The following is a 56,628-nucleotide window of genomic DNA, read 5'->3' as shown; positions in this document are numbered from 1 at the left end:
CCCCCCGGCGCCGGCCCGGCCGCGCGGCCCCCGGCCGACGGCCCCGCCGCGCGGGGCGCGACGGGGCCGTCGATGGGGCGTCGGGTCGGGCCGACGGGCGGTGAGGCTCAGGCGTCCTCGGTGATCAGCTCCGCGGCGCGCTCGCCGATCATGAAGCAGGTGATGTTCGGGTTCACCGCAGTGATCTCCGGCATCACGGAGGCGTCCGCGACCCGCAGGCCGGACACTCCCTTGACCCGCAGCCGGGCATCCAGCGGGGAGTCGACGTCGTCATCCGCGCCCATGCGCACCGTGCCCACCGGGTGGTACACGGTGTTGTGGGTCTTCGCGACGTACTCGGCGATCTCCTCATCCGTCTGCACGTCCTCGCCCGGGAACAGTTCGCGGCCCTTCCACTCGGCCAGGGCCGGCTGGGAGGCGATCTCGCGGGCCTTGCGGATGCCCGCGACCATGATCGCCATGTCGTAGCCCTCATCGTCGGTGAAGTACTTCGGATCGAACTTCGGCTTGTCCCGGAAGTCCAGGGAGCGCAGGCGCACCGTGCCGCGGGAGCGGGCGTGCGGGACGTTCGGGGTCAGGCAGAACACGTTGTCCCCCGTCGGGTACCCCTGGCGCAGGGTGTGCATGTCGAAGTTCACCGAGCCGTAGTGCATCATGAAGTTCGGCCGCCCCGGGAACTCATCCTCGAAGGGCACGTCCAGCTCCGTGAAGATCCCGAGCTCCCACCACTGGGTGGAATCCTGGACCATCGGCTTCTTCGCCTCCCACTGGATTACCGCCTCCGGGTGATCCTGCAGGTGGGAGCCGACGCCGGGGGAGTCCACCAGCACGTCCACGCCCACCTCGCGCAGGTGCTCGGCCGGGCCGATCCCGGAGAGCATCAGCAGCTTCGGGGAGTCGATCGCCCCCGCCGAGAGCACGACCTCCTTGCGGGCCCAGATGGTCTTGGCCACCGCGAAGGCGTTGTCCACCACCTCCACGCCCACGGCGCGCTTGTCCCCATCGAACAGGACCCGCTTGACCTGGGTGTCGGTGATCAGGTGGAAGTTCTCCCGGTCCCGGATCGGGTGGATGTAGGACACCGACGACGACGCGCGGGTGCCGTCGGCCTGCCGGTTGATCTGGAAGAAGCTCGCCCCGTTGGTCACGGTCTTCCCGGAGTTGAACCGCACCCGGGGGATGCCGGCCTGCTCGCAGGCGTCCAGCACCGCGACCCCGCACGGATCCGAAGCCGGGACGTTCATCAGGTGCACCGGACCGGAATCGCCGTGGTGCTCCCCACCCTCGGCGCCGGCGTCCTCATTGGTCTCCAGCTGGCGGAACAGGCGGAAACCCGTCTCCGCGTTCCAGCCGGTCGCGCCGAAGCGGCGCTCCCAGTCATCCAGATCCTCGGCCGGGGCCCAGAAGGCGATGCAGGAGTTGTGCGAGGAGCACCCGCCCATGACCTTCGCCCGGGCCATGCGCATGAAGGAGTTGCCGTGCTCCTGCTCCTCCACCGGGTAGTCCCAGTCGTAGCCGGACTCCAGCAGCTCCATCCAGCGGTTCAGCTGCAGCACCTCGTCGATCCCGGCGTCATCCGGGCCCGCCTCGATCAGCGCGACCTGCGCCCGCGGGTTCTTCTCCGACAGCCGGGCCGCCGCGGCCGCGCCGGACGAACCGCCGCCGACGACGATGTAGTCGAAAACCTGTTCTTCAGCCATGGATCCTCCTGTGGTGGGGGGTCGGTGGGTGGGGGGGGGGAACCGCTCGGTGCGCTCGCCGCCTCTTCTGATCTCGATGCCCAGGATGCGGGTGCGCCCCTCGGGGGGCGCACCCGCGCCGCGCGGTTACCTCCGGTCCTGGAACCAGCCGGTCACGGCCGGGGCGGTGTTCTGGTAGATGTGCTTGGTCTCCACGTACTCGCCCAGACCCGCCAGGCCCAGCTCCCGGCCGATGCCGGACTGCTTCATCCCGCCCCACTCGGCCTGCGGCAGGTACGGGTGGAAGTCGTTGATCCAGATGGTGCCGTGATGCAGCTTCGCCGCGACCCGCTCCGCCTTCCCGGCGTCGGAGGTCCACACGGCCCCGGCCAGGCCGTAGATCGTGTCATTGGCGATCGCCACCGCCTCGGCCTCATCCCGGAAGGTCTCCACGGTGACCACCGGCCCGAAGGCCTCCTCGGTCACCGCGTTGGACCCGCGGGCCACGTCCGCGATCACGGTGGGCTCGTAGAACCAGCCCTTCGACAGCTCGCCCTCGGTGGCGCGCTTTCCGCCGCACAGGATGCTCGCGCCCTCCTCGCGGGCCTTGTCCACGTAGGCGGTGACCTTCTGCAGGTGCGCCTCGGAGATCAGGGCCCCGGTCTCGGCGTCGTCGTCGAAGGGCCCGCCCAGGCGGATGTCCTTCGCCCGGCGCACCAGCTCGTCCGTGAACCGCTGGGCGATGGACTCCTCGACGACGATGCGCGCGCCGGCCGAGCAGACCTGCCCGGAGTGCACGAACGCGCCGTTCAGGGCGTTGTCCACCGCGGCGTCGAAGTCCGCGTCGGCGAAGATCACGTTGGGGTTCTTCCCGCCCAGCTCCAGGGCCACCTTCTTCACGGTGGCCGCCGCGGACTCGGCGATCTTCCGGCCGGTGACCAGGCCGCCGGTGAAGGAGACCAGGTCCACGTCCGGGTGGGTGGACAGCGGCGCCCCGGCCTCGGCCCCGGCGCCCAGCACCAGGTTGGCCACCCCGGCCGGCAGCCCCAGCTTGTCCAGCACATCCATCAGCAGGATCGCGGTGTGCGGGGTCAGCTCCGCGGGCTTGAGCACGAAGGTGTTGCCCGCGGCCAGCGCCGGGGCCACCTTCCAGGCCACCTGCAGCAGCGGGTAGTTCCACGGGGTGATCATCCCGCACACGCCCACCGGCTCGTGCACCACCTTGGAGGCCACGGACGGGTCCCCGGCGTCGACCACGCGCCCGGCGTCCTGCCCGGCGATCTTCCCGAAGTACTGGAAGCAGGCGGCGATGTCGTCCATGTCGTAGCCGGACTCCACCAGGCGCTTGCCGGTGTCCAGGGACTCGGCGCGGGCGAACTCGTCCTTGCGCTCGCGCAGCTGCGCGGCCACGGCCAGCAGGAAGTCCCCGCGCTCCGGGGCGCTCACATCCCAGGCGTTCTCGTCGAAGGCCCGCCGCGCCGCGGCGATCGCCTTCTCGGTGTCCTTTGCGGTGGCCTCCGCGACGACGCCGACCTCGGTGCCGTCCGCGGGGCAGGTGATGGTTCGGGTCCCGCCGTCCTCAGTCGGGACCCAGGCTCCGTCGATGTACAGCGTGCTGCTCACACTCAGTCCTTCCTCGACGCCGGTGCGACGCGGCGCCTGCTCGAATCCGGTCACAGTCATGCTCCGGTGGTGTCAACGCGCGGTGCGGTCGGATTCTTCCGGGGTGTGGTTGGGGTCACCGGCAGAGGAGTCCTCCTCCGGGTCCTGGAAGTCCACGGTCCAGTCCATGGCGCCGGTGGGGGCGCCGGTGATCACGGTGGCCCCGGCGTCGTCCTGGGTGGGGGTGGACAGGCGGATGAACTCCAGGTGCCGCTCATGGTTGTCCAGCACGTCGTGGATCAGCTGCTCCTTCGTGAAGCCGTACACGTCGTATCCGCGCGAACCGGTCTGGGAGAACGGCTCCAGCCGGTAGTAGGAGTCCTCCGACTGCGGCGAGACCAGCAGGTACGACGGCGTCGGGCAGGCCACCGGGTAGATCTGGTACAGGAAGTCCCGCTCCCCGTCCAGGTGCTCCACCAGGCTCACATACGGCAGATCCGTGACGGGATCGTGCCCGTGCTCCACCGCGGCCTGCACGTGCTCCTCGCGCAGCGCCTGGCAGACCTCCTCCAGCGCGGGCTCCGCCGTCTGGGAGAGGTAGCGGCGGGTCGCGGCCTGGCCCGGGTAGGACACCGAGCGGACCAGGCGCTGGCGCCAGTTCCGGGTGTGCTCGGTCGGCTGGATCGCGGCGGCACGGTTGGCGGCGCGCACCCCCGCCCGGGCGGCCTCCTGGGAGTCCATCGCGGCCCGCTCCACCCGCAGCGCCTTCCACAGCCCGTACATCACCAGGTACATCACGATCGCGAAGGGCAGGCCGAACACGATCGTCGCCGACTGCAGGGTCGGGATCCCGCCGACCACCATCATCGCCAGGGTCAGCAGACCGGTGGCGATCGCCCAGAAGATGCGCATCCACTTGGGCCCGTCCTTCGTCGGGTCCTCGATGGTCGAGGCGAAGTTGGACATCACCAGGGCCCCGGAGTCCGCGCTGGTCACGTAGAACAGCAGCCCGGTGAAGGTCGCCACGGCCGCCGCTGCGGTGGCCCCCGGGTACTGGGCCAGCAGATCGTAGAAGGCCCGCTCCGGGGTGCCCATCAGGGTCTGGCCGAAGTCGGTGTCCCCGTCCTGGTCGATGATCCCCAGGGCCGAGTTCCCGAAGATGGAGATCCAGGTCAGGATGAACACGAACGGGATGGTCATGGTGCCCACCACGAACTGGCGGATGGTGCGCCCGCGGGAGATCCGCGCCAGGAACAGCCCCACGAACGGGGACCACGCGACCCACCAGGCCCAGAAGAACAGGGTCCAGGAGTTCATCCACTCCTCGGGGTGGTCATAGGCCATCGTGTCCATGGTCATCCCTGGGAACTGGGAGAGGTAGTCGCCCACGTTCATGACCAGCGCGTTGAGCAGGAAGTCCGTGTCCCCGAGGAACAGCACGTACAGCATCAGCGCGACGGCGAGGAAGATGTTCAGCTCGGACAGCCGCCGGATGCCCTTGTCCACCCCGGACACCGCCGAGGCGATCGCCAGGACCACGGAGACCGCGATCAGCCCGGCCTGGACCCCCACGGAGTTGGGCACCCCGAACAGGAACTGCAGCCCGTAGTTGATCTGCACGACGCCGATGCCCAGCGAGGTGGCCACCCCGAAGATCGTGCCCAGCAGCGCCGAGATGTCCACGGCGTCGCCGGCCGCGCCCTTGATCCGCTTGCCGATGATCGGGTACAGGGCCGAGCGGATGGACAGCGGCAGGTTGAACCGGTACGCGAAGTAGCCGAAGGCCATGCCCATCAGGGAGTACATGCCCCAGCCGGTCAGTCCGTAGTGGAACAGGGTCCACACGACCGCCTGCCGGGCGGCCTCTGCGGACTCGGTGCCGCCGGAGGGTTGCGTGTAGTACTGGGTGACCGGCTCCAGCACGGAGTAGAACATCAGGTCCGCCCCGATGCCGGCGGCGAAGAGCATGGCCGCCCACGAGAACAGGGAGAACTGCGGGCGGGAATGGTCCGGGCCCAGGCGCACCGAGCCCTGCTTGGAGAACGCGACGATCGCGATGAACGCCAGGACCACGGTGCCGGTGAGGATGTAGAACCAGCCGAAGTGCCGGGAGACCCACCCGACGACGGCGCCGATCACCTCACCCATCGACTCCGGATCGGCCAGACCCCAGATGGAGATGATCAGCACGCCGATGGCGGCCCCGCCGAAGACTCGCCAGTTCACCCGGGCGGGCGCGTGCTGGTGCGGCACGCTGTCGGTGATGGTGGGTGGTTCGGCGGGGGTGGTTCTGGTGGCGCCGGTGTTGGGTGCGGCGGCGTCGTCGCGGGATGTGTGCTCGGAGGTTCCGTCGGAGGAGGCCATGGGTTCCTGGGGTCGGGAGCGAGGGGTGCGCACCGGCCGGTGGCGGTGCGGGCAGGACCGGGACGGGTCGAGCGGCGCGGGATCCGCCCCGGACAGCGCAGATGACCAGCGCCTCAGTCCATCAGCACGCTGATCATCGATCGATGATCCAGGCTAACCTATCCGCCCCGATCCGCCCACCCCACCCGACGATGGGCGGGGGTGCTGTGCCGCTGAGGTGCAACCGTTGGGTGCTGAGGTGCGGCTTTCGTGTTGAGGTGTGGGGTTGGTGCTGAGGTGCGGCACGTCGTGCAGCATCTCAGCACGAACCTGGTATCTCAGCACAAACCCGGTATCTCAGCGGGTGCGGGTCCGGTGTGGGCGGTGATCGGCGAGGGGCCTCGGGTGCAGGGGAGGGCGCGCGGGCGGCGTCGGGTGCGAGGAGGTTTCCGGATCTGTGGATGAGGCGAGTGGATGTGGGGGGACTGTTCTCGAAAAGGGGCCGGGAAGCGCGGACGGGCGGCGTCGTCGGCGAGCTGGAACGGCAAGCTGAACCCGTGAACACCGTCCCAGACCTCCACCACCGCGAGCTGCTGACCCCCGAGCAGGTGCGTCGGCTCGGCCATCCCGACCCGCGTCCCAGCCGGGGTGGCGGCAGCGAATGGACGCGCGTTCTGCGCGGCTGCTACATCCAGCGCCGCCGGTGGGAGGAACTCACCGAACGGCAGAAGTGCCTCGGCGTGCACCTGGCGTACCTGGCGCGGGCGAGGACGCCGTTCGTCTTCTCGCACACCTCGGCCGCCCTGTTCCGCGACCTCTCCCTGCTCCACCTGCCGGACGCCGTCCACATCAGCGCCGAGCAGCGGATCGCCTGCGCGGACCCCCGGGTGCGGGTCCACCGGGCGCCGGGGATCCTCGAACATCGCCGCCTCCTCGAGCTGCGCCTCCCGGTCACCGACGCCGAGCGCACCCTCCTGGACTGCGCGACCGGCCTGCCCTTCGACGACGCCGTCGTCATCGCCGACCAGATCCTGAAGGGCGACGTCTCCCGCCGGGATGTGCTCAGCCTGCTCGACGAGGGCCCCCGCCGACGCGGCTCGGTCACGGCCCGACGCGTCTTCGCCTTCGCCGACGCGCGCTCCGAGTCCGTCTTGGAGAGCCTCGGACGGATCCGCCTGCAGCGCATGGCCGTGCCGATGCCGCAGCCGCAGGTCCTCGTGCGGACGCATCGGGGCCGGAAGTACTTGGACTTCGGCTGGCCGCACCTGCGCTTCGGGTTGGAGCTGGATGGCAAGGCCAAGTACTTCCGTGATGGCGACGCCGGAGAGGCGATCTATCAGGAGCGGCAGCGTCAGCTGGCCATCGAGGAAGCCGGCTGGGTGATCCTGCGCGCGAACTGGGCGGACGTGGTCGGGCACCCGGAGCAACTGGAGATGCGCCTGGTGCAGGCCCTCGAGCAGCGCGCCCGCCAGCTCGGGGTCCCCGTGTTCCCGCCGCCGATGCTGGCCGGTCTGTGAGGTGCGGGTTTCGTGTTGAGATGCGCTGTTCGTGCTGAGATGCGCCCCGCCGTGCAGCATCTCAGCACGAATGGCGCATCTCGGAACGAAACTCGCACCGGAAGCCGGCCCCACGGTGCGGGGCGGGGGCGAACGGAAGCCGCCCGCGCCGGCTCAGCCGCCGAGCAGCTCGCGGATCTCCTCGGCGCGCAGGGAGCGGGAGAACAGCTCGCCGTCGTCCATCACGGCGTCGAACAGGGCGGCCTTGGAGTCCTTCAGGTCCATGACCTTCTCCTCGATCGTCCCCTCGGAGACCAGCCGGTACACCATGACCCGACGCCGCTGCCCGATCCGGTGCGCCCGGTCCACCGCCTGAGCCTCCGCCGCCGGATTCCACCAGGGGTCCATCAGGAAGCAGTAGTCCGCCTCCGTGAGGTTCAGCCCGAAGCCACCGGCCTTCAGGCTGATGAGGAACACCGGGGCCTCGCCCTCCTCGAAGGCCCGCAGCACCGCCGCCCGATCCCGGGTGGACCCGTCCAGGTACACGTGCCAGATCCCCGCCGCCTCCAGGGCCTCGGCGATCTGGTGCAGGAAGGTCGTGAACTGGCTGAACACCAGGGCCCGGTGCCCATCGGCGATGATCTCCGGCAGCTGCTCCGTCAGCCACGTCAGCTTGGCGGACTCGACCCCCGCGTGCGCCTCATCCACCAGGGAGGCGGACAGGGCCAGGCGGCGCAGCATGGTCAGGGACTGGAAGATCGTGAACCGGTTCCGGTCCATGTCCTGCAGCAGCCCCAGGATCTTCTGCCGCTCCCGCTGCAGCCGGGTCTCGTAGATCCGACGGTGCTCCGGGGTCAGGGCGATGTCCACCCGGTGCTCCTGCTTCTCCGGCAGATCCGCGGCCACCAGCTCCTTGGAGCGGCGCAGCATCAGCGGGCGGATCCGGCGCCGCAGCCGCGGCAGCGCCTGCGGGTCCTCCCCGGAGGAGATCGGCTTGGCGTACATGTCCCGGAAGTCCCGGGCGGAGGGGAACAGCCCCGGGGCGACGATCGAGAACATCGCCCACAGCTCCATGAGGTCGTTCTCCATCGGCGTGCCCGTGACCACCAGCTTGAACGGCACCGGCAGATCCCTGGCGATCCGGTGGGCCTTGGTCCGCGGGTTCTTCAGGAACTGGGCCTCGTCCAGCACCAGTCCGCTCAGCCCCAGGTCCGTGTACTCCTCCGGGTCCAGGCGCAGCAGCGCATAGGAGGTCACGACGACGTCGGCCCCGGCGGCCCGCTCCGGCACCGAGCTCTTGGCCTTGGCGCTGGAGGAGGTGAGCACCGCGCAGCTCAGGTGCGGGGCGAAGCGCTCGATCTCCCGGGCCCAGTTGGGCGCCACAGAGGTCGGGGCGACGACGAGGAAGCGCGGTCGCGCCCCGCCTTCCGCCGCCGCGGCGTCGTGCAGCTCGAAGGCGCGGCAGATCATCGCGAGGGTCTGGACCGTCTTGCCCAGGCCCATGTCATCGGCGAGGATCCCGCCGAGGCCGTGCTCGCGCAGGAAGCTCAGCCACCGGTAGCCCTCCTCCTGGTACGGGCGCAGCCGGGCGCGCAGGCCCCGCGGCAGCGGCGGCGCAGGGATCTCCTCCAGACGCAGCAGGGCCTCCACGGATTCCCGCCAGGTCCGGGTCACCTCGGTGTCCGCGGCGAGCTCCTCCAGGTCCTCCCACAGCCCCGCCTGGTGCCGGGAGATGCGCAGCGGCGTCTCCGGGTCCGCCATCTGCCGGGCCTCCCCGATCAGCTCCCGCAGCCGCAGGAATTCGGGCCGGTCCAGCCGGAAGTAGCTGCCGTCCCCGAGCATCAGGTGCTTCTGCCCGGCGTCCAGGGCGCGGAAGACGTCGGCGAAGGGCACGTACCACTGCCCGGCCCGGATGGTCACGCCCAGGCCGAACCAGTCGCGATCCCCGGTGGACTCCACGGAGACCGTGATCGTCGGGTCCTCGTCCAGAGCCCGGAACTGCGGCACCTCCCCGGTGAGCTCCACGTCCACCCCGTCCAGGTCGCGGGCGGCCGGGATGATCCGCTGGACCAGATCCCGGGTCTGCCAGCCGCTGGTGCGCCCGGCCTCCAGCGGGGTCTCGGGCAGCGCCCGACGCAGCCGGGTGAGCACGTCCTGCTCCGTCTCCGCATCCCGCAGCTCCCGATGCGGGTCCGGGCTGGCCACCGCGACCGGCACCCGGGTGCGGGCCACCTTCTGCCCCTCCCACTGGACGGGCGCCTGCGGGTAGGACCAGTGCCAGTCGTATCGGGCCGGGGCGATCCTCTCCGAGGCGCGCGGATCCGCGGTGCGCGCCGCGCCCTGCTCCGGGGTGGGCTGGGCGTGCGGATCCTCCTCGAAGCGCACGCTCAGCACCAGGCGCGGCTCGAGCACCTGCGGCAGGGACTCGGCGACCTCCGGGTCCGCGGCCACCGGCAGGCGCCGGGCCAGCTGCGGGTAGAAGCCCTCCGCGAAGTCCAGGACCTCCTCGCGCGGCACCGTCATGGGACCGGAGGCGCTCAGGGAGGTGGCCAGCGGGGTCGGGGGTGCTGCCAGCGGGAGGAACAGCAGCTCCGTCTCCTCCACGACCCACTGCTCTTGCGGGACCTGCGCGGCCAGCTGCGGCAGCGGGGACGGGCGGATCGCGGACCACGCCCCGGAGCGGCGGGCCTCCTGCTCGTAGGCGCGGTGCAGCGCCCCGCCCAGGGCCACGTAGGCCTGGGGCCGGTGGGCCGGGCCCAGGGGGAACAGTCCGTCGGTCGGCACCCGCCAGGCCTCCGGGGCGGCGTCGTCCTCCGCCTCCTCCGGGGAGCGGGGCACCAGCAGGGCGGGGATCAGCCGCAGGGCGCCGTCCTCGGCGTCGGCCACGTGCAGTCCGAGCCGGGCCTCCGGGGCCAGGCCTACCGAGACGGCACGCCCGTCCACCACGATGGCGATGCCGAGGTCCGCGGCCCGGTCCAGCAGGTCCCACAGCAGCGGGGAGGCCACCGGGTCCAGCTGCATGGTGTCGTGGGTGGAGGCGTAGGGGTTCTGATCCGGGGAGAGCACGGCGCCCAGCTCCCGAAACCAGGCCTCGTGCTCGCTGAGCAGCTGCGTGCCGCCCGGGGGGCCGGTGAACTGGGACCAGGTCAGCCCGCCCTTGATCCACCGGCCGCGGGTGCCCAGCATCAGCGGCCGGGCGCTGAGCCGGATCGGCGCGGGGGTCGCGGCATCGCCTCGACCCAGGCCGTAGCGGGTCGGGACCTCCAGGTGCAGGTCCAGGGCGCCGGGGGAGCGGGTCACGCGCGACCGCAGGTCCATGCTCTGGGACTGCAGCGCGCGGGCGACGTGGCGGCGCCAGGAATCGCGCACCTGCGGGGCGTCCGCGCGCGCCGCGAAGGGGCCCGCGCCCGGGTCCTGCGTCTCGACGACGTCGTCGCCGCCCCGGGCGGCGCCGGGTGCGCCGCCATTCGATGATGATGCCGATGCCGGGGCAGGCGATACGGCGGGCGACGCGGCCGGGGCCCCGGTGCCGCCGTCGATGCCGCCGATGGCCGCGCGCAGCCGCTGGATGGTCGCGGCCCGATCCTCGGCCCCGGACCCCGCCTGCGAGTCCCGCCGCGCGGAGGCCGAGCCGGAGGCGTCGGGGCCGGGGAGGCCGGGCGCCGAGCCGGCGTCGGTCGCCGATGAACGGGCCGCCGCGGAACCGGTTGCCGCGAAATGCTCCGTCTCGGTGCCGGCCGTCGAGCGCACGGGGAGGTTCTCCGCGGGCTCGGCCCAGCCGCCCTCGTGGAACCAGCCCAGCAGGGCCGCGACCACGTGCTTGCAGCCGGTGCGCACCGGGCAGGAGCAGAAGGACTGGAACGGCGCGGCATGCGGGACGCGGGTGCGGGGGAAGACCACCGACTGGGAATAGGGCCGGGTGGAGCCCCCGGCGACCCGGCTGGTGAAGGTCAGCTCCGCGGCGTCGTAGTGGGCCTGGAGCACCTGGCCCGCCCGGTAGTAGCGCTCGCCCCGCGCGAAGGCGTTGTGGCCGACGGCGTGCAGGATCTGCGCCACGGTCACCGGGATCTGCTCGGCGGGGTAGGAGGGCATGGGATCCAATCTAGTCGGCGCTCGGCGCGGCCGACGGGACCGGGAAGAGGCGTGAAGAAGGGTCTTGGCAGGCCCGCCCGGGCGGGTTATGCTGGTGCCAGCTTCAAGAGACTCAACTGCCAAGCTCCGACTCGGTTGAGCGCCAACCCCATGTTCAAGGGTGGCTCGGATGACGAAGCGGCCCGTATTCGCCGCCACGGCGGCATGTTGACCGGTACGGGCAAGAGCACCGAAAGGATGCGCTCTCCGCGCGATGGCCATGACCGTCACCTCTCCCACCCGCCTCGACTTCTCCGCCGCCGTTCCCGCCCGCGGGGGATACCGGGCCATGAGCATCACCGACTACGCCCGGGTGGACTCCGCCCGCAGCGAGTTCCTGAACTTCCTCCTGGCCACCAGCAGCGGCAGCGCCTCCGCGGCCGCCGACCGGGCGGCATGAGCCGGCCCGGTACGGGCCTGCTGCTGGATTCCGGGATCCTCGCGCAGCTGCGCGGAAGCGCCCCGGACCGGGCCGTCGTCGCGTTCCTGCGGCGCCGGGCCCACCGCGTCCTCTACGTCTCCGTGCTCAGCCTAGGGGAGCTGGCCGCCCGCTTCCCCGGCCCGGAGACGGATCGCTGGCTGGATGAGCTGGCCGAGCGGTTCCGCGGCCACCTGCTGCCCGTGGACGATGCCGTCGCCCGGGCGTGGGCCGCCCGCCCCCTGCCCGCCGGGCCGGCCGGGCTGCGCAGCGTAGCCGACGACGAGGAGCCGAGCGAGGCCCCGGGGGAGACCGCCGGTCCCGAGGACGGCGTGCACGGGCTGCTGGCGGCCACCGCCCGCGTGCACGGGCTCACCGTGGTCTCCGCGCAGGCCGCCGCCTACCGCGCCTGGGGTGTGGAGGCCCTGGACCCCGCGGAGGACTGAACCCTTCCGGCCGCCCACCGGCGCAGACCGTCCGCCCGGTGGAACTGCCGCGCCAGCGCGTAGTGCTCCAGCAGCCGGTCCGTCAGCGCGGACCAGGACCTCGGCGTCATCGCCTCCCGCCCGGCGACGGCGAACTGCGCCCGCAGGCCCGGGTCCTCCAACCGCTGCACGTGCTCGCGCAGCCGGTCCAGGTGTCCCGGCGGGTAGAGCGGCCCCGTGCGCCCGTGCTCGACGATGTCCGCCGGCCCGCCGCAGCCCACGGCCACCACCGGGGTGCCTGCGGCCATCGCCTCCTGCAGGGTCTGCCCGAAGGTCTCCGACTCCCCGGGGTGGGTGAACACGTCCAGCTCCGCCACGGTGCGCGCCAGCTCCTCGCCCTCCAGGCGCCCGAGGAAGCTGGCCCGGTGCAGGGTGTGCTCCAGGCGCGCCCGCTCCGGGCCGTCCCCGACCACCACCAGGCGCACCCCGGGCAGGGACTGCAGCACTCGCAGATCCTCCACCTGCTTCTCCGGGGCCAGCCGACCGACGTAGCCGACCAGCAGCTCCTCCGGACCCGCCCCGATCCGCGCCCGCAGCGCCCCCTCGGCCCGTTCAGGGCGGAACAGGGCCGTGTCCACTCCGCGTCCCCAGCGCAGGATCCGGGGCACCCCCAGGTCCCGCAGGTAGTCCTCGGAGGCCCTGGAGGGGGTCAAGGTCAGATCCGCCTGCCCGTGGATCGCGGCCAGCCGCCGGTCCGCTGCGCGGGCCAGCCAGGGCAGGCGATAGCGGCGGGCGTAGGCGGAGACGTCGGTCTGGTACACCGCCGCGCACGGGATGCCCAGGTCCCGGGCCGCGGTGACCGCCCGGGCGCCCAGCAGGAACGGGGAGGATGCGTGCACGATGTCCGGGTGGTGCCGGGCGATCAGGCGCCGCACTGGGGCGACGGGTCCAGGGGCCACGCGCAGCCCCGGGTAGCCGGCCACCGGCAGGGAGGGCACCCGCAGGCAGACGGCGCCGGGCACGGGGTGCTGCGGCGTCTGCTCCCCGGGTCCGGTCTCCGGGGCCAGGATGGAGACCTCGTGCCCGCGCTGGATCAGCTGCTCCGCGCTGCGCAGCACGGAGGTGGTCACCCCGGACAGGTGGGGCAGGAACGATTCGGCGGCGATCATGATCCTCATGGGTCCAGTGCACCACCGGTCTGCGCCCCGCGGGATGCGGGCCGGTGACGCTGCGGGGAACGGAGCGTGAACCCTCACGGGGAGCCCGCGGCTCGGCGTGGGATGATGAACAGCGATGATGACCCCGCGCCGTTTCTCCCTTCCCCGGACGCTGCCCATGCCGCTGTGGCTGCAGGGCGCCGTCGAGATCCTCGTTGCCGCCCTGGCGGGTCTGGCCGTCGTGGCCGTGCTGCTGCTGATCGGCTGGTTCTCCCTGGACGGACCCGGCGGCCTGCCCGCGCTGGCCGCGGCGATCGGGCAGGTGTGGCTGGGCGCGCACGGCGTCGGACTGCAGCTGGACGTGCCGGCCACCGGGCGGGCCGCGGGACTGACGGGTACCGCGCATCTGCTGCCCCTGGGGCTCACGCTGGTGCTGCTGCTGATCGCTCGGCGCGCCGGGGCCCGCCTGGCCCGGGCCTCCTGGGAGGGCGAGTTCTGGAAGCCGGTGCTCGGCGGGCTGGTGGCCTACGCCGGGGTCGGTGCGGCGGTGGCCGTGCTGACCGGCACGACGACGCTGCGCGCCCCCGTGCTCGCCTCGGCCCTGGTGCCGCTGTGGGTGCCGCTGCTGGGCATGGTGTGGGGCGGGCACCGGGAGTCCGGCTCCTGGCTGCGGCTGATCGGGCTCGCCCCAGAGGGGCTGGCCCAGCGCTACAGCCAGTACACCCGGTGGGCGGGGGCCTACGCGCTGTCCGTGCTGCGGGCCGCCGGCGTGGGTCTGATCGGCCTGGTGGCAGGCGGGGCCCTGCTGACCGGGATCAGCGTCTTCGCGCACTGGCAGGGGATCATCGCGGCCTACCAGGCCCTGCACGCCGGGCTCACCGGGGATCTGACCCTGTTCCTGCTGCAGCTGGCGCTGCTGCCCAACCTCATCCTCTGCGCCACGGCCTGGTCCGTGGGGGCGGGCTTCAGCCTGGGGGAGGGGACGCTGTTCTCCCCGGCGGTCGCCGACGGACCGGCGCTGCCCGCCCTCCCGGTGTTCGCGGCGATGCCCACCGCCACCGGCCCCTACTCCTTCGCGGTGCTGGTGCTGCCGGTGCTGGCCGGGGCGCTGGCCGCGTGGTGGTTCCTGCGCGCCGGGGAGGATCACGTGGATGACTGGTTCTCCCTGCGCATCGGCTCCCGCGTGCTCGGTGCGATCCTGTCCGGGGCGGTGTTCGCCGTCGTCCTGGGGGCGCTGACCGGGGCTGGTGCGACGCTGCTGGTCGTGCTCGCCCGCGGGGGGCTGGGGGCTGGGCCCTTCGCCGTCGTGGGTCCCCACCCGGGGGCGATGTTCTGCTGGAGTGCGGTGACCGTGGCGATCGGCGCGGTGATCGGGCGGGTGGTGTCCCCCTGGTTCGAGCGCGATGCCGCCCGGGGCGGACAGGGCGCGGCCCCCGCACGGAAGCGGACCCGGCGCGCTTCCCGCCGGAATCGCTCTCCGCAGGCCGCGGGGGCCGAGGCCGTGGCGAACCGGAAGGTGGAGACCTCCGGCGAGAACGCCGTGAGCACCGAGGGTCCGAGCGGGCAGCAGACGGGCGCGGAACCGACGAGCGGGGTGCGGACGAGCGACGCCGCGGGCGACGACGGGGCGCGAGACGACGCCGCATCGGAACGGGACGAGGAGCAGGACTCCGCGGGGACCGACTCCGCGGGAGAGCGCCCCGCGGGGAAGCCGGACCGGGCCGAGCCCGGGTCCGAGCAGCGGCCCGAGCCCCGGTCCGAGCAGGAGTCTGAGCGGGGGCTCAGCGCCCTGCAGCGCCTGCGTCGCGCGGCGCCCGGGGCCGCGGGGCACGAGGCGAAGCGCCCGGTGAAGCCCGAGGTCGAGTCCACCGAGCAGAAGCCGGCCGAGGTCGATGCGGCGGAGGAGCTGTTCATCCCGCAGTGGCGCTCCGGCGCCGGGGCCCAGACGCCCTGGTCCGCCGCGAAGGGGGACGATAAGCCCAACGCTAAGGCCCAGGCCCCGGAGGCCGACGAGTCCGAGCGCCCGGAAGAGCATCAGGAGGAGCTCGAGCAGGCGGAAGAACGTGAGGTGCAGAGGGAGCGCGAGGAGCCGCGCGTGGTGGTGCGTCGGCCGCGTCGGCGTCGCCTCAGCGGCCGGTGAGGGTCCGCTCGATCCCGTCCGTGAGGCGCTCCTGGCACTGCCCGGAGGAGGAGATGGTCAGGCTCGTGCGCACGCACTCCCGGTAGTCCTCGGCCGCGCCCCACAGCAGGAGGTTCGCGGCCATGCTCACCGCGAACCACAGGACCAGCGCGAGGGACAGGCTGGTCAGCACGTAGGAGAAGGGGCGGGCGCCGACCCGCTTCAGCGCCACCAGGGTCATGATGCAGGCGACGGCGGCACCTAGGAAGGCCAGCCCGGCCCCGGCCAGGGCCCACCCGCCCCAGGAGCGTCCCGCGAAGGTGCTCAGGCAGAACCCGATGACCGCCAGGAGCAGACCCGCCCGTGAGCGGTACAGGAGGGACTCGGCCGCGCGCGCCCGCTCGTCCTCTCCCAGGGGCCTGTCCGGACGCCGGGGCGGCTGCTGGGTGGGCTGAGGGTCCTGAGGCGGAGGGGCGGCAGACATGCCCACCAGGCTACCCGCTGGCCCGCGCGCCCGGTCGCGCCTCGGTAGGGTGGGAGCCATGCGCATCGTGGTCATGGTCTCCGGCTCCGGCACCAATCTGCAGTCCGTCCTGGACGCCGTCGCCCGCGGCGAGCTGCCGGTGCAGGTGGCCGCCGTCGGCGCGGATCAGGAGTGCCGGGGGCTGGAGCGCGCCCGCGAGGCCGGCATCGAGACGTTCGTGCTGGCGCCCCGGGACTTCCCGGACCGCCCTGCCTGGAACCGGGCCCTGGAGGAGAAGCTCGCCTCCTACGCCCCGGACCTGCTGCTGTTCGCCGGATTCATGCGCATCGTCGATGCGCAGCTGGTCGCGCGCTTCGAGCGGCGCATCGTCAACACCCACCCGGCGCTGCTGCCCTCCTTCCCCGGGGCCCACGGGGTGCGCGACGCCCTGGCCCACGGGGTGAAGATCACCGGCGTCACCGTGCACCTGGTGGATTCCGGGGTGGACACCGGCCCGATCCTCGCCCAGGCCGCGGTGCCGGTGCTGGAGGGGGACACCGAGCAGAGCCTGCACGAGCGGATCAAGGAGCAGGAGCGTCCTCTCCTGGTGCGCACCCTGCGGGAGCTGGCCGCCCGCGCCTGAGGCGGCGGGCGCTGGCACGCCCGAGTGCGACGCCCCTTACACTGGAAGGGTCTTCGCGCCGTGCGCGCCACCATCTCCGACTTCCCAAGGGAGCATCCTTCCGTGACCCTCATCGACCTGGACCGGATCCCGCTGCGTCGAGCCCTCATCTCCGTCTACGACAAGACCGGCCTGCCCGAGCTGGCCCGCGGCCTGCACGCCGCCGGGGTGTCGCTGGTCTCCACCGGCTCCACCGCCGGGGTGATCCGCGAGGCCGGGGTCCCGGTCACCGAGGTCTCCTGGATCACCGGGTTCCCCGAGTGCCTGGAGGGCCGGGTCAAGACCCTCCACCCGCGCATCCACGCCGGGATCCTCGCGGACCGGCGCAAGCAGGAGCACGTGGATCAGCTCGAGCAGCTCGGGGTCGAGCCCTTCGACCTCGTCGTCGTGAACCTCTACCCCTTCCAGGACACCGTGGCCTCCGGGGCCGGGGCGGATGAGATCATCGAGAAGATCGACATCGGCGGTCCCTCGATGGTGCGCGCCGCGGCCAAGAACCACCACGCCGTCGCCGTGGTGACGGACCCCGCCCACTACGACGACGCCGTGCGCGCGGCCGAGCAGGGCGGCTTCGACCTGGCCGCCCGTCGCCGCCTGGCCGCCGGGGCCTTCGCCCACACCGCCGCCTACGACACCGCCGTGGCCACCTGGACCCAGCAGCAGTTCCTGCAGGATCCCGAGGCCAACTTCTGGCCGCCCTACGCCGGGCTGGGCTTCGAGCGCTCCGAGTCCCTGCGCTACGGCGAGAACCCGCACCAGAAGGCCGCCCTGTACGCGGATCCGGCCGCCGAGCCGGGCATCGCCCAGGCCGAGCAGCTGGGCGGGAAGGCGATGTCCTACAACAACTACGTGGACGCCGACGCCGCCCTGCGCGCCGCCTACGACTTCGACGAGCCGGCCGTAGCCGTGATCAAGCACAACAACCCGTGCGGGATCGCCGTGGGATCCGGTGAGGACCCCATCGCGGACGCGCACCGCAAGGCCCACGCCTGCGACCCGCTGTCCGCCTACGGCGGGGTCATCGCCGCGAACCGCGAGGTGAGCCTGGGCATGGCCGAGCAGATCAAGCCCGTGTTCACCGAGGTCGTGATCGCCCCGTCCTACGCCCCCGAGGCCCTCGAGCTGCTGCAGACCAAGAAGAACCTGCGCATCCTCCGGCTGCCGGAGGGCTTCGCCCGCGGGGCCGTCGAGTACCGGCAGGTCTCCGGCGGCGCCCTGTTCCAGGAGTCGGACCGGCTCCAGGCCGACGGGGATGACCCGAGCACCTGGACCCTGGCCGCCGGGGAGGCCGCCGACGAGCAGACCCTGCGGGACCTGGCCTTCGCCTGGAAGGCCCTGCGCGCGGCGAAGTCCAACGCGATCCTGCTGGCCGAGGACGGCGCGGCCGTCGGCATCGGCATGGGGCAGGTCAACCGGGTGGACTCCTGCCGGCTGTCCGTGGAGCGGGCCAACACCCTCGGGGCCGACGGCGCCGAGCGGGCCCGCGGCGCGGTGGCCGCCTCGGACGCCTTCTTCCCCTTCGCCGACGGGCTGCAGGTGCTGCTCGACGCCGGGGTGCGCGCCGTCGTGCAGCCCGGCGGGTCCATCCGGGATGAGGAGGTCATCGAGGCCGCCAAGACCGCCGGGGTGACCATGTACCTGACCGGCTCCCGGCACTTCTTCCACTGATGGCACCGGCAGCATCCGACCCCGCCGAGCGCACCGCGGAATCCGCCGCGGAGGAGCGCAGCGCCCGGCGGGCCGTGACCGTGTTCCCGTTGCTGATCCTCGGGGCGGGGGTGCTCGGCTTCCTCGCGCCAGGCGCGTTCGCCGCGTGGTCCCCGGCGATCAGCCCGCTGCTCGGGGTCATCATGTTCGGCATGGGCCTGACCCTGTCCTGGCCGGACTTCGCGCTCATCGCCCGCCGCCCGGTGCCGGTTCTCATCGGAGTGATCGCGCAGTTCCTCATCATGCCGCTGCTCGGCGCCGGGATCGCCGCGGCGCTGCAGCTGCCGCCGGCCCTGGCGGCCGGGGTGATCCTCGTGGGCTGCTGCCCCGGCGGCACGGCGTCGAACGTGGTCTCCTACCTGGCGCGCGGGGACGTGGCGCTGTCCGTGGCGATGACCTCGGTGTCCACCCTGATCGCGCCGTTCCTGACGCCGCTGCTGTGCCTGTGGCTGGCGGGGGAGTACATGAGCGTGAACGGCACCGCGATGATGGTCTCGATCCTGCAGGTGGTGCTGATCCCGGTCCTGGCCGGGCTGCTCGTGCGCTGGCTGCTGCCGCGGCTGGTGCTGGCCGTCACCCCGGCGCTGCCGTGGATCTCGGTCGCGGCGATCTCCGTGATTGTAGCGATCGTCGTCGCCGGCTCCGCGGGGGCCATCGTCTCCGCGGGTGCGCTGGTGCTGCTGGCGGTCGTGCTGCACAACGGCCTGGGCTACCTGCTGGGCTACGCCGCGGCCGCGGCCCTGCGGCTGCCGGCGCCCTCCCGGCGCACCACCGCGATCGAGGTCGGCATGCAGAACTCCGGATTGGCCACCTCCCTGGCCAAGACCTACCTCACCCCCGAGGCCGCCCTGCCGGGAGCGGTGTTCTCGGTGTGGCACAACGTCTCCGGGGCGCTGCTGGCGGCTATCCTGCGGCGGCGCGCCGGGGACTGAGCATCCCCGACGGGCACCGGCCGTAGTCGACGTCGGAGACGGAACGGCCGCGGCCTCCTCCGAAGGGGGCCGCGGCCGTTCCGCTGCTCTCGGTCAGGCTCGGCCGAGCGGGAACTCGGCGGACTGCCCGCCGGCCAGCACCGTCTCCTGCTCGCCGACCACCACGCGCACCGGCTGGGCCCGGGTGGAGCGGGCGGTGATGCGCATGAAGGTGCCGTCGATGTACACGTCCAGCAGCTGGCCCCGGTACTGCACCTCGAAGCCCACGGACTTCAGCTGCTCCGGCATGGACGGCTCCAGGCTGACGCAGTCTTCGTGCACCCGAAGCCCGGCGTAGGCCCGCTGGATCACGTCCAGGGTCCCGCACATGGCCCCCAGGTGGATCCCCTCCTGGGTGGTGCCGCCCTGGGTGTCGTCCAGGTCCGCGACCAGCGCATCCTGATAGGTGGACCAGGAGTTGCGGCGGTCGATCTGCGCGAGGATCGAGGCGGTGACCACCCGGGAGAGCGTCGAGCCGTTGGAGGTGCGCGGCAGGTAGTAGCGCACCGTGTCCTCGATGCGGGCCAGGGAGACGTCGTAGCCGAGGGCCGCGAGCTCATCCTGCAGCCCGGACTGGCCGAACAGGTAGATCAGCATCAGCGTGTCCGCCTGCTTGGACAGCTTGTAGTTGTTGGTCGCATCCCCCTCGGACTCCAGGATCAGATCCATCCGCCCGATGTTGCCGTACTTGCGGCGGTAATGGTCCCAGTCGATCTCGGCGAGGTCGTCGTAGCCGTCGAACTGGCTGATGGTCCCGTTCTCGTTGAACGGCACGGCCATGCGGGTGGACATGTGCTTCCACCGCTCGGTCTCGGACTCGGTGACCTGGTTGGCGGCCAGGGTCCGATCGGCCAGGTGCTCCGGCAGCACCTCCGGCAGGTGCACCACGTGCCGGTAGAGCCAGGCCGCCAGGACGTTGGTGTAGGCGTTGTCCTTCACACCCCCGCCGTTGACGGAGCCGGGGTAGCCGTCGTGGTACTCGTCCGGGCCCATCGCGCCCTCGATGTGGTAGCGCTGATCCTGCTCATCCCAGGTGGTGATGGAGGTGAAGAACCGGGCGATCTCGATCATCAGCTCCGCGCCCTCGTGGGAGAGCCAGGAGTCGTCCCGGGTGGCCTGGTAGTACTGCCAGGCGTTGAACGCGATGGCCAGGCCCACGTGGAACTGCCGCCAGGAGTTGTCCGGCATCCACCGCTCCGAGTGTGGGTTGTACAGCTCCACCGGGGTCTCCTCGCGCCCGTCCGAGCCGGACTGCCAGGGGAACATCGCGCCCTCGGCGCCGAACTCCCGGGCCTTGTGGCGGGCGGCCGGCAGTCGTGCGGAGCGGTAGGCCAGCAGGGACTTGGTGACGAAGGGCAGGCGCATGGTGATGACCGGGAGGATGAAGATCTCATCCCAGAAGATGTGCCCGCGGTACCCCTCCCCGTGCAGCCCGCGCGCGGTGACCCCGGCGTCGGCCAGCTCCATGTTGGGGCCGAGGGTCTGCACGATGTGGAAGATGTGCAGCCGCAGGGCCAGCATGGTCTTCACATCCGCGTCGATGTCCACGGCGAAGCGGGACCACAGCCGGGACCAGGTTGCGGTGTGCGGACCGTAGAGCGCCTCGAAGCCGATCGCGGTGCGGTTCAGGGCCTCCACCGAGCCGAGGGTGGCGGAGGCGATCGCGGAATCCCGGGAGGTCACGACGGCGGTGGTCGTGTCGAAGACCACCGGCTCGCCGTCGTGGCCGTTGACGTGGAAGTGGCGCATCTCCACGTTGCCGGGGCGGATCTCCCGCTCCACCCGGATATCCGAGGCGGCGTTGATCTGGGTGCGCTGGGCGATGGAGATCTGGTGGTCGGACTGGTTGGTGGAGACCACGCAGATGAGGGTCTCGTCCGGCAGCGTCGTGGAGGCGCGGGCCACCAGGTGGTGCCGGTTCAGCTCCCGGTACTCGGCGACGTTGTTGTTGGTCACGGTGGGATCGATGCCGGTGCGCACGTGGATGCGTCCGGACCAGCCCACCGGCTCCACCTTGGTCTCCATCGCGGACAGGTGCCGGCTGGCCATGGAGACCAGTCGACGCTGGTGCACGCGCAGGCGGCGGGGAGTCCGCGCGCCGTCGCGGTCCTCCTCGCGCAGCACCTCCTCCAGGAGTGCGCTGCGGGAGAGTACACCGTGGCGCATGTCCAGCTCGGTGGTCTCATCCAGGATGCGCAGCCCGCCCTCGGACCACCAGTCCCCGTCGCGAAGGCGGACGTCGAGCACCTCGAAGTTGGGCAGGTTGACCATGGACTCGTGCTCCAGGTCCCGGCCGTTGATGTGCGAGACCACCCGGTTGAAGATCCCGGCGACGTAGGTGCCGGGGTAGTGGATCCCGTCGTCCCCGTGCTCGGGGCGGGCCCCGCGCACCCCCATGTACCCGTTGGCCAGGGTCAGCAGGGCCTCGCGGTGGGCCTCGTGCTTGGGGTCGAAGCCGCGGTAGATCAGCTTCCAGGAGTCGGTGCGGTCCAGGCCGAGGTCCAGCTCGGCGACGTCGTTGTGCACGACGTCGGCCCCGGCCTCCTCCAGATCGGCCCGGTCCCCGTGCCGGTTGATCCCGACGACCAGCCCGAAGCCACCGGCCTTGCCGGCCTGCACCCCGGAGACCGCATCCTCGATGACCACGGCGTCGGCGGGGTCCACCTCCAGGGCGCGGGCGGCGGCCAGGAACATGTCCGGGGCGGGCTTGCCGGGGATGCCGTGCTCCAGGGCGTAGCCGCCGTCGATGATGATGGGGAAGAGGCCCTCCAGCCCGGCCGCGGCCAGCACGGTGCGGGAGTTGCGGGAGGCGGTGACCAGGGCGATGCCGGTGCCGCCCTCCTTCACGCGGCGGGCGAAGTCCACGGTGCCGCGGAAGGTCTCCACGCCGTGCTCATCCAGCTGGGCCTGGAAGTAGTCGTTCTTCAGGGCGGCCTGCCCGTGCACGGTCCAGGCGCCGGGGGCATCGCCCTCGGCGCCCTCGGGCAGGGCGGCCCCGCGGGAGGCCAGCAGCTGGCGCACCCCGTCCTCGCGGGCGCGCCCGTCCACGTGGGCCCGGTAGTCCCGCGAGACGGAGAACTCCCGACGGTCGATATCCTCGGCGCTGCGGCCCTCGGCCGGCTCCAGGCGGGGATCGGCCAGGATCGCGTCGAACAGCTGCTTCCAGGCGGCGGCGTGCACCGAGGCGGTGTCGGTGACCACCCCGTCCATGTCGAAGATGACGGCCTGCTGGGGACACAGCATGGGGAACTCCGCCTTCTTCTCCGGGGCTCGGCGGGCGCCGGGCATGTTGGGGTCGCCGGGGCGCAGGTTCAGCAGGTCGGTGGAGCCGAGGAGGTTCAGGGCGTTCATGGAGACCTTTCGCGAGGGTGACGACGGCGGTCAGGAGGTCAAGCCACCATTAAACACTCGCGTCGGAGGCCTGGCGATGGGCTCGGGCGCCGGATCCGCGGTCCAGGTGCACCCGAGGACGGGGTCGCGGGAGCGGGAGTGCGGAGCTCACCAGGCAAGACGCTGGAGCGCGCTCCACCCTGACGCCGACGCCGATGTGACCTAGACTAATCCCTCGGAACCCCTTTCCCCGCCGAATCCCCAGGAGAGCGATGAGCGCATCACCCGCGTCCGATGTCACCACCACCCCGCTGGCCGAGCTGGACCCGGAGGTCGCCCGGGCCATCGACGCCGAGCTGCACCGGCAGCGGGACACCCTGGAGATGATCGCCTCGGAGAACTTCGCCCCGCTGGCCGTGCTGCAGGCGCAGGGCTCGGTGCTGACCAACAAGTACGCGGAGGGTTACCCCGGGCGGCGCTACTACGGCGGCTGCGAGCACGTGGACGTCGTCGAGCGCCTGGCCATCGAGCGGGCCAAGGAGCTGTTCGGCGCCGAGCACGCCAACGTGCAGCCGCACTCCGGGGCGCAGGCCAACGCCGCGGTGATGATGGCCCTGATGAACCCGGGGGACACCCTGATGGGCCTGTCCCTGGCCCACGGCGGGCACCTGACCCACGGGATGAAGCTCAACGTCTCCGGGAAGCTGTACGACATCGCCGCCTACGAGGTGGACCCGGCCACCGGGCGCCTGGACATGGAGGCCGTGCGGCAGGTGGCCCTTCAGGCCCAGCCCAAGGTGATCGTGGCCGGCTGGTCCGCGTACCCGCGCCAGCAGGACTTCGCGGCCTTCCGCGCCATCGCCGACGAGGTGGGCGCCTACCTGTGGGTGGACATGGCCCACTTCGCGGGGCTGGTGGCCGCGGGGCTGCACCCCAACCCGGTGCCGCACGCCCACGTGGTGACCTCCACGGTGCACAAGACCCTCGCGGGTCCGCGCTCCGGGGTGATCCTGTGCACCGAGGAGCTGCGGAAGAAGATCGACTCCGCCGTCTTCCCGGGTCAGCAGGGCGGCCCGCTGATGCACGTGATCGCGGGCAAGGCCGTGGCCTTCAAGATCGCCGCCTCCGAGCAGTTCCGCGACCGGCAGGCCCGCACCCTGGAGGGCGCGCGGATCCTGGCCGAGCGGCTGGGGACCGAGGACGTCGCCCAGCACGGGGTGAAGGTGCTCTCCGGGGGCACGGACGTGCACCTGGTGCTGGTGGACCTGCGGGATTCCGCCCTGGACGGGCGCGCGGCCGAGGACCTGCTGCACGAGGTGGGCATCACCGTGAACCGCAACGCCGTGCCGAACGACCCGCGCCCGCCGATGGTCACCTCCGGGCTGCGCATCGGCACCCCGGCCCTGGCCACCCGCGGCTTCGGCGCCGAGCAGTTCGCGGAGGTCGCGGACATCATCGCCGAGGCCCTGAAGCCCGAGCCCGACGTCGCCGCCCTGCGCGAGCGCGTGAACGCCCTGACCGCGGCCTTCCCCCTGTACCCGGATGTCGAGGAGTTCGCGGCGTGAGCACCACCCAGCAGCACAGCGAGCAGGAGCAGAACGGCCAGCAGGGCCCGCAGATCCTGGACGGGCGGGCCACCGCGGCGGCCATCAAGGAGGAGCTGCGCGAGCAGGTCGCCGAGCTGAGGGCCCGCGGCATCGTGCCCGGGCTGGGCACGGTGCTGGTGGGCGATGACCCGGCCTCGCACTCGTACGTGAAGGGCAAGCACCGCGACTGCGCGGAGGTGGGCCTGGCCTCGATCCGCCGGGACCTGCCCGGGGACATCACCCAGGAGGAGCTGGAGGCCGTCATCGACGAGCTGAACGCGGACCCGGCGTGCACCGGGTACATCGTGCAGCTGCCCCTGCCCCAGCACATCGACACCAACGCGATCCTGGAGCGGATCGACCCGGCCAAGGACGCCGACGGGCTGCACCCGATGAACCTGGGGCGGCTGGTGCTGGACGTGTACGGGCAGGGAGATGCCCCGCTGCCGTGCACCCCGGCCGGGATCGTGGAGCTGATCCGCCGGCACGGGCTGGACGTGAAGGGCAAGGACGTGGCGGTGCTGGGCCGCGGGATCACCGTGGGCCGCCCGCTGGGGCTGCTGCTGTCCCGCCGGGACGTGAACGCGACCGTGACCCTGGCGCACACCGGCACCCGGGATCTGGACGAGGTGCTGGCCGCCGCGGACATCATCGTCGCCGCGATCGGCGTACCGCACGCGGTGCGCGCCCACCAGGTCAAGGAAGGTGCGATCCTCCTGGACGTGGGCGTCTCCCGGGTGATGGACCCGGTGACCGGCAAGAAGAAGCTGGTGGGGGACATCAGCCCGGAGGCCGCCGAGAAGGCGTCCTGGCTCTCCCCGAACCCCGGCGGGGTGGGCCCGATGACCCGCGCGATGCTGCTGGTCAACGTGGTCCAGGCCGCCCAGCGCGCCGCCGACGCCGCCTGAGCGGCCCGCTCGCGGGGGAGCGCCGAGACTCGTCTCGGCGCTCCCCCGCGGTCGTCTCGTGCCGACTCCGCGGAACACCGTTGTGGTGCGTGACACCTGACAGTAGGATCTGACGCACACATGAAAGTGTGACCCGCTCGGCGAGCGCTCGACGGGTCGCCCACCTCCGCTGAGACACCGGGTTCTTGCTGAGATGCGGGGATCGTGCTGAGATACCGCACGGCGGGACGCATCTCAGCACGAACAGCGCATCTCGACACGAAACCCGCATCTGAACGCACTTCGGAGCGCAGCAGTCACGACACTGACGGCACGCGGCATCACCGGGAAGTCATCGCCGGAGCCAGATGCAGGGCGGGTGTCCTGCATCCGATGATTCGGGCTGGGCACTTCTCCCCGACCCCCCCGCCGGGGCCCCGGTGCCGCGCTTGTACAATGGGGGCCATGCGTTCATCCGGTCCCCAGGAGCACTCTCAGGCATCATCCCCGGGCGGGACGGACCCCGCCGCCACCCGCAGGAAGGCCGTCTGGGCCACCGTCGTCGGGATGGCCGTGCTCGTGGCGATCTTCATCGCCGCGATCTGGCGGGCCGCGGACGAGGCCTCCCTGCTCGGGTGGATCCTCGCCGCGATCGCCCTCGGCTGGCTGGGCCTGGCTGCGTACGTGCTGAGCCTGGTGCGCGGCAGCCTCACCCCCCGCACCACCTCGGCCCCCGGGCAGGAGGCCGGTGGGTCCGACTCCATGCGGGATGAGAAGCTCGCGCACAGCTTCCAGATCGTCCTGGTGCAGAAGAAGGTCGTCGCCGAGGAGCTGGCCAAGGGCGAGGACGCGGACGCCGAGATGATAGACCGCGCCCTGGACACCATCGACTTCACCGCCAAGAACGGCATGGGACTGGCCCGCTCCGCCCAGCCCGCCGCCCAGGAGGCCTGAGCCCACATGAGCTCCCCGAACACCGCCGCGCAGGACCCGGCACCCCGCGACCAGCACACGCTGCGCATCGCCACCGTCAACGTCAACGGCATCCGCGCCGCCTACAACTCCAAGAAGAAGCAGACCATGGGGGACTGGCTGGCCCACCGGGACATCGACATCCTCTGCCTGCAGGAGGTCCGCGCCCCGGACGCCAGCCTGCGCAAGCTCCTGGACGAGGACCAGTGGGAGATCCTGCACTCCGAGGCCGTGGCCAAGGGCCGTGCGGGTGTGGCGATCGCCACCCGTAAGGGTGCCGAGCAGCACCCCTCCCGGCTGCCGGACCAGCCCCGACGGACCCGCATCGGGCTGCCCGGCCTGGACGGGGACGAGCACACCGGCCGCTGGGTCGAGGCCGACTACGACCTGCCCGGCGGCACGAGCCTCACCGTGGTCTCCGCGTACGTGCACTCCGGGGAGGTGGACACCATCCGCCAGGAGCACAAGTACGCCTTCCTGGAGCGGATGCTCACCCGCCTGCCCGAGCTCGCCGAGCAGTCCGACCACGTGCTGATCGTCGGAGACCTCAACGTCGGGCACACCGAGCTGGACATCAAGAACTGGAGGGGCAACGTCAAGAACGCCGGGTTCCTGCCCGAGGAGCGGGCGTACCTCGACCGCTACTTCGGGGACGTCGGCTACGTGGACGTGGCCCGGAAGCTCGCCGGGGACGTGCCCGGCCCGTACACCTGGTGGTCCTACCGCGGTCAGGCCTTCGACAACGACGCCGGGTGGCGCATCGACTACCACATGGCCACCCCCGCGCTGGCCGCCGCCGCCCGGCAGGCGGTGGTGGACCGCGCCCCCAGCTACGACACCCGCTTCTCCGACCACGCCCCGCTCGTGGTCGACTACCAGCTCGTCTGAAGGAGCCCCCGCCCGTCATGACCGATACCGCCATCCCCAACCGCTCCACCGGCGCCCCCCGCGTGTTCTCCGGGGCCCAGCCCTCCGCGGACTCCCTGCACCTGGGCAACTACGTCGGGGCCGTGCGCAACTGGGTGGACATGCAGGATGCCAACGAGTGCATCTACTTCATCCCGGACCTGCACGCCATCACGGTACCCCAGGACCCGGCGACCCTGGCCGAGCGCACCCGCAAGACCGCGGCCCAGTACATCGCCGCCGGGATCGACCCCACCCGCACCCCGTTTTTCGTGCAGTCCCACGTGCCCGAGCACACCCAGCTGTCCTGGCTGCTGTCCTGCATCACCGGCTTCGGCGAGGCCTCCCGGATGACCCAGTTCAAGGACAAGTCCGCCAAGCAGGGCGCCGAGAACGCGACCGTCGGGTTGTTCACCTACCCCATCCTCATGGCCGCGGACATCCTGCTGTACCAGACGGACCAGGTCCCGGTGGGGGAGGACCAGCGCCAGCATCTGGAGCTGACCCGCACCCTCGCCCAGCGGTTCAACACCCGCTTCGGGGAGACCTTCGTGATCCCGGAGGGCAAGATCCTCCGGGACACCGCCAAGGTCTACGACCTGCAGAACCCCGGGGCGAAGATGTCCAAGTCCGCCGCCAGCGACTCCGGGATCATCTGGCTGCTGGACGAGCCGAAGAAGATGGCCAAGAAGATCAAGTCCGCCGTGACCGACGACGGCACCGAGATCCGCTTCGACCGCGAGGCCAAGCCGGGGATCTCCAACCTGCTGACCATCTACTCCTCCCTGACCGGCCGTCCCGTGGAGGAGATCGTCGCCGAGTACGAGGGGAAGATGTACGGGCACCTGAAGGTGGGCCTGGCCGAGGTCGCCGTCGAGGTCCTGGGGCCCATCCGGGAGCGGACCCTGGAGATCATGGCGGACCCGGCTGAGCTGGATCGGCTGCTGGCCGCCGGGGCCGAGCAGGCCCGTGAGATCGCGGCCGTGACCGTGCAGCGCGCCTACGACGCCGTCGGCTTCCTGCCCCCGCTGCGGTAGCGCCCACCCGGACCCGCCATGACCCCCGGCCCCAGCACCAGCCCCACCCTGCGCGGGGATCGGCGCTACCTCAGCGTGGTGCTGGGGGTGCCGGAGCACATCCAGGACCGGGTGCTGTCCTGGCGGGCGGCCCAGGGGCTGACCTCCTCCGCCCCGCCGCACATCACCGTCCTGATCACCGAGACCGACCCGCGCGATCCCCTGCCGGAGCGGATCGCCGCGGAGCTGGCCCGGGTGTGCCGGGAGGTCGGACCCTTCCGGGTGGGCTTCGACGGGGCGGAGACCTTCCTGCCGGTCAGTCCCGTCGCGTACCTGCGCATCGCCGACGGCGGGGACCACCTGACCCGGCTGCACCGGATCTGCGCGGACCTGCTGCCCAGTGCCTCGCCCTTCGACTACCACCCGCACCTGACGCTGGCCCACGGGCTGGACGAGGAGGGGCTGCACCGGGCCCGGTGGGACTTCGCCTCCTGCCGCCTGAGCTTCCGCGCCGAGCAGCTGCAGATCTTCCACGGGGACCGCACCGGCTGGCGGGACCTCGGCGCCCTGCCCCTCGGGCCCGCCCGCTGACGCCCTCGGCCGACGTCGTCCGGTCGACGTCGCACCCCAGACGTTAGCCCGCAGGCTCCCAATCCCGGGCACCCGTCGTCTTGCGCCGCGCGACGCCGCGTGACCTCCCGTGTCCGGGCACTCGTGCCCCGGGCCCGCCCGCTCCTAGCGTGGTCCCCAACCCCGCGCCCCGGAAGCGATTCCGGCGGGCGGGCGGCACACACACCGGCATGAGGGACGTCAGGAGCACGGACATGGTCGAGACGAGATTCCACTGGTTCCTGCCCACCAGCGGGGACTCCCGCGGGGTCGTGGGCGGCGAGCACGGCGCGGAGGTGCTCAGCAGCTCCCCGGTGCGCGAACCCGAGCTGGCCTACCTGCGCCAGGTGGCCCAGGCCGCGGAGGCCAACCGCTTCGACTCCGTGCTGACCCCCACGGGTCTGTACTGCCGGGACCCATGGCTGACCGCCGCCGCGCTGGCCGAGCACACCCCGAGCCTGCGCTTCCTCGTCGCGATGCGTCCGGACGCCCTCTCGCCCACGCTGGCCGCGCAGATGGCCGCGACCTTCCAGGCCCAGACCGGCGGGCGCCTGGCCCTGAACGTGGTCACCGGCGGGGAGTCCGCCGAACAGCGGGCCTACGGAGACTTCCTGGACAAGGAGGGCCGCTACCGGCGCACGCGGGAGCACCTGCGGGTCGTGCGCCGGCTGTGGGAGCACGGCCCGGCCTTCGACCACGACGCCGAGGGGGTGCGCGTGGAGCAGGCCCGTCTGGTCGATGCCCCGGACCCGGTGCCGGAGGTGCACTTCGCCGGGTCCTCCCCGGCGGCCCTGGAGATCGCCGCGGAGCTGGCCGATGTGTACCTGACCTGGGGCGAGCCGCCGGCCCAGGCGGGGGAGAAGATCGCGCGGGTGCGTGAGGCCGCGGCGGCGCGCGGACGCACCCTGCGCTACGGGGTCCGGCTGCACGTGATCACCCGGGACACCTCCGAGCAGGCCTGGGCCGTGGCCCAGGCGATGCTGGATGCGATCCCGGAGGAGCTGGTGCGCCGTCAGCAGCAGGCCCTGCGGGCCTCCGAATCCGAGGGGCAGCGGCGGATGCTGGCCCTGCACGGCGGGGACCGGCGGAACCTGGAGATCCACCCCGGGCTGTGGGCCGGTTCCGGGCTGATCCGCGGGGGAGCGGGCACCGCGCTGGTCGGCTCCCACGAGGAGGTCGCGGACCTGATCCGCCAGTACGAGGCCGTGGGCTTCACGGACTTCGTGCTCTCCGGGCACCCCTGCCTGGAGGAGGCGTGGTGGTTCGGCGAGGGCGTGCGCCCCCGGGTGGATCGGCCCGAGGCCGCGTCGCGCCCTGCGGATGCCCGACGGCGCGAGCGCGCCGCCGCCGCGGTGGACTGAGCCGCCCAGACACGGTGCGCCGGGGCGCGACGACGCGCTGCGCACCACGGTGGTCTGATCCGCCCGGCCCGGTGTGTGGGGCGGGCGCCCCGGGGGCGGGAGAGGGCTAGAGCACGTCCGTGTCGCCGTTGCGCTTGAGCTCGTCCACCGCGTGCTTCACGCGCTGGGCATGCTCCTGGGTGGTCACCAGCAGCGCGTCCGGGGTGTCCACGACCACGATGTCCTGCACCCCGATCAGCGCGACGATGCGGCTGGTGTCTGAGACGACGATCCCGGAGGAGTCATCGGTCATCACCCGGGTGTTGCTGCCCAGCAGGGCCACCTCGTCCACGTTCTGCGCCCGGTTCAGCCGGGAGATCGCGGCGAAGTCCCCGACGTCGTCCCACGTGAAGTGGGCCGGGACCATCGCGACGTCGCCCGCGGCGGCGGCCGGCTCGGCCACCGCGTAGTCGATCGCGATCTTCGGCAGGGTCGGCCACACCCGATCCATCACGGCGTCGCGCTCCTCGGTCTCCCAGGCGCGGGCGATCTCCATGATCCCGGCGTGCAGCTGCGGCTGGTTGCGCTCCAGGTGCTCCAGCAGCAGGGCGGCCGGGGCGACGAACATCCCGGCGTTCCAGGTGTAGCGGCCCGAGCGCACGTACTCGCGGGCTGTGTCCTGGTCCGGCTTCTCCACGAACTCCTCCACGGCCAGCGCGGAGGGGGCCGCCTCGAGGTCGAGGGAGCGCCCGGCGCGGATGTAGCCGAAGCCCGTGGAGGGAGAGGTCGGGGTGATCCCGATGGTCACGATCCGCCCGGTCGCGGCGGTCTCGATCGCCTCGACCACGGCGCGGTGGAACTCCTCGGTGGGCTCCACGACGTGATCCGCGGCGAAGGAGCCGATGATCGCCTCCGGGTCGCGCAGCCACAGGATCGCCGAGGCCAGGCCGATCGCGGCCCCGGAGTCCTTGGGGGAGGGCTCCAGGACCAGGTCCTCCTCCGAGCATTCGGGCAGCTGGGTGCGTACGGCCGGGGCGTGGGTGCGCCCGGTGACGACCATGACGCCCTCGGCGCTGAGGTCGACGAGGCGGTCGTAGGTCGAGCGCAGCAGGGAGCTGCCGGAGCCGGTCAGGTCCAGGAGGAACTTGGGCGCATCCGCGCGGGACAGCGGCCACAGCCGCGAGCCCACCCCGCCGGCGGGGATGAAGGGTCGGAAGTGTTCGCGTGGGGATCTCATCGGCACCACCCTAGCCGCAAACCCCCGGGCGCGCGGCGCACATGGTGGGGAAGCGGGCGGACGCGGTCTGCCTCCGGCCGGTCCCCGCACCGCGTAGCGGGCGGGATTAGCCAAGGTTTCCCTCCCCTAATTCCGCGTAATTCCGCCACGGAAGGGCTCAGACACCGTGTCACCAAGAGCCGCCGACGGCTGGTAGTCTCAGACGAGAAACAGCTCACTCACACCCGCGCCCGGGGACTCCTTCCGGACGACGTCGTCCCGAGTGGCCGGGCCCGCGCCGGGGCCGCAACCGGCGCCCGCCCGCTCGTTGATCACCCATCGGAGGTTGTTCAGTGCCGAACCAATCCCAAGGCACCCTCTACCGCGGCCGCCAGGGCATGTGGTCCTGGGTCGCGCACCGCATCACCGGCATCGCCATCTTCTTCTTCCTGCTCGTGCACGTCCTGGACACCGCCGTCGTGCGGATCTCCCCGGAGGCGTACAACGCCGTCATCGGCACGTACAAGAACCCTGTGATGGGGCTGGGCGAGGCCGGGCTGGTGGCGGCGATCTGCTACCACGCCTTCAACGGCCTGCGCATCATCCTCATCGACTTCTGGAAGGACGGGGCCAAGCACCAGAAGACCATGCTGTGGGGCGTGCTCGTCCTGTGGCTGCTGGCCATGGTGCCGTTCCTGATCCGCCACCTCGCCATCGTCTTCGGAGGTCACTGAGCCATGTCCACCCCTCTCAAGACCAGGATCGCCGTCCCGCGCAGCTCCGACCGCTCCGTGGACGGGGTGAAGTACAACCGCTCCGGGTCCAAGCGCAACAACTTCGAGATGTACGCGTGGCTGTACATGCGCATCTCCGGGGTGCTGCTGATCGTGCTGATCTTCGGGCACCTGTTCGTCAACCTCATGGTCGGCGACGGCGTGCACGCGATCGACTTCGGCTTCGTCGGCGGCAAGTGGGCCAACCCGTTCTGGCAGGTCTGGGACCTGCTGATGCTGTGGCTGGCGATGCTGCACGGCACCAACGGCGTGCGCGTGATCATCGAGGATTACGCGGAGAAGGACCGCACCCGCTTCTGGCTGAAGACCCTGCTCTTCCTAGCCGCCGGGTTCATCCTGCTGGTGGGCACCCTCGTGATCTTCACGTTCAGCCCCTGCCCGACCGTGGACAACCCGGATCTGCTGCCCTCCTTCTGCCCCGCGCAGTAGGCGCCGCCCTCCGCCGGGCGGGCCGCACAGCGCCCCCGCCCCACCACCGTCTCCCTCCATATAGAAAGAGCATCTGAAGCATGCAGGTTCACAAGTACGATGTGGTCATCGTCGGCGCCGGCGGCGCCGGGATGCGCGCCGCCATCGAAGCCGGCCAGCGCGCCCGCACCGCCGTGCTGACGAAGATCTACCCGACCCGCTCCCACACCGGCGCGGCCCAGGGGGGCATGTGCGCCGCCCTGGCCAACGTCGAGGAAGACAACTGGGAGTGGCACACCTTCGATACCATCAAGGGCGGGGACTACCTCGTGGACCAGGACGCCGCGGAGGTCATGGCCAAGGAGGCCATCGACGCCGTGCTGGACCTGGAGAAGATGGGCCTTCCGTTCAACCGCACCCCCGAGGGGAAGATCGACCAGCGCCGCTTTGGCGGGCACACCCGGGACCACGGGAAGGCGCCCGTGCGCCGGGCCTGCTACGCCGCGGACCGCACCGGGCACATGATCCTGCAGACCCTCTACCAGAACTGCGTCAAGCACAACGTGGAGTTCTTCAACGAGTACTACGTGCTGGACCTGATCATGGTCGAGGTGGACGGGATGAAGCGCCCGGCCGGCGTCGTCTCCTACGACCTCGCCTCCGGGGAGATCCACGTCTTCCAGGCCAAGTCCGTGGTCTTTGCCTCCGGAGGGACCGGCAAGATCTTCAAGACCACCTCCAACGCCCACACCCTGACCGGGGACGGCATGGCCATCGCCTTCCGCAACGGCCTGCCGCTGGAGGACATGGAGTTCGTTCAGTTCCACCCCACCGGCCTGGCAGGGCTCGGCATCCTCGTCTCCGAGGCGGCCCGCGGCGAGGGCGGGATCCTGCGCAACTCCGAGGGCGAGCGCTTCATGGAGCGCTACGCCCCCACCATCAAGGACCTCGCCCCGCGCGACATCGTCGCCCGGTCCATGGCCAACGAGGTGCGCGAGGGCCGCGGCTGCGGGCCCAACAAGGACTACGTGCTGCTGGACCTGACCCACCTGGAGCCGGCCCACATCGACGCGAAGCTGCCGGACATCACCGAGTTCGCCCGCACCTACCTGGGCGTGGAGCCCTACACCGAGCCCGTGCCGGTGTTCCCCACCGCCCACTACGCGATGGGCGGGATCCCCACCACCATCGACGCCGAGGTCTACCGCAACTCCGAGGAGACCGTCCCGGGTCTGTACGCCGCCGGGGAGGTGGCCTGCGTGTCCGTGCACGGGTCCAACCGCCTGGGCACCAACTCGCTGCTGGACATCAACGTGTTCGGCAAGCGCGCCGGGATCAAGGCCGCCGAATACGCACTGGAAGCGGACTTCTTGCCCGTGCCCGAGGATGCGACCCGGCGCACCGAGGAGCTGCTGGAGCTGATGCGCAACGGCCACGGCGAGGAGAAGGTCGGCCAGATCCGCCGGGAGCTGCAGGACACCATGGACGCGGACATGCAGGTATTCCGCACCGAGGAGACCATCCACCGCGCCCTGGACAAGATCGCCGAGCTGCAGGACCGCTACACCCGCATCTCCATCCAGGACCAGGGCAAGCGGTTCAACCTGGACCTGCTGGAGGCCGTGGAGCTGGGCTTCCTGCTGGAGCTGGCCAAGGTCATGTCCGTGGCCGCCCTGCACCGCGAGGAGTCCCGCGGCGGGCACTTCCGCGAGGACTTCCCGAACCGCGATGACGAGAAGTTCATGAAGCACTCGATGGCGTACCTGGACACGGAGGCGGAGACGGACCACGTGGCCGGGATCCGCCTGGAGACCAAACCGGTGATCTTCACCCGCTACGAGCCGATGGAGCGCAAGTACTGATGAGCACGCAAGAGAAGGAATACGCGGAGCCGGCCGAGCCGGCCTCGAAGGTCGAGCTCAAGAGCGAGTCCGGCGACGGCGGGGAGATCCCCACCTACGACGTCACCCTGCGGGTGCGCCGCTACAACCCGGAGGTCTCCGAGGAGGCCCACTGGGACGAGTGGACGCTGCAGATGTACGGCACGGACCGCGTGCTGGACGCCCTGCACAAGGTCAAGTGGGAGCTGGACGGCTCGCTGTCCTTCCGCCGCTCCTGCGCCCACGGGGTGTGCGGCTCGGACGCGATGCGCATCAACGGGCGCAACCGCCTGGCCTGCAAGACCCTGCTGAAGGACCTGGACCTGTCCAAGCCGGTCACGGTCGAGGCCATCAAGGGCCTGCCCTGTGAGAAGGATCTCATCGTGGACATGGAGCCGTTCTTCCAGTCCTACCGGGAGATCATGCCGTTCCTGATGAACGAGGGGCACGAGCCGGAGAAGGAGCGCTACCAGTCCCAGGAGGACCGCGCCCGCTTCGACGACACCACCAAGTGCATCCTGTGCGCGGCGTGCACCAGCTCCTGCCCGGTGTTCTGGACGGACGGGCAGTACTTCGGCCCCGCGGCCATCGTCAACGCCCACCGGTTCATCTTCGACTCCCGAGATGACGCCGGGGACCTGCGCCTGGAGATCCTCAACGACAAGGAGGGCGTGTGGCGCTGCCGCACGACCTTCAACTGCACCGAGGCCTGCCCGCGCGGCATCCAGATCACCAAGGCCATCGCCGAGGTCAAGCAGGCGGTGCTGGCCCGGGCCTTCTGAGCCGGACCACCCGCCCGCTTCACGACGCCGCCCGCCCCTTCCGCACCGGGAGGGGCGGGCGGCGTCGTCGTGCCCGGGCGGCCTTCCGGGCGGGGCGGTGCCGCCTCCCGGTCACACGCCGTCACACGGTCACGCCCGCGGCGGGTCGCGTTGGGGTCCTATAGTCGTGACCATGCCAGAACTCCCCGCCGCACCCGCCGAGCAGCCGCCCATCGGCCCCCTCGCCAAGGCCTTCCTGCCCGAGCTCATCGACTTCCGCCGCACCGTGCACCGCAACCCCGAGCTGAGCTTCCGGGAGCACCGCACCACGGACCGGATCATGGCGCGCCTGCAGGCGGCGGGACTGGACCCGGTGCGCCTGGAGCACACCGGCTGCTACGTGGACATCGGCCGGGGCCCGCTGGCCGTGGCCCTGCGCGCGGACATCGACGCCCTGCCCATCCAGGAGGACACCGGGCTGGAGTTCTCCTCCGTCAACGACGGCGTCATGCATGCCTGCGGACACGACATCCACCAGACCGTGATGCTCGGGGCGGCCCTGACCCTGGCCGACGTGGACTCCTCCGCGCCGCTGGCCCGCAGCGTGCGGGTGATTTTCCAGCCGGCCGAGGAGAAGCTGCCCGGCGGCGCCCTGACCGTGATCCGCCAGGGGGTGCTGGAGGGGGTCCCGCGGGCCTTCGCCCTGCACTGCGAGCCCAAGGTGGACGTCGGTCAGGTCGGCACCCGCATCGGGTCCATCACCTCCGCGGCCGACACCATCAAGCTCAGCGTGCGCGGGCGCGGCGGGCACACCTCCCGTCCGCACCTGACCGAGGACCTGATCTTCGCGATGAGCCAGATCGCGATCAACGTGCCCGCGGTGATGTCCCGGAACATCGACGTCCGCTCGGGCGTGCTGGTGGCCTGGGGGCAGATCGAGGCCGGGGTGGCGCCCAACGCGATCCCCGCCCACGGCTACCTCGCTGGGACCATGCGCTGCCTGGACGCGGACGCCTGGTACCGCTCCGGGGACCTGCTGGATCGGGTGGTCGGCCAGGTGGCCGCCCCCTACGGCGTGGAGGTGGACGTGGAGCACATCCGCGGCGTGCCCCCGGTGGTCAACACCGAGACCGAGACGACGATGCTGGAGAACGCCGCCCGGGCCGAGCTGGGGGAGGACTCCGTGGTGCTCGTGGAGCAGTCCATGGGCGGGGAGGACTTCGCCTGGATGCTGCAGGAGGTCCCCGGCTCGATGATGCGCCTGGGCACCCGCACACCCGGCGGGCGCACCTACGACCTGCATCAGGCCGACTACGTGGCCGATGAGCGGGCCATCGAATGCGGGATCCGCGTCATGGCAGCCACCGCGCTGCGGGCCATCCAGCACGAGCTGCGCACCCGCTGAGCGCAGGCGCGCGGGCGCGGCGGAGCCGGAAGCGGCCGACGCGGCGGATGGTCGGGTGGGCCCCGCGCGGGGGCTAAACTGGTGACCCGTACCCCACGTCACGTCCGGCTGTGCCCGGTGTCGCCTCGGTGTCCTCGCGCAGCAGGCGGCCGATCCGGCCGCGACCGTCCGAAAGGCCGTCTCCCATGCCCGTCGTCCCCGCCTGGCCCCGCACAGCCCCGCGCACCCGCCCCGTGCGCGCCGCCGCGCTGCTGGGCACGGCCGCCCTGCTGCTGGCCGGCTGCGCCCCCGCCCCGCCGGAGGACTCGGACATCGCCAGCGACCACGCGGACTACACCGGCTGCATCGTCTCCGACTCCGGCGGCTTCGATGACCGCTCCTTCAACCAGAACTCCTACGAAGGGGTGATGAAGACCAAGGACGACTACGGCATCAAGACCAAGGCCGCCGAATCCCAGGCCGTCACCGACTTCGAGCCCAACATCAACTCGATGCTGCAGGGCGGGTGCAACCTGACCGTGACGATCGGCTTCAACATCGCCGACCAGACCAAAGCCGCCGCTGAAGCCCACCCGGACCGGCACTTCGCGATCGTCGACGACGACTCGATCCAGCTGCCCAACGTCCGCCCCATCATCTACAACACCTCCCAGGCCGCCTACCTCGCCGGATATCTCGCCGCGGGCACCACCAAGACCGGCAAGGTCGCGACCTTCGGCGGCATGGAGATCCCGACCGTCACGATCTTCATGGACGGCTTCGCCCAGGGGGTGGCCCACTACAACCAGGTCCACCACACGGACGTGAAGCTGCTGGGCTGGGACGCCCAGAAGCAGACCGGCAGCTTCACCGGGGACTTCGAGGACACCGGCAAGGGCAAGACCACCGCGCAGAACTTCCTCAACGAGGGCGCCGACATCGTGATGCCCGTGGCCGGGCCCGTCGGCAACGGCGCGGTGGACGCGGTCACCGGATACAACGCGGATGAACCCGAGGCTCCGGCGCGGATCATCTGGGTGGACTCGGACGGCTACGAGACCCTGGCCTCCGGTCAGGAGTACGTGCTCACCTCCGTGATCAAGAAGATGGGCGCGGCCGTGGAGAACGCCTTCGTGGACGACATGGACGGGAAGTTCACCGACACCCCGTACGTGGGCACCCTCGAGAACGACGGCGTGGGCCTGGCCCCATTCCACGACCAGGCCTCCCAGGTCCCGCAGCAGCTGCAGGACGAGCTGGACGAGCTCAAGCAGCAGATCATCGACGGCACCGTGGACGCGGACTCCGCGGCCAGCCCCCAGACCAAGAACTGACACAGACCCGAAGGCCGCACGCACATGAGACTCGAACTGCGCGGGATCACCAAGCGCTTCGGCGCATTCACCGCCAACGACGCCGTGGACCTCACCGTGGATCCCGGCACCGTCCACTGCCTCCTCGGGGAGAACGGGGCGGGCAAATCCACGCTGATGAACATCATCTACGGCCTGCAGGCCCCCACCGCCGGGCAGATCCTGGTGGACGGGCGCGAGGTCGCCTTCGACGGCCCCGGAGACGCGATGCGCGTCGGGATCGGCATGGTCCACCAGCACTTCATGCTGGTGCCCGTGTTCACGGTCGCGGAGAACGTGGCCCTCGGCTCGGAGGCCACCCGCGGGCCCGCCCTGGACCTGGAGACCACCCGACGCCGCATCCGCGAGATCTCCCAGCGCTACGGCTTCGCGGTGGACCCGGACGCCGTCGTGGAGGACCTGCCGGTGGGCGTGCAGCAGCGGGTGGAGATCATCAAGGCCCTCGTGCGCGAGGCCGAGCTGCTGATCCTCGATGAGCCCACCGCGGTGCTGACCCCCGCGGAGACGGACGAGCTGCTGGGCATCATGGCGCAGCTGCGCGCGGACGGGAAGTCCCTGCTGTTCATCTCCCACAAGCTGCGCGAGGTCCGGCAGGTCTCCGACGAGATCACCGTGATCCGGCGCGGGAAGGTCGTGGGCACCGTCGAGCCCACCGCCTCCAGCACGGAGCTGGCCGCGATGATGGTCGGGCACGAGGTGTCCCTGACCGTGGACAAGGAGTCGGCCAGCACCAACGAGCGCCTGCTGCGGGTGCGCGAGCTGTCCCTGCGCTCCGAGACCGGCGTGGCCCTGCTGGACGGGATCGACCTGGAGGTGCGCGGCGGGGAGATCCTCGCGATCGCCGGTGTGCAGGGCAACGGCCAGACCGAGTTCGCCGAGACCCTCCTGGGGCTGCGCCCCCAGGCCACCGGCTCCGTGGAGCTGGACGGACGCCAGCTGCTGGGCCGGCGCCCGAAGCGGATCATCCGCGACGGCATCGGGTTCGTGCCCGAGGACCGCGGCCGCGAGGGCCTGGTCGGCTCCTTCAGCATCGAGGAGAACCTGGTCCTGAACCAGTACGACACCCCCCGCTTCTCCCGCGGGCCCTGGCTGCGCCGCCGGGCCATCCGCGCCCAGGCCGAGCAGCGGACCGCGGAGTTCGACATCCGCCTGCACTCCGTGGCCGATCCCGTCACGACCCTGTCCGGGGGCAACCAGCAGAAGGTGGTCCTGGCCCGGGAGCTGGCCCGCCCGCTGCGCCTGTTCGTCGCCTCCCAGCCCACCCGCGGCGTGGACGTCGGCTCGATCGAGTTCATCCACCGCCGCATCGTCGCCGAGCGCGACGCCGGGACCCCGGTGGTCATCGTCTCCACCGAGCTGGACGAGGTCTACGCGCTCGCGGACCGGATCGCCGTCTTCCACGGCGGACGGCTCATGGGCGTGGTGGACCCGGACATCCCGCGGGAGGTCCTCGGCCAGATGATGGCCGGGGCCGACGCCGAGGAGGCCCGGCGCCTCGTCGAGCAGGACACCCGCGAGCACGACCTCGCATCGATCACGGAAGGAGAGCGCGCATGAGCGGTCTCGACCCGGCCGCCGGCACCACCGCCCCCGCCGGAGCGGGACCCGGCGGGCTGGAGCCCGAGGAGCGGCCGAAGCCGATCACCCTGCCCTGGGCCGACGCTCCCGCCCCCGAACCACGGCCCACCCTGGCCTACCGCCTGACCTCCTCGCCTCTGGTGCTCTCCGCGGCGGCCCTGGTGCTGTCGCTGATCGTCGGCGGACTGCTCATCATCTTCACCGACCAGCGCACGCTGACCCGGATGAACTACTTCTTCGCCCGGCCCTCGGACACCTTCGAGGCCGCCTGGCGGGCCGCCAGCGACGCCTACATCGCCCTGTTCGAGGGCGCGGTGTTCAACCCGCACGGAGCGGACTTCGCGGACAAGATCTTCCCGCTGACCGAGACCCTGACCATCGCGACCCCGCTGATCCTCGCCGGTCTCGGCGTGGCCCTGTCCTTCCGGGCCGGGCTGTTCAACATCGGCGCGCAGGGACAGATCATCCTCGGCGCGATCCTCGCCGGGTGGATCGGCTTCTCCTGGGACCTGCCCGCCGGGGTGCACCTGCTGCTGGTGATCCTGGGCGGTGCGCTCGGCGGTGCCCTGTGGGGCGGGCTGGTGGGCCTGCTCAAGGCCCGCACCGGGGCGCACGAGGTCATCCTGTGCATCATGTTCAACTACATCGCGTTGAACCTGGTGCTGTACCTGCTGACCACCCCGGCCTTCCAGCGGGAGGGCTCCACCAACCCGATCTCCCCGCAGCTGCCGGACTCGGCCCTGTTCCCCCGGCTGTTCGGGGACTCCTTCCGGCTGCACTGGGGCTTCGTCCTGGCGATCCTCGCGGTGCTGTTCGTGTCCTGGCTGATCGATCGCTCCACGATCGGGTTCCGCCTGCGCGCCGTCGGGGCCAACCCGAAGGCCGCGCGCACCGCCGGGATCAGCGTCAGCGCCGGATACGTCGTCGTCATGCTGCTCTCCGGGGGCCTGGCCGGGCTGGCCGGGGCCACCCAGGTGGCCGGCACGGAGAAGGTGCTCACCGGGGACGTGGCCGCCTCCTTCGGCTTCGACGCGATCACCGTGGCCCTGCTGGGCCGCTCCACCCCGTGGGGCACCTTCTGGGCCGGTCTGCTCTACGGCGGCTTCCGCGCAGGCGGTGTGGCCATGCAGACCAACACCGGCACCAACATCAACATCGTCCTGGTGGTGCAGTCCCTGATCGTGCTGTTCATCGCGGCCCCGCCGCTGGTGCGCGCGATCTTCCGGCTGCCGGACCCGGCCCGCCCCCGCCGGGCGAAGGCCGCCCGTCCCGCCGCCGCGGAAGGAGCGACCCGATGAGCGTCGCAGCGACCCCCACGACCCGCCCCGGCCTCGCCCTGCCGGTGATCCGCCGCTGGCGCCTGGGCGCGACCTTCGCGGTCCTGTCCCTGCTCAGCCTCCTGCTGATCGGCATCGACCCGGCCCCGGCCACGGTCACCTTCCGCCTCGCGGAGAAGCACGACGCCGTGCGCCTGGCCGACATCGACCTGCCGGCGGTGGCCACCGGCTGGGTGCTGTCCGCCCTCATGCTTCTCCTGGCCGTCTGGGCCCTGATGCGCGGGGCGCGCGGAGCCAACCCGCCGGTGTGGGCCTCGACCCTGTTCTGGGCCGCGTTCGTCGTGGCCATGCTGGTCTGGGCGGTGTCTCACGCGGACGCGCACTCGCTGTCCCTGCCGGGTCTGCTGGCCGGCTCCCTGGCCCTGTCCGTGCCCCTGATCTTCGGGTCCATGTCCGGTCTGCTGTGCGAGCGCAGCGGCGTGGTCAACATCGCGATCGAGGGCCAGCTGCTGTTCGGCGCCTTCGCCGCGGCCGTCGTCGGGACCGTGACGCACTCGGCCTGGGCGGGGCTGGCGGCGGCCATGATCGGGGCGATGCTGGTCTCCCTGATCCTCGCCGTGTTCTCCATCCGGTACCTCGTCAACCAGGTCATCGTCGGCGTGGTCGTCAACGTGCTGGTCTCCGGGCTGACCGGCTTCCTGTACTCCACGGTGCTCTCCCGCCAGGCCACGACCCTGAACTCCCCGGAGCACCTGCCGGACTGGTCCGTGCCCGGGCTCTCGCGCATCCCGGTGATTGGGCCCGTGCTGTTCGACCAGTCGCTGCTGGTGTACGTGATGTTCGGCGTCGTCGCCCTCATCTGGTACGGGCTGAACCGCACCCGGTGGGGGCTGCGCACCCGGGCCGTGGGGGAGCACCCGCAGGCCGCGGACACCCTGGGGGTGAACGTGAACCGGCTGCGCTTCGGCAACGTGCTGCTGGCCGGGGCCGTGGCCGGGATGGGCGGGGCCTTCTTCACGCTGGTCTCGGTCTCCGCGTTCAACAAGGACATGACCGCAGGGCAGGGGTACATCGCCCTGGCCGCGCTGATCTTCGGCCGGTGGCGTCCCGGCGGGGCGCTGTGCGCGGCCCTGCTGTTCGGCTTCGCGACCAACCTGCAGTCGGTGCTCTCCCTGCTGGGCACCACGGTGCCCAGCCAGTTCCTGGCCATGCTGCCGTACGTGGTCACCGTTGCCGCGGTCACGGGGCTGGTGGGGCGCACCCGGGGTCCTGCCGCCTCCGGGCAGCCCTACGTCAAGGAGTGAGCATGGCCGATTCCGAGCAACCGGGCCGGGTGGGGCAGGACGCCGTTGCGGGCACCGAGGTGGGGGCTTGTGTCGGCGACGACCCGGCCTGGCCGGAGCTGCTCGCCGCGGCGCGCGACTGCCTGGAGCGGGCGTACTGCCCCTACTCCGGGTTCCCCGTGGGGGCCGCGGCCCGCACCGAGGACGGGCGGCTGGTGACCGGGGCGAACATCGAGAACGCCGCGTACGGGGTCACGCTGTGCGCGGAGTGCTCCCTGGTCTCCGAGCTGTTCCGCACCGGCGGGGGCCGGCTCGTCCGCTTCGCCTGCGTGGACCGCACCGGCACCCCGATCATGCCGTGCGGGCGCTGCCGCCAGCTGCTGTCCGAACACGCCGCACCGGGCCTGGTGGTGCTCACCCCGCAGGGCGAGCTGCCCATGGCCGAGGTTCTGCCCCAGGCCTTCGGGCCCGGAAACCTCGGGTCCTGACGGTCCCGTCCGCACCCGCCAGAGGAGAGGTCCCATCATGTCCGAGCCCTTCGACGCCGTCGACGTCATCCGCGCCAAGCGCGACGCCGGCCGGCTGAGCACCGAGCAGATCGACTGGGTCATCGACGCCTACACCCGAGGGGCGGTGGCCGAGGAGCAGATGGCCGCCCTGGCGATGGCGGTGTACCTGAACGGTCTGGACCCGCAGGAGCTGTCCGCGTGGACCGCGGCGATGATCGCCTCCGGGCGCCGCCTGGACTTCTCCCCGATCCTGCGCTCGCCGGGCAACCCCGACGGGAAGATCGCCACGGCGGACAAGCACTCCACCGGCGGGGTGGGGGATAAGATCACGCTGCCGCTGGCGCCGCTGGTGGCCGTCTACGGGATCGCGGTCCCGCAGCTGTCCGGACGGGGGCTGGGGCACACCGGCGGCACCCTGGACAAGCTCGAGTCGATCCCCGGGTGGCGGGCGCAGGTGGGGCCCGAGCGGCTCCTGGAGATCCTCGGCTCCACCGGGGCGGTGGTGTGCGCGGCCGGGGCGGATCTGGCCCCGGCGGATCGCAAGCTCTACGCCCTGCGGGACGTGACCGGCACGGTCGAGTCGATCCCGCTGATCGCCTCCTCGATCATGTCCAAGAAGATCGCCGAGGGCACGGACTCCCTGGTCCTGGACGTGAAGGTGGGCACCGGGGCGTTCATGAAGACTCCGGAGCGGGCCCGGGAGCTGGCTCGCACCCTCGTGGGGCTGGGGGAGCAGGCCGGGGTGCGCACCACGGCCTTGCTCACCGAGATGTCCGTGCCGCTGGGCCGGGCGGTGGGCAACGCAGTGGAGGTCGAGGAGGCGGTGCAGGTGCTGGCCGGGGGCGGGCCGGACGACGTCGTCGAGCTGACCGTGGCGCTGGCCCGGGAGATGCTCGCGGCCTCCGGGATGCAGGAGGACCCGGCCGAGGCGCTGGCCGACGGGCGGGCGATGGACGTGTGGCGCCGGATGATCCGGGACCAGGGCGGGGACCCTGACGCCGCGCTGCCCGTGGCCCGCCACGAGCACGTCATCACCGCGCCGACCGACGGCGTGCTGACCCGGCTGGACGCCCTGGCCGTGGGCACGGCCTCCTGGCGGCTGGGGGCCGGACGGGCCCGGAAGGAGGACGCGGTGCAGGCCGGGGCAGGGATCCTGCTGCACGCCAAGCCGGGGGAGCGGGTGCGGGCGGGTCAGGCGCTGATGAGCCTGCGCACGGAGGATCCGGAGCGCTTCACCCGAGCCGAACAGGTCCTGGAAGGTTCCTGGGAGATCACCCAGGAAGCACGGGCGGCGGATTCCGCCGGTGTCGAACGGCGCGTGATCCTCGATAGGATTTCGGCAGAATAGAAGACCGAGGACGTGAGCCCCGCCCGTGGCCGTGAGCGGGGTGGTCGATCAACGCCGTCAGGCGTGGAAGTGCAGGTGTGTTGTGGCCTTCAAACTGTTCCGTGGCAGTGCCGAACCCGAGCCGAAGCAGCCCCGGCAGCGCCCTGCCGACGGCGGGGCGGGTGCCGCTCCCGCCACCGGGTCCGAGCCGCGCCCCGAGTCCGGCGGCATCCGGGCGCTGAGCCCCCGGGAGGAGGTGCCCGCCGGCGGGGGACTGCCCGAGCTGCTGTGCCTGATGGACCGCTACGGGGTGCGCACCCTGCGCCTGGACCAGCACGGCAACGAGATGACGGCCACCATGGATCCCAGCGAGAAGCCCGAGCGCAAGACCACCGTGGACACCGAGTCCACCTGGTTCGACGCCGTCGCCTCCCTGTACACCGCGGCCCAGTCCGGCCCGCGCGGGCCGTGGCGGCGCGCGGAGATCATGGTCGGCACCACCCGCGACGGCCAGCGGCCGGTGGAGGTCGAGTACACCTACCCGGGCTCGGAGCGCCAGGATCGCTCCGCCTACGTGCAGACCGTCGCGCAGCAGTCGGCCGGCGAGGGCTCCGGGGCGGGCACCGCCGCGGACGCCGATGCGGCGGCCGAGCCGTCCTCCACGTCGTCCTCCGCCGGGGCCGGGTCCGCCGCGGTCGCCGCAGGGTCCGACTCAGCCGCCGGTGCATCCGAGACCGTCGCGTCGGGTGCCGAGGATCGGCCCGCGGAGAAGGCCGAGGTGCTGGGTGTGCCGGCCGCGCAGGAGTCCCGCGACGGCGCGGACGCCGAGACGCCGCGCACCGACGCCGCCGAGTCCGCCGTGTCCGGGTCCGCCCAGACCCCCGCTTCCGTGTCCGATGGCTCTGCGGCCCCCGAGGCCGCCGCGTCCGCCTCCGCCGAGCACGCCGCCGCCGGGGACCCGCAGGAGGCCCGGGAGGTCCCCGAGCAGACCGGGTCCACCGGAGCGGGTGAGGCCGGGGCCGAGCAGCCGGTGCCCGCCGTCGTCCCGGACAGCACCTGGGATGAGGAGCACCAGACCGGGCGCGAGCACCGCGTCGAGGACGCGCTGCCGGAGTCCGCGCCGTCGGTGGCCGAGCACGCCGACGTCGCCCCCTCCTACCACGCCCCCGCCCAGGCCCCGGCCAAGCCCTCGGACACCCGCCTGGCCCCCGGCAACCTGGTGCTCACCGAGGCGCAGGTGGTCTCCCGCCTCACCGACGCCCAGCAGGCGCTGTTCGGCCCGCAGGGCACGGCCCGGGACGTCTCCACCGTGCTGATCCGGGTGCGCGCCCTCGGCTCCTACTACGACGCCCTGACGCACGTGCGCGGCAACGGCCTGTGGGATCAGCGCAGCACCTTCCAGCTGGTTCCGGAGGAGGCCCTGCAGGTGCTGGCCCTGAAGGAGGACTCCTACCAGGAGGGCCAGGGCTCCCCGATCGCGATGATGTTCCGCTTCACCCCGGGCATCCCCCCGGAGGTCTCCTTCGACTACGCGGACGAGGAGCGCTACGTCCAGTACCGGGACCGGCTGCCGGCCCAGCAGTACGTGGAGGAGCTGCGGATGTACCCGCGCACCGGGTCCAACATCCCCGAGCACATGAACGAGGCCCTCACGCAGTGGAGCCTGTGAGCCACCAGCCGACGGCCACGGGGGCGGCCAGCGCGCCGCCCCCGTGGCCGTCGGTGTGTCTGCACGACCACCTCGACGGCGCCCTGCGACCGGGCACCGTCCTTCAGCTGGCCGCGCGGATCGGGCACGAGCTGCCCGCGTCCGACCCGGAATCCCTGGGCCGGTGGTTCCGGGAGGCGGCGGATTCGGGGTCCCTGGAGCGCTACCTCGAGACCTTCGAGCACACCGTCGCGGTGCTGCAGTCGGCCGAGGCGCTGGAGCGGGTGGCCCGCGAGTACGTGCTCGACGCCGCCGCGGACGGGGTGCTCTACGCCGAGGTCCGCTGGGCCCCGCAGCAGCACACCCGGGCCGGACTGGACCCGGATGAGGCCGTGCTGGCCGTGGCTCGCGGCCTGGCCGCCGGCGAACGGGAGGCGGCCGCTCGGGGCGAGTGGATCCGGGTGCGCCAGCTGCTGTGCGCGATGCGCCAGCTGGACGGCGCCGAGCGGGTCGCGGACCTGGCCCTGGCCCACCGCGAGCACGGCGTGGTCGGCTTCGACCTGGCCGGGCCGGAGGCCGGCCACCCGCCGTCGGATCACCGAGAGGCCCTGCAGCGCTGCGCCGAGCACCTGCTGCCGGTCACCCTGCACGCCGGGGAGGCCGCGGGGCCGGAGTCCATCCGCTCGGCCGTCGTCCACGGCCGGGCCCGGCGCCTGGGTCACGGGGTGCGCCTGCTCGCGGACGTCACCCGGGACCCGCAGGCTCTCGCGGACCCGGCCGATCCGGCCTCCGGGCTCGTCCTGGGGGAGCTGGCCGCGGGGATCCGGGACGCCGGGATCGGCCTGGAGGTGTGCCCCTGCTCGAATCTGCAGACCGGGGCGGCCCCGCGGGTGGACGACGTCGGGCGCGACGATCCGGCACCGGCGCGCACCCCGGGGGAGCACCCGGTCGCGCTGCTGCGCGCGCTGGGCTTCGACGTGCTGCTCTCCCCGGACAACCGGCTGATGAGCGGCACCTGGATGGCCCGGGAGCAGCAGCTGCTGACCCACCACCACGGCTGGGGCCGGGAGGAGTTCCGGGAGCTGGCCCTGACCGGCGCCCGCCACGCCTTCCTGCCCGCCGGGCAGCGGGAGCAGCTGGCCGAGCGGATCCGGGAGGCCTACGCCGTCCTGCCGCCCGCCGCGCCCGAGACTGAGACTGCCCCCGGCGGCGCCGCGGAGGAACCCGTCGCGCCGCGGGCGGAACGGGCCTTCGCGGATCTGGTGCGGATCATGCGGCGGCTGCGCTCGGAGCGGGGATGCCCGTGGGATGCCGCCCAGACCCACGCGAGCCTCGTGAAGTACCTCCTGGAGGAGACCCACGAGGTCATCGAGGCCATCGAGTCCCCGCAGCGGCCCGGGGTGGATGCCGCGCTGCTGCGCGAGGAGCTCGGGGATGTGCTGCTGCAGGTGGTCTTCCACGCCCGGATCGCCCAGGAGAGCCCGGAGGAGGCCTTCGACGCCGCGGACGTGGTAGCGGGGCTGAATGCCAAGATGATCCGGCGCCACCCCCACGTGTTCGCCGGGGACGCCGCCCAGGCCTCGGAGGATCTGCCTCCGGCCGACGCCGCTCCGACCGCCCAGGAGCGCGGGGCCGCGTGGGAGGAGCTCAAGCGGCGGGAGAAGCCCGAGCGCACCGGGCCCTTCGACGGCATCCCGCCGAGCCTGCCCGCCCTGGCCCGGGCGGAGAAGATCCTGGGCCGGGCCGCGAAGGCGGGCCTGGATCTCCCGCCGGTCGCGGATCCGCCCGGGCCCGACGCCGGGGCGGCGGGGACCGAGGAGGCCCTGGGCGAGGCCCTGCTGGGACTGGTCGTGCGGGCCCGGCAGCTGGGGGTGGACCCGGAGGCCGCGCTGCGTGCCGCGGTGCGTCGCTACGTGCACCGGGTCGGCTGAGCCGCGGCGTCGGCCCCGGTCCGTTCGGCCTCCTCCCGAGCCGTCCAGTTGGGTTTCCCTGAAACTCTGTGTGATCGTGTGGGGAATTGGTAGACTCGTGGCAGAGGGCCCTTCGGGGTCCGAGCACTGATCAGCCCATCATCCTTCCCGATTCAAAGGAGAACACCATGGCTATCATCCTGGACGTGCACGCCCGCCAGATCCTGGACTCGCGCGGCAACCCGACCGTCGAGGTCGAGGTCCTGCTGGAGGACGGCTCCGTCGGCCGCGCCGCGGTGCCCTCGGGTGCCTCCACCGGCGAGTTCGAGGCCGTGGAGCGTCGCGACGGCGACAAGCACCTGTACCTCGGCAAGGGCGTCCTGGATGCGGTCAAGGCCGTCGAGGACGAGATCTCCGAGGTCGTCGTCGGCCTGGATGCCGCGGATCAGCGCGTCGTCGACCAGGCGATGCTGGACCTGGACGGCACCGACAACAAGGGCAAGCTCGGCGCCAACGCCATCCTCGGCGTCTCCCTGGCCGTGGCCCACGCCGCCGCCGAGTCCGCCGAGCTGCCGCTGTACAAGTACCTGGGCGGGCCCAACGCCCACGTGCTGCCCGTGCCGATGATGAACATCCTCAACGGCGGCTCCCACGCCGACTCCAACGTGGACATCCAGGAGTTCATGATCGCCCCGATCGGCGCCCCGAGCTTCTCCGAGGCCCTGCGCTACGGCGCCGAGGTCTACCACACGCTGAAGAACGTGCTGAAGGAGCGCGGGCTGTCCACCGGCCTGGGCGATGAGGGCGGCTTCGCCCCCAACCTGGACTCCAACGCCGAGGCCCTGGACCTGATCCTCGAGGCCATCGAGAAGGCCGGCTTCACCCCGGGCAAGGACGTCGCCCTGGCCCTGGACGTGGCCTCCTCCGAGTTCTACGACAAGGACTCCAAGACCTACTCCTTCGAGGGCGAGCAGAAGACTGCCGAGGAGATGTCCGCGTACTACGACCAGCTGGTCGCCAAGTACCCGCTGGTCTCCATCGAGGACCCGCTGGACGAGGACGACTGGGAGGGCTACCGCACCATCACCGAGCACCTCGGTGACAAGGTGCAGATCGTGGGCGATGACTTCTTCGTCACCAACCCGCAGCGCCTGGCCAAGGGCATCGAGATGGACGCCGCCAACGCCCTGCTGGTCAAGGTCAACCAGATCGGCTCCCTGACCGAGACCTTCGACGCCGTGGAGATGGCCCAGACCAACGGCTACCGCTGCATGATCTCCCACCGCTCCGGGGAGACCGAGGACGTGACCATCGCGGACATCGCGGTGGCCACCAACGCCGGGCAGATCAAGTCCGGTGCCCCGGCCCGCTCCGAGCGCGTGGCCAAGTACAACCAGCTGCTGCGCATCGAGGAGGAGCTGGCCGGCGGCGCCCGCTACGCCGGGGCCTCCGCCTTCCCTCGCTTCACCGCGAAGTGAACCGGACCCGCGGCCGATGAGCCGCGGAGCCCGCCCGCGCGCGCTGAGCGCGCTGAGAGACGACGCCGCCCGGTGCTCGCCGTCCCCTCGCGACCCGAGGGGGCGACGGCGCTGGGCGGCGTCGTTCTTCGCTAGACTGGGCGGGCGGGTCAGCAGACCCGCGCGGGTCCGGGCCGCTTCCGAGGCCGGGATCCGCAAGGACACCGCCGGCGCGGGCCCCGGTCCGCGCCGACAGGGGAGAGGGGCAGTCCCACGATGAGGAATCCGCTGCGCGGCGCGGCCCGCTGGCTCGGCTACACCCGGACCCCCGTCCGCAGCGCCCCCGCATCCCGCCCGACGGCACCTCGACCGACCCGACCGGCGGACTCCGAGCGGCCGCCCGAGGTGGAGCTGGTCGAGCAGGAGGACCCCCAGGGTGCGCTGGTCGGCGCCGAGGACTGGTCCGAGCAGGAGGATCGCCATCCCACCCTGGAGCCGGTGGCCGCCCGCTCCTTCTCCGGGCGCACCCTCCTGCTGCTGCTGATCGCGGCCGTGCTCGTGGTGCCGCTGGCGCCCACCGTGCACCGCTACTTCGCCCAGCAGGCCGAGATCCAGTCCCTGCACCGGGACATCGCCGACCTGCAGTCCCAGCAGGCGGACCTGGAGGAGCAGAAGAAGCGCTGGGACTCGGATGACTACGTCCGCCAGCAGGCTCGTGAGCGGCTGATGTACGTGGACCCGGGGCAGACCCCGTACATGGTCATCGGCCAGCAGGAGGGCCAGGCCCAGGCCGATGACTCCTCCGCGGAGGCCGCGGCCCAGGGCCATCCCGACTGGGGGACCACCCTGTGGGAATCCGTGGCCGGAACCCGCTGACCCCCTTGCCCCACCGACCCCAGGAGACCCTGTTGAGCCCCTCGCCCCAGGACCCGTCCTCCCCCAGCTCCACCCCGAACGCCACCTCCGGTGACGCCGAGCACCGCGATACCGAGCCCACGCAGGCCCCGACCGGCGTCGGGCACGAGGTGCGCCCCGCGACCGGCGTCGGCGTCGACGAGACCAGGCTGGAGCCCACCGCCCAGGACCTGCGGGTCCTGACCCGGATGCTGGGCCGCCCGGTGCGCGACGTCGTGGAGATCCCGGCCCGCTGCGTGTGCGGGAACCCGCTGGTGGCCGCGACCGCCCCGCGGCTGTCCGGGGGCAGCCCGTTCCCGACCGTCTTCTACCTGACCCACCCCGGAGCCACCCAGGCCGCCTCCCGGCTGGAGGCCGCCGGGGTCATGGCGCAGATGACCGAGCGGCTGGGCCGGGATGAGCGGCTGGCCGCGGCCTATCGCGCCGCCCACGAGGACTACCTGGCCCGCCGGGAGCGGATCGGGCGTCTGGCCGGCACCGGGGAGGTTCCCGAGATCGAGGGCGTCTCCGCCGGGGGCATGCCCGTGCGGGTCAAGTGCCTGCACGCCCTGCTCGGACATACCCTGGCCGTGGGGACCGGCATCAACCCCCTGGGGGATGAGACCCTGGAGGCCGTGGAGGCCTCCTGGTCTCCTTACCGCTGCGCCTGCGATCCCGCCTGGCGCGACCAGGACTGATACGCCCCACCCCTGCCGAGACACCACGGGAAGGACCCGACCATGCGCGTGGGCGCCATCGACTGCGGCACCAACTCCATCCGTCTGCTCATCGCCGACGCCGAGCCCGGGATCCCCGGGGCCGCGCCCCGGCTGCGCGACGTCGTGCGCGAGATGCGCATCGTGCGCCTCGGGGCCGGGGTGGACGCGACCGGCTGGCTCTCCGAGGAGGCCCTCCAGCGCACCTTCGAGGCCGCCGGCGCCTACGCCGAGCAGCTGCGCCGCCACGACGTGGACCGGGTGCGCATGGTCGCGACCTCCGCGAGCCGCGACGCCGGCAACCGGCGGGCCTTCGCCGCGGGGATCCGGGAGCGGCTGGGGATCGAACCCGAGGTCATCAGCGGGGATGAGGAGGCCCGGCTCTCCTTCGCCGGGGCCGCGGCCGCCGTGCCGCAGACCGCCGAGGGCCGCAGCCTCGTCGTGGACATCGGGGGCGGGTCCACGGAGTTCGTGCTGGGCGAGGCCGACGGGGTGATCGCCGCTCGGTCCCTCGATATCGGCTCCGTGCGCCTGACCGAGCGCTACCTCAGCTCGAACCCGCCGACCGAGGCCCAGCTGCGCCGCCTGGTCGAGGACGTCGACGCCGCCGTGGAAGCCACCCTGGAGACCGTCCCGCTGGACACCGCGACCCGACTGATCGGGGTGGCCGGGTCCGTGACCACCGTGACCGCCCGGGCCCTGGGCCTGCGGCGCTACGATTCCCAGGCCGTGCACGGGGCCGAGCTGGGCATCGAGGAGATCACCGCGGCGGCCGGGGAGCTGACGCGGATGACCCGGGAGCAGCGTTCGGACCTGGAGTACATGCCGATCGGGCGGGAGGACGTCATCGGGGCGGGGGCGCAGATCTGGGCTCGGATCGCCCAGCGAATCGGGGAGCTGACCGAGGGCCGGATCCGCGGCGCGGTGACCTCCGAGCAGGACATCCTCGACGGCATCGCCCTGTCCCTGCTCTCCTGAGCGGCGCGCGCCCCGCGGCCCGAGTTCGCACGGGGGATGGCATGGGCGCCATCACGGTGGCAGGATGGGGCGGGTGAACCGTCCGGTCCGGCGTCGCGGGGGCCATCCCCGACGCGGCGCCATGGGCCCACCCCTCCAGCGCAAGGAGTAGCATTCTCACCATGGCTTTCAACCACCTGGCGAACGATCGCCCCCGTATTCTCGTGGTCGGCGGCGGCTATGTCGGCCTGACCGTCGCCTCCCGGATCCAGAAGGACGTCAAGGCCTCCGGCGGCGTCGTCACCGTCGTGGATCCCAACCCCTATATGACCTACCTGCCGTTCCTGCCGGAGGTGGCCGGCGGCTCGATCGAGTCCCGTCACGCCGTGGTCCCGCTGCGCCAGCACCTGCGCGACAGCGAGATCCTCGCCGCGCACGTGGAGAAGATCGACCACCGCAACCGCACCGCGACCCTGCGCGGCATCGACGCGGGCGACACCTACGAGCTGACCTACGACCAGATCGTGGTCGCCGCCGGATCCGTGACCCGCGCCTTCCCGATTCCGGGCCTGGCCGACGCCGCGATCGGCATGAAGAGCATCGAAGAGGCCGAGCACGTGCGCAACTGGGTGCTCGAGCGCATCGAGGTCGCCAGCCTGCTCAAGGACGGAGACGCCCGACGTCGAGCCCTGACCTTCGTGGTCGTCGGCGGCGGCTTCGCCGGCATCGAGACGATCGGCGAGATCGAGGACATGGCCCGCGACGCCGTGGAGCGCACCTCCCAGCTGCGCTCCAGCGACCTGCGCTTCGTGCTGGTCGAGGCCATGGGCCGGATCATGCCGGAGGTCCCGGAGGCTCGGGCCGAGTCGGTCGTCGCGCACCTGCGCACCCGCGGCATCGAGGTCCTGCTGAACACCTCCCTCGGGGAGGTGGAGGACGGGCACACCCTGAAGCTGGTGAACATGTCCGACAAGTCCTCGGCCGGGGTGGTCGAGGCCGACACCGTGATCTGGACCGCCGGCGTGCAGGCCGCGCCGTTCCTGAAGAACTCGGACCTGCCGCTGGATGAGCGCGGGCGCGTGCGCGTGGGCGCCGACCTGCGCGTGACCGGCGACGACGGCCCCGTGGAGGGCGCCTGGGCCGCCGGGGACAACGCCGCGGTGCCGGACCTGACCGGCGGCGGCGTCGGCGGGTTCTGCGTGCCCAACGCCCAGCACGCCTCCCGCCAGGGCGTGCGCCTGGCCAAGAACCTGCTGGCCTCCCGCAGCGGCGGACAGCTGGAGGACTACTACCACGAGAACCTCGGTGCGGTCGCCGGGCTCGGGGCGTACAAGGGCGTGGCCAACATCAAGGGCCGTTCCTTCGAGGGTCCGCTGGCCTGGCTGATGCACCGCCTCTACCACGGCTACGCGATCCCCACCGCGGAGCGCTCCGCCCGCGTGGGCGCGAACTGGATCCTGTCCACCGTGTTCGGCCGGGACACCACCCCGATCCGCCACGCCCGGGATCCGCGCCTGCCGTTCCTGGCCGCCACCGGCAACGCCCCGGAGGCCAAGAAGGCCCGGCTCTAGCCCGGTCTCGGCTCCGCGCGGTGCGTCCTCTCCCGCGAGGGGACGCACCGCGCGGGCGGCTCCCGGCGCCCCGGCGTCGGCGGGCCGCCCCCTGCGCCCCAGTAGCCCAATCGGCAGAGGCAGCTGACTTAAAATCTGCACAGTGTGGGTTCGAGTCCCACCTGGGGCACCGCGACCGTCGCCTCGGGGCGCCTCACGCTCACGCTGTGGGCGATACCCGCCGGCCCGGGCCTGCCCGCAGGCGCCGCCGCCTTGTAGACTGGGCCGCGACGTGTCGTGGTCGTCTGCGCAGCCTGTGGTCCGCGCGGCGGCCGTCGCCAGCGATGCCGTCGACGACCGTGAGCGAACACTCTCAGGAGATGAGAACACCCATGGCCAGAGGCAACCCCCTGATCAGCCGTCTCAGCACCGAGGCGCAGAAGAACCCCTACGCGAACCAGCCGCTGGACTACTACGACGGCGCCGGGCGGGCGACGACCACCCAGGCACCCTCCCCGTACGCGGCGCCGAACCCCGCCGCCGCACAGCCCGGTCCGCAGACCGCCGACGCCGAACAGCTGAACCGGATGTACCAGGCCCCCTCGGCGACCCCGGCCGACACCCGGCGGGCCACCCTCAACGACGTCGTCGCGAAGACCCTGTCCCTGCTGGGCCTGGTCATCGTGGGCGCGGTCGTGGGCTGGTTCGTCCCCGGTCTGGGCTTCCTCGGCGGGATCGTGGGTCTGGTCGTCGGACTCGTGGTGGTCTTCCAGAGGAACGTCTCCCCGGTGCTGACCATGGTCTACGCCGTGGCCGAGGGACTGCTGCTCGGGGCGATCTCCGGGGTCTTCGAAGCCCAGTACGGCGGGATCGTCGTCAACGCGGTGCTGGCCACCGTGGTCGTGTTCATCGGGATGCTGATGCTCTACGCCAAGGCCGGGGTGCGCCTGTCCCAGCGGATGGTCGCGATCCTGGGCATCGGGATGATCGCCTACCTGGTGTTCCTGGTGGGCAACTTCGTCTTCGGGATGATCACCGGCTCCTCGATGCGCGACGTCGAGATCTTCGGCATCCCCCTGGGCATCCCGCTGGGCCTGATCGTCGTGGCGATGGCCGCGATCAGCCTGATCGCGGACTTCCAGAACATCGACGAGGCTCTGCGCGCGGGCGTCCCGGAGAAGGAATCCTGGCGCCTGGCCTTCGGCCTGATCGTGACCCTCGTCTGGCTCTACATTGAGATCCTGCGCCTGTTCAGCTACTTCATGCGCAGCGACGACTGACCCCCTCCCACCCCCGGCCATCGGGCCCCGGGCGCGCAAGCACCGCCGAGACGGCGGCTTCCGCACCGGGGCCCGGTGCCGTGCGGATCCCTTCCACCCATCCCTGAACCCTTGGAGAACCCGCCGATGAGCACCACCGAGGACGGCGCGGTTGAGCCGCAGCTTCCCATCACCACCCCGCCGCCCGGGGACCGTCCCACCGAGCCGTGGACCCGCCGCTCCTCCGGGCAGGCCGGGGACTCCCGTCGCCAGGATCCGCACATCCCCTTCGCCCTGAACACCGCCGCCGCCTGGTCCTGGCGGCTGCTGTTCGTGCTGATCATGGCCGGGGTCATCGTGTGGCTGTCCCGCCCCGTCTCCACGATCCTCGTGGGGGTGGCGGTCGCCGCCCTGCTGGCCGGACTGCTCACCCCCGCGGTGCGGTGGCTGCGCAAGCACCGCATCGGCTCCGGGTGGGCCACCGCCATCACCGAGATCGGTCTGATCGTCGTGGTCCTGGGGCTGCTGACCCTCGTGGGCCAGCAGCTGGTATCCGGGTTCACCGACCTGTCCGATCAGGTGGTGGCCGGCTACCACCAGCTCATGGACTGGCTGGCCGACGGTCCCCTGCACGTCACGGTGGACCAGGTGGACCAGGCGATCAGCTCCGTGACCGCGACGATCAAGGACAACTCATCGCAGATCCTCGCCGGAGCCGCCAGCTTCGGCTCCACCGCCGGCAACGTGGGCGAGGGCCTCGTGATCTGCCTGTTCACGCTGATCTTCTTCCTCCTCGAGGGGGAGCGGATCTGGCTGTTCCTCGTCGGCCTCGCCCCGAAGAGCGCGCGCCGGGCCGTCAACGGCGCCGGTCGCCGCGGCTGGCACTCCCTGGTCTCCTACACGCGCATCCAGGTCTTCGTGGCTTTCGTCGACGCCGTCGGCATCGGACTGGCCGCGTTCTTCCTCCGGGTTCCGCTGGCCTTCCCCCTGGCGGTGCTGGTCTTCCTCAGCTCGTTCGTCCCGATCATCGGCGCCCTGCTGTCCGGTGCGGTCGCCGTGCTGCTGGCCCTGGTGGCCAACGGGCCCATCAACGCCGTGCTGATGCTCGCCGCGGTTCTGCTGGTCCAGCAGATCGAATCGCACCTGCTGCAGCCCCTGGTCATGGGCAAGGCCGTCTCCCTGCACCCGCTGGCCGTGGTCCTGGCCGTGGCCGTGGGCACCACGCTGCTGGGCATCGTGGGCGCGGTGTTCGCCGTGCCCGCCCTCGCCGTGCTCAACACCGTGATTCGGTATCTGGCCGGCAGGCAATGGGAGCAGGATGACGCCATCCGCACCGAGCCGTTCCGCTTCGACTGGGAGATCGCCAAGGCCAGGAAGAAGTCCCTGAAGCAGAAGGCCAAGGAGAAGCTGCGCGAGGAAGCGCACCCGGAGGAGCAGACCGCATGAGCGCGCTGGAGCAGCTGCCCGTCACCTTCGAGCAGATCCAGGAGGCAGCCCACCGCCTGGACGGCATCATCGAGACCACGCCGATCGCCCACTCGCGGGCCCTGGAACGGCGCATCGGCTCCCCGGTGCACCTGAAGGCCGAGAATCTGCAGCGCTCCGGATCCTTCAAGGTCCGCGGCGCCTACAACCGCATGGTCCGGCTCACCCCGGAGCAGAAGGCGGCCGGCGTCGTCGCCGCCTCGGCGGGCAACCACGCCCAGGGGGTCGCGCTGGCCGCGTCCAAGCTGGGACTGGAGGCCAGGATCTACATGCCGCAGGGAGCGGCCCTGCCCAAGATCGCCGCGACCCAGGGCCACGGGGCCCAGGTGGTGCTGCACGGCACCACCGTCGACGAGGCGCTGGCCGAGGCCAAGCGGCATGCGGATGAGACGGGCAAGACCTTCATCCACCCCTTCGACAACGCCGACATCATCGCCGGTCAGGGCACCCTGGGCCTGGAGATGCTTGAGCAGGTCCCGGACGCGGACACGATCATCACCGGCGTCGGCGGCGGCGGGCTGCTGGCCGGGGTCGCGATCGCCGCCAAGACCCTCGCGGCCCGACAGGGCCGCCCGATCCGGGTGATCGGGGTGCAGGCGGAGCACGCGGCCGCCTACCCGCCGTCGCTGGCCGCGGATGCGCTGGTGCCGCTGAAGAAGGTCTCGACCATCGCGGACGGCATCGCGGTCGGGCGGCCCGGGCAGCTGCCGTTCTCCATCATCAAGGAGCTGGTGGACGACGTCGTCACGGTCTCCGAGGACGACCTCGCCCGCGCGCTGATCTTCCTCATGGAGCGGAACAAGCTCGTGGTGGAGCCGGCCGGGGCGGTGGGGGTCGCGGCCTTGATGAACGGGACCCTCAACGAGGCCTACGGGAACCTCGGCACCACGGTGTGCCTGCTCTCCGGGGGCAACATCGACCCGATGCTGATGCTCAAGGTCATCCAGCGGGGCCTGTCCGCCGCGGGGCGCTTCCTGACCGTGCGCATCATGCTGACCGATCACCCCGGGGAGCTGCGCGACATCTCCCGGATCATCGCCGAATGCGATGCGAACGTGACCGGCGTGGACCACACCCGGGTCGGCGGGGCGCTGTCCATGGGGGACGTGTCGATCACCATCGA

At 71.9% G+C, this 56,628-nt stretch carries 43 protein-coding genes, 1 tRNA gene and 1 riboswitch (1 of these 45 only partly in view); of the genes, 36 read left to right on the top strand and 8 right to left on the bottom strand.

Annotated features, from left to right (window positions below; all coding sequences use genetic code 11):
* Window positions 1–107: 107 nt before the first annotated feature.
* The 3 genes from NQ707_RS04235 to betT form a co-directional block, all read right to left on the bottom strand.
* Entirely contained in the window at window positions 108–1,700 is a 1,593-nt protein-coding gene (locus NQ707_RS04235) for a GMC family oxidoreductase (RefSeq protein WP_404434937.1), read from the bottom strand.
* A 126-nt stretch (window positions 1,701–1,826) separates the two neighbouring features.
* Window positions 1,827–3,302: an aldehyde dehydrogenase family protein gene (locus tag NQ707_RS04230; protein WP_404434936.1), complete on the bottom strand. Its 1,476-nt coding sequence runs from the start codon at window positions 3,300–3,302 to the stop codon at window positions 1,827–1,829.
* Window positions 3,303–3,374: 72 nt separating this feature from the next.
* Complete coding sequence (gene betT, locus NQ707_RS04225; protein ID WP_081047748.1) at window positions 3,375–5,645, bottom strand: choline BCCT transporter BetT; 2,271 nt, start codon at window positions 5,643–5,645, stop codon at window positions 3,375–3,377.
* A gap of 536 nt (window positions 5,646–6,181) precedes the next feature.
* Between betT and NQ707_RS04220 the strand changes: the two genes are divergently transcribed.
* Complete coding sequence (locus NQ707_RS04220; protein WP_404434935.1) at window positions 6,182–7,141, top strand: hypothetical protein; 960 nt, start codon at window positions 6,182–6,184, stop codon at window positions 7,139–7,141.
* A gap of 153 nt (window positions 7,142–7,294) precedes the next feature.
* On the opposite strand, the gene NQ707_RS04215 is transcribed toward NQ707_RS04220, so the two are convergent.
* On the bottom strand, window positions 7,295–11,212 hold the full coding sequence (locus NQ707_RS04215) for an SNF2-related protein (RefSeq protein ID WP_404434934.1): 3,918 nt from the start codon (window positions 11,210–11,212) through the stop codon (window positions 7,295–7,297).
* A 101-nt stretch (window positions 11,213–11,313) separates the two neighbouring features.
* Window positions 11,314–11,445, top strand: a riboswitch (SAM riboswitch).
* Window positions 11,446–11,465: 20 nt separating this feature from the next.
* Between NQ707_RS04215 and NQ707_RS04210 the strand changes: the two genes are divergently transcribed.
* Complete coding sequence (locus NQ707_RS04210; RefSeq protein WP_055684280.1) at window positions 11,466–11,651, top strand: hypothetical protein; 186 nt, start codon at window positions 11,466–11,468, stop codon at window positions 11,649–11,651.
* Window positions 11,648–12,115, top strand: a complete 468-nt coding sequence (locus tag NQ707_RS04205; protein ID WP_055684281.1) for a hypothetical protein — start codon at window positions 11,648–11,650, stop codon at window positions 12,113–12,115. The genes NQ707_RS04210 and NQ707_RS04205 overlap by 4 nt, the downstream gene beginning before the upstream one ends.
* On the opposite strand, the gene NQ707_RS04200 is transcribed toward NQ707_RS04205, so the two are convergent.
* Window positions 12,070–13,263 (bottom strand): glycosyltransferase family 1 protein, encoded by a 1,194-nt coding sequence (locus NQ707_RS04200; RefSeq protein ID WP_231377049.1) that lies wholly within the window; start codon window positions 13,261–13,263, stop codon window positions 12,070–12,072. The two genes, NQ707_RS04205 and NQ707_RS04200, sit on opposite strands and share 46 nt — an antisense overlap.
* A 124-nt stretch (window positions 13,264–13,387) precedes the next feature.
* On the opposite strand from NQ707_RS04200, the gene NQ707_RS04195 reads away from it, so the two are divergent.
* Window positions 13,388–15,391: a DUF6350 family protein gene (locus NQ707_RS04195; protein ID WP_058743633.1), complete on the top strand. Its 2,004-nt coding sequence runs from the start codon at window positions 13,388–13,390 to the stop codon at window positions 15,389–15,391.
* Here NQ707_RS04195 and NQ707_RS04190 read toward each other — a convergent pair.
* Window positions 15,378–15,854: a hypothetical protein gene (locus NQ707_RS04190; protein ID WP_061225800.1), complete on the bottom strand. Its 477-nt coding sequence runs from the start codon at window positions 15,852–15,854 to the stop codon at window positions 15,378–15,380. The two genes, NQ707_RS04195 and NQ707_RS04190, sit on opposite strands and share 14 nt — an antisense overlap.
* Window positions 15,855–15,912: 58 nt before the next feature.
* On the opposite strand from NQ707_RS04190, the gene purN reads away from it, so the two are divergent.
* The 3 genes from purN to NQ707_RS04175 all read left to right on the top strand — a co-directional run bounded on the left by purN (window position 15,913) and on the right by NQ707_RS04175 (window position 19,154).
* A complete protein-coding gene (gene purN / locus NQ707_RS04185; RefSeq protein ID WP_081046391.1) occupies window positions 15,913–16,476 on the top strand; it encodes a phosphoribosylglycinamide formyltransferase in 564 nt (187 codons plus the stop codon).
* 102 nt (window positions 16,477–16,578) lie between these two features.
* Complete coding sequence (gene purH / locus NQ707_RS04180) at window positions 16,579–18,183, top strand: bifunctional phosphoribosylaminoimidazolecarboxamide formyltransferase/IMP cyclohydrolase (RefSeq protein WP_404434940.1); 1,605 nt, start codon at window positions 16,579–16,581, stop codon at window positions 18,181–18,183.
* Window positions 18,183–19,154, top strand: a complete 972-nt coding sequence (locus tag NQ707_RS04175; RefSeq protein WP_404434933.1) for a bile acid:sodium symporter family protein — start codon at window positions 18,183–18,185, stop codon at window positions 19,152–19,154. The genes purH and NQ707_RS04175 overlap by 1 nt, the downstream gene beginning before the upstream one ends.
* Before the next feature lie 93 nt (window positions 19,155–19,247).
* Here NQ707_RS04175 and NQ707_RS04170 read toward each other — a convergent pair whose 3' ends face one another.
* Window positions 19,248–22,544 carry a beta-phosphoglucomutase family hydrolase gene (locus NQ707_RS04170; RefSeq protein WP_404434932.1) on the bottom strand — a complete coding sequence of 1,099 codons (3,297 nt, stop codon included), beginning with the start codon at window positions 22,542–22,544 and terminating at the stop codon, window positions 19,248–19,250.
* A gap of 251 nt (window positions 22,545–22,795) precedes the next feature.
* Between NQ707_RS04170 and glyA the strand changes: the two genes are divergently transcribed.
* The 7 genes from glyA to NQ707_RS04135 all read left to right on the top strand — a co-directional run bounded on the left by glyA (window position 22,796) and on the right by NQ707_RS04135 (window position 29,860).
* Window positions 22,796–24,088 carry a serine hydroxymethyltransferase gene (gene glyA, locus NQ707_RS04165; protein WP_058731538.1) on the top strand — a complete coding sequence of 431 codons (1,293 nt, stop codon included), beginning with the start codon at window positions 22,796–22,798 and terminating at the stop codon, window positions 24,086–24,088.
* The gene (locus NQ707_RS04160; RefSeq protein WP_055684287.1) at window positions 24,085–25,017 is read left to right on the top strand and encodes a bifunctional methylenetetrahydrofolate dehydrogenase/methenyltetrahydrofolate cyclohydrolase; all 933 of its coding nucleotides are present in this window, start codon (window positions 24,085–24,087) and stop codon (window positions 25,015–25,017) included. Before glyA ends, NQ707_RS04160 begins: the two co-directional genes overlap by 4 nt.
* Before the next feature lie 444 nt (window positions 25,018–25,461).
* Window positions 25,462–25,950: a hypothetical protein gene (locus NQ707_RS04155; protein ID WP_232238419.1), complete on the top strand. Its 489-nt coding sequence runs from the start codon at window positions 25,462–25,464 to the stop codon at window positions 25,948–25,950.
* A 6-nt stretch (window positions 25,951–25,956) separates the two neighbouring features.
* A complete protein-coding gene (locus NQ707_RS04150) occupies window positions 25,957–26,856 on the top strand; it encodes an exodeoxyribonuclease III (protein WP_058731540.1) in 900 nt (299 codons plus the stop codon).
* 17 nt (window positions 26,857–26,873) lie between these two features.
* On the top strand, window positions 26,874–27,911 hold the full coding sequence (trpS, locus tag NQ707_RS04145) for a tryptophan--tRNA ligase (RefSeq protein WP_055684290.1): 1,038 nt from the start codon (window positions 26,874–26,876) through the stop codon (window positions 27,909–27,911).
* An 18-nt stretch (window positions 27,912–27,929) separates the two neighbouring features.
* Window positions 27,930–28,481 (top strand): 2'-5' RNA ligase family protein, encoded by a 552-nt coding sequence (locus NQ707_RS04140; protein WP_055684291.1) that lies wholly within the window; start codon window positions 27,930–27,932, stop codon window positions 28,479–28,481.
* A 233-nt stretch (window positions 28,482–28,714) separates the two neighbouring features.
* A complete protein-coding gene (locus tag NQ707_RS04135) occupies window positions 28,715–29,860 on the top strand; it encodes an LLM class flavin-dependent oxidoreductase (protein WP_064724916.1) in 1,146 nt (381 codons plus the stop codon).
* Between the two features lie 106 nt (window positions 29,861–29,966).
* On the opposite strand, the gene NQ707_RS04130 is transcribed toward NQ707_RS04135, so the two are convergent.
* Complete coding sequence (locus NQ707_RS04130) at window positions 29,967–31,076, bottom strand: mannose-1-phosphate guanylyltransferase (RefSeq protein WP_055684292.1); 1,110 nt, start codon at window positions 31,074–31,076, stop codon at window positions 29,967–29,969.
* Window positions 31,077–31,408: 332 nt separating this feature from the next.
* On the opposite strand from NQ707_RS04130, the gene sdhC reads away from it, so the two are divergent.
* From sdhC to ilvA, 22 genes are all read left to right on the top strand, one after another.
* Window positions 31,409–31,789, top strand: a complete 381-nt coding sequence (gene sdhC / locus NQ707_RS04125; protein ID WP_081046379.1) for a succinate dehydrogenase, cytochrome b556 subunit — start codon at window positions 31,409–31,411, stop codon at window positions 31,787–31,789.
* Window positions 31,790–31,792: 3 nt separating this feature from the next.
* Window positions 31,793–32,278 (top strand): succinate dehydrogenase hydrophobic membrane anchor subunit, encoded by a 486-nt coding sequence (locus NQ707_RS04120; protein ID WP_055684293.1) that lies wholly within the window; start codon window positions 31,793–31,795, stop codon window positions 32,276–32,278.
* 80 nt (window positions 32,279–32,358) lie between these two features.
* Window positions 32,359–34,119 carry a succinate dehydrogenase flavoprotein subunit gene (gene sdhA / locus NQ707_RS04115; protein ID WP_055684294.1) on the top strand — a complete coding sequence of 587 codons (1,761 nt, stop codon included), beginning with the start codon at window positions 32,359–32,361 and terminating at the stop codon, window positions 34,117–34,119.
* Entirely contained in the window at window positions 34,119–34,919 is an 801-nt protein-coding gene (locus NQ707_RS04110) for a succinate dehydrogenase iron-sulfur subunit (RefSeq protein ID WP_055684295.1), read from the top strand. Before sdhA ends, NQ707_RS04110 begins: the two co-directional genes overlap by 1 nt.
* A 172-nt stretch (window positions 34,920–35,091) precedes the next feature.
* Window positions 35,092–36,303 carry an amidohydrolase gene (locus tag NQ707_RS04105; protein ID WP_081046380.1) on the top strand — a complete coding sequence of 404 codons (1,212 nt, stop codon included), beginning with the start codon at window positions 35,092–35,094 and terminating at the stop codon, window positions 36,301–36,303.
* Between the two features lie 185 nt (window positions 36,304–36,488).
* Window positions 36,489–37,616, top strand: a complete 1,128-nt coding sequence (locus NQ707_RS04100) for a BMP family protein (protein ID WP_058743587.1) — start codon at window positions 36,489–36,491, stop codon at window positions 37,614–37,616.
* Window positions 37,617–37,640: 24 nt separating this feature from the next.
* On the top strand, window positions 37,641–39,212 hold the full coding sequence (locus tag NQ707_RS04095; RefSeq protein ID WP_058731810.1) for an ABC transporter ATP-binding protein: 1,572 nt from the start codon (window positions 37,641–37,643) through the stop codon (window positions 39,210–39,212).
* Entirely contained in the window at window positions 39,209–40,531 is a 1,323-nt protein-coding gene (locus NQ707_RS04090; RefSeq protein ID WP_404434918.1) for an ABC transporter permease, read from the top strand. The genes NQ707_RS04095 and NQ707_RS04090 overlap by 4 nt, the downstream gene beginning before the upstream one ends.
* A complete protein-coding gene (locus NQ707_RS04085; protein ID WP_055684297.1) occupies window positions 40,528–41,814 on the top strand; it encodes an ABC transporter permease in 1,287 nt (428 codons plus the stop codon). Before NQ707_RS04090 ends, NQ707_RS04085 begins: the two co-directional genes overlap by 4 nt.
* A gap of 2 nt (window positions 41,815–41,816) precedes the next feature.
* Window positions 41,817–42,281 carry a cytidine deaminase gene (locus tag NQ707_RS04080; protein ID WP_081046382.1) on the top strand — a complete coding sequence of 155 codons (465 nt, stop codon included), beginning with the start codon at window positions 41,817–41,819 and terminating at the stop codon, window positions 42,279–42,281.
* Window positions 42,282–42,318: 37 nt separating this feature from the next.
* Window positions 42,319–43,650, top strand: coding sequence for a thymidine phosphorylase (locus NQ707_RS04075; RefSeq protein WP_055684298.1), 1,332 nt, complete (start codon window positions 42,319–42,321; stop codon window positions 43,648–43,650).
* A gap of 82 nt (window positions 43,651–43,732) precedes the next feature.
* Entirely contained in the window at window positions 43,733–45,298 is a 1,566-nt protein-coding gene (locus NQ707_RS04070; protein ID WP_058753853.1) for a hypothetical protein, read from the top strand.
* A complete protein-coding gene (locus tag NQ707_RS04065; protein WP_081046410.1) occupies window positions 45,295–47,208 on the top strand; it encodes an adenosine deaminase in 1,914 nt (637 codons plus the stop codon). Before NQ707_RS04070 ends, NQ707_RS04065 begins: the two co-directional genes overlap by 4 nt.
* A 167-nt stretch (window positions 47,209–47,375) precedes the next feature.
* Window positions 47,376–48,665, top strand: a complete 1,290-nt coding sequence (eno, locus tag NQ707_RS04060; protein WP_058731788.1) for a phosphopyruvate hydratase — start codon at window positions 47,376–47,378, stop codon at window positions 48,663–48,665.
* 255 nt (window positions 48,666–48,920) lie between these two features.
* Window positions 48,921–49,520 (top strand): septum formation initiator family protein, encoded by a 600-nt coding sequence (locus NQ707_RS04055; protein ID WP_058750856.1) that lies wholly within the window; start codon window positions 48,921–48,923, stop codon window positions 49,518–49,520.
* 32 nt (window positions 49,521–49,552) lie between these two features.
* Window positions 49,553–50,236, top strand: a complete 684-nt coding sequence (locus tag NQ707_RS04050) for a DUF501 domain-containing protein (protein WP_404434914.1) — start codon at window positions 49,553–49,555, stop codon at window positions 50,234–50,236.
* Between the two features lie 42 nt (window positions 50,237–50,278).
* Entirely contained in the window at window positions 50,279–51,232 is a 954-nt protein-coding gene (locus NQ707_RS04045) for an exopolyphosphatase (RefSeq protein ID WP_404434912.1), read from the top strand.
* A gap of 161 nt (window positions 51,233–51,393) precedes the next feature.
* Entirely contained in the window at window positions 51,394–52,782 is a 1,389-nt protein-coding gene (locus tag NQ707_RS04040) for an NAD(P)/FAD-dependent oxidoreductase (protein ID WP_404434910.1), read from the top strand.
* Between the two features lie 95 nt (window positions 52,783–52,877).
* Window positions 52,878–52,951, top strand: a tRNA-Leu gene (locus NQ707_RS04035).
* A gap of 202 nt (window positions 52,952–53,153) precedes the next feature.
* The gene (locus NQ707_RS04030) at window positions 53,154–54,041 is read left to right on the top strand and encodes a Bax inhibitor-1/YccA family protein (RefSeq protein ID WP_404434908.1); all 888 of its coding nucleotides are present in this window, start codon (window positions 53,154–53,156) and stop codon (window positions 54,039–54,041) included.
* A gap of 126 nt (window positions 54,042–54,167) precedes the next feature.
* A complete protein-coding gene (locus tag NQ707_RS04025) occupies window positions 54,168–55,466 on the top strand; it encodes an AI-2E family transporter (protein WP_058730215.1) in 1,299 nt (432 codons plus the stop codon).
* Window positions 55,463–56,628: the 5' portion of a threonine ammonia-lyase gene (ilvA, locus tag NQ707_RS04020; protein WP_055684305.1), read on the top strand. It continues 85 nt past the right edge of the window; 1,166 of the gene's 1,251 nt are visible here — the first part of the coding sequence; it begins with the start codon at window positions 55,463–55,465; its stop codon lies off the right edge, out of view. The genes NQ707_RS04025 and ilvA overlap by 4 nt, the downstream gene beginning before the upstream one ends.

Source organism: Rothia sp. BD8, assembly GCF_044878465.1.
GTDB lineage: Bacteria > Actinomycetota > Actinomycetes > Actinomycetales > Micrococcaceae > Rothia > Rothia kristinae.
Note: the sequence above shows the minus strand (reverse complement) of the source record. Positions and strands in the feature narration are given on the sequence as shown.

What these genes read in the sequence shown, in the direction of transcription:
- betT (WP_081047748.1), bottom strand. Translation starts at nt 5,645, where the DNA reads ATGGCCTCCTCCGACGGAACCTCCGAGCACACATCCCGCGACGACGCC.
- NQ707_RS04075 (WP_055684298.1), top strand. Translation starts at nt 42,319, where the DNA reads ATGTCCGAGCCCTTCGACGCCGTCGACGTCATCCGCGCCAAGCGCGAC.
- NQ707_RS04135 (WP_064724916.1), top strand. Translation starts at nt 28,715, where the DNA reads ATGGTCGAGACGAGATTCCACTGGTTCCTGCCCACCAGCGGGGACTCC.
- NQ707_RS04100 (WP_058743587.1), top strand. Translation starts at nt 36,489, where the DNA reads ATGCCCGTCGTCCCCGCCTGGCCCCGCACAGCCCCGCGCACCCGCCCC.
- trpS (WP_055684290.1), top strand. Translation starts at nt 26,874, where the DNA reads ATGACCGATACCGCCATCCCCAACCGCTCCACCGGCGCCCCCCGCGTG.
- NQ707_RS04025 (WP_058730215.1), top strand. Translation starts at nt 54,168, where the DNA reads ATGAGCACCACCGAGGACGGCGCGGTTGAGCCGCAGCTTCCCATCACC.
- NQ707_RS04030 (WP_404434908.1), top strand. Translation starts at nt 53,154, where the DNA reads ATGGCCAGAGGCAACCCCCTGATCAGCCGTCTCAGCACCGAGGCGCAG.
- NQ707_RS04195 (WP_058743633.1), top strand. Translation starts at nt 13,388, where the DNA reads ATGATGACCCCGCGCCGTTTCTCCCTTCCCCGGACGCTGCCCATGCCG.
- NQ707_RS04080 (WP_081046382.1), top strand. Translation starts at nt 41,817, where the DNA reads ATGGCCGATTCCGAGCAACCGGGCCGGGTGGGGCAGGACGCCGTTGCG.
- NQ707_RS04210 (WP_055684280.1), top strand. Translation starts at nt 11,466, where the DNA reads ATGGCCATGACCGTCACCTCTCCCACCCGCCTCGACTTCTCCGCCGCC.
- NQ707_RS04190 (WP_061225800.1), bottom strand. Translation starts at nt 15,854, where the DNA reads ATGTCTGCCGCCCCTCCGCCTCAGGACCCTCAGCCCACCCAGCAGCCG.
- NQ707_RS04205 (WP_055684281.1), top strand. Translation starts at nt 11,648, where the DNA reads ATGAGCCGGCCCGGTACGGGCCTGCTGCTGGATTCCGGGATCCTCGCG.
- NQ707_RS04110 (WP_055684295.1), top strand. Translation starts at nt 34,119, where the DNA reads ATGAGCACGCAAGAGAAGGAATACGCGGAGCCGGCCGAGCCGGCCTCG.
- NQ707_RS04055 (WP_058750856.1), top strand. Translation starts at nt 48,921, where the DNA reads ATGAGGAATCCGCTGCGCGGCGCGGCCCGCTGGCTCGGCTACACCCGG.
- NQ707_RS04085 (WP_055684297.1), top strand. Translation starts at nt 40,528, where the DNA reads ATGAGCGTCGCAGCGACCCCCACGACCCGCCCCGGCCTCGCCCTGCCG.
- NQ707_RS04155 (WP_232238419.1), top strand. Translation starts at nt 25,462, where the DNA reads ATGCGTTCATCCGGTCCCCAGGAGCACTCTCAGGCATCATCCCCGGGC.
- NQ707_RS04175 (WP_404434933.1), top strand. Translation starts at nt 18,183, where the DNA reads ATGGCACCGGCAGCATCCGACCCCGCCGAGCGCACCGCGGAATCCGCC.
- eno (WP_058731788.1), top strand. Translation starts at nt 47,376, where the DNA reads ATGGCTATCATCCTGGACGTGCACGCCCGCCAGATCCTGGACTCGCGC.
- glyA (WP_058731538.1), top strand. Translation starts at nt 22,796, where the DNA reads ATGAGCGCATCACCCGCGTCCGATGTCACCACCACCCCGCTGGCCGAG.
- NQ707_RS04105 (WP_081046380.1), top strand. Translation starts at nt 35,092, where the DNA reads ATGCCAGAACTCCCCGCCGCACCCGCCGAGCAGCCGCCCATCGGCCCC.
- NQ707_RS04090 (WP_404434918.1), top strand. Translation starts at nt 39,209, where the DNA reads ATGAGCGGTCTCGACCCGGCCGCCGGCACCACCGCCCCCGCCGGAGCG.
- NQ707_RS04095 (WP_058731810.1), top strand. Translation starts at nt 37,641, where the DNA reads ATGAGACTCGAACTGCGCGGGATCACCAAGCGCTTCGGCGCATTCACC.
- NQ707_RS04200 (WP_231377049.1), bottom strand. Translation starts at nt 13,263, where the DNA reads ATGATCGCCGCCGAATCGTTCCTGCCCCACCTGTCCGGGGTGACCACC.
- NQ707_RS04140 (WP_055684291.1), top strand. Translation starts at nt 27,930, where the DNA reads ATGACCCCCGGCCCCAGCACCAGCCCCACCCTGCGCGGGGATCGGCGC.
- sdhA (WP_055684294.1), top strand. Translation starts at nt 32,359, where the DNA reads ATGCAGGTTCACAAGTACGATGTGGTCATCGTCGGCGCCGGCGGCGCC.
- NQ707_RS04040 (WP_404434910.1), top strand. Translation starts at nt 51,394, where the DNA reads ATGGCTTTCAACCACCTGGCGAACGATCGCCCCCGTATTCTCGTGGTC.
- NQ707_RS04130 (WP_055684292.1), bottom strand. Translation starts at nt 31,076, where the DNA reads ATGAGATCCCCACGCGAACACTTCCGACCCTTCATCCCCGCCGGCGGG.
- purN (WP_081046391.1), top strand. Translation starts at nt 15,913, where the DNA reads ATGCGCATCGTGGTCATGGTCTCCGGCTCCGGCACCAATCTGCAGTCC.
- NQ707_RS04235 (WP_404434937.1), bottom strand. Translation starts at nt 1,700, where the DNA reads ATGGCTGAAGAACAGGTTTTCGACTACATCGTCGTCGGCGGCGGTTCG.
- NQ707_RS04150 (WP_058731540.1), top strand. Translation starts at nt 25,957, where the DNA reads ATGAGCTCCCCGAACACCGCCGCGCAGGACCCGGCACCCCGCGACCAG.
- NQ707_RS04120 (WP_055684293.1), top strand. Translation starts at nt 31,793, where the DNA reads ATGTCCACCCCTCTCAAGACCAGGATCGCCGTCCCGCGCAGCTCCGAC.
- NQ707_RS04045 (WP_404434912.1), top strand. Translation starts at nt 50,279, where the DNA reads ATGCGCGTGGGCGCCATCGACTGCGGCACCAACTCCATCCGTCTGCTC.
- NQ707_RS04170 (WP_404434932.1), bottom strand. Translation starts at nt 22,544, where the DNA reads ATGAACGCCCTGAACCTCCTCGGCTCCACCGACCTGCTGAACCTGCGC.
- NQ707_RS04215 (WP_404434934.1), bottom strand. Translation starts at nt 11,212, where the DNA reads ATGCCCTCCTACCCCGCCGAGCAGATCCCGGTGACCGTGGCGCAGATC.